At 59.9% G+C, this 57,671-nt stretch carries 50 protein-coding genes (1 of these 50 cut by a window edge); 29 read left to right on the top strand and 21 right to left on the bottom strand.

Annotated features, from left to right (window positions below; genetic code table 11):
• Window positions 1–839: the 5' end (the start) of a 1-deoxy-D-xylulose-5-phosphate synthase gene (dxs, locus tag HDEN_RS02385; RefSeq protein ID WP_013214526.1), read on the bottom strand. Its footprint begins 1,108 nt before the window's first position; the window shows 839 of its 1,947 coding nt (coding positions 1–839); its start codon is at window positions 837–839; its stop codon lies beyond the left edge, outside the window.
• A gap of 181 nt (window positions 840–1,020) precedes the next feature.
• On the opposite strand from dxs, the gene HDEN_RS02380 reads away from it, so the two are divergent.
• Window positions 1,021–1,707, top strand: coding sequence for an ABC transporter substrate-binding protein (locus HDEN_RS02380; protein WP_245256700.1), 687 nt, complete (start codon window positions 1,021–1,023; stop codon window positions 1,705–1,707).
• 208 nt (window positions 1,708–1,915) lie between these two features.
• Here the strand turns inward: HDEN_RS02380 and HDEN_RS02375 are convergent, their stop codons facing one another.
• Window positions 1,916–2,797: an MlaA family lipoprotein gene (locus HDEN_RS02375; protein WP_245256699.1), complete on the bottom strand. Its 882-nt coding sequence runs from the start codon at window positions 2,795–2,797 to the stop codon at window positions 1,916–1,918.
• Window positions 2,798–3,015: 218 nt separating this feature from the next.
• Here HDEN_RS02375 and hpnI point away from each other — a divergent pair, with 218 nt between their 5' ends.
• Window positions 3,016–4,149: a bacteriohopanetetrol glucosamine biosynthesis glycosyltransferase HpnI gene (hpnI, locus tag HDEN_RS02370; RefSeq protein WP_013214523.1), complete on the top strand. Its 1,134-nt coding sequence runs from the start codon at window positions 3,016–3,018 to the stop codon at window positions 4,147–4,149.
• 11 nt (window positions 4,150–4,160) lie between these two features.
• The gene (gene hpnJ, locus HDEN_RS02365) at window positions 4,161–5,579 is read left to right on the top strand and encodes a hopanoid biosynthesis associated radical SAM protein HpnJ (protein ID WP_013214522.1); all 1,419 of its coding nucleotides are present in this window, start codon (window positions 4,161–4,163) and stop codon (window positions 5,577–5,579) included.
• A 16-nt stretch (window positions 5,580–5,595) separates the two neighbouring features.
• Here the strand turns inward: hpnJ and hpnN are convergent, their stop codons facing one another.
• A complete protein-coding gene (hpnN, locus tag HDEN_RS02360) occupies window positions 5,596–8,223 on the bottom strand; it encodes a hopanoid transporter HpnN (protein ID WP_013214521.1) in 2,628 nt (875 codons plus the stop codon).
• A gap of 330 nt (window positions 8,224–8,553) precedes the next feature.
• Here hpnN and ispH point away from each other — a divergent pair, with 330 nt between their 5' ends.
• Window positions 8,554–9,483: a 4-hydroxy-3-methylbut-2-enyl diphosphate reductase gene (gene ispH / locus HDEN_RS02355; protein ID WP_013214520.1), complete on the top strand. Its 930-nt coding sequence runs from the start codon at window positions 8,554–8,556 to the stop codon at window positions 9,481–9,483.
• 41 nt (window positions 9,484–9,524) lie between these two features.
• The gene (gene hpnH / locus HDEN_RS02350) at window positions 9,525–10,673 is read left to right on the top strand and encodes an adenosyl-hopene transferase HpnH (protein WP_013214519.1); all 1,149 of its coding nucleotides are present in this window, start codon (window positions 9,525–9,527) and stop codon (window positions 10,671–10,673) included.
• Here the strand turns inward: hpnH and HDEN_RS02345 are convergent.
• The 9 genes from HDEN_RS02345 to HDEN_RS02305 form a co-directional block, all read right to left on the bottom strand.
• On the bottom strand, window positions 10,617–11,300 hold the full coding sequence (locus tag HDEN_RS02345; RefSeq protein ID WP_013214518.1) for a phosphorylase family protein: 684 nt from the start codon (window positions 11,298–11,300) through the stop codon (window positions 10,617–10,619). The genes hpnH and HDEN_RS02345 overlap by 57 nt on opposite strands.
• 3 nt (window positions 11,301–11,303) lie before the next feature.
• Window positions 11,304–13,301 (bottom strand): squalene--hopene cyclase, encoded by a 1,998-nt coding sequence (gene shc / locus HDEN_RS02340; protein WP_013214517.1) that lies wholly within the window; start codon window positions 13,299–13,301, stop codon window positions 11,304–11,306.
• A gap of 29 nt (window positions 13,302–13,330) precedes the next feature.
• The gene (hpnE, locus tag HDEN_RS02335) at window positions 13,331–14,584 is read right to left on the bottom strand and encodes a hydroxysqualene dehydroxylase HpnE (RefSeq protein WP_013214516.1); all 1,254 of its coding nucleotides are present in this window, start codon (window positions 14,582–14,584) and stop codon (window positions 13,331–13,333) included.
• Complete coding sequence (gene hpnD, locus HDEN_RS02330) at window positions 14,584–15,426, bottom strand: presqualene diphosphate synthase HpnD (protein ID WP_013214515.1); 843 nt, start codon at window positions 15,424–15,426, stop codon at window positions 14,584–14,586. Before hpnD ends, hpnE begins: the two co-directional genes overlap by 1 nt.
• Window positions 15,423–16,307, bottom strand: a complete 885-nt coding sequence (gene hpnC, locus HDEN_RS02325) for a squalene synthase HpnC (RefSeq protein ID WP_013214514.1) — start codon at window positions 16,305–16,307, stop codon at window positions 15,423–15,425. Before hpnC ends, hpnD begins: the two co-directional genes overlap by 4 nt.
• Complete coding sequence (locus HDEN_RS02320) at window positions 16,304–17,470, bottom strand: glycosyltransferase (protein WP_013214513.1); 1,167 nt, start codon at window positions 17,468–17,470, stop codon at window positions 16,304–16,306. The genes hpnC and HDEN_RS02320 overlap by 4 nt, the downstream gene beginning before the upstream one ends.
• Complete coding sequence (gene hpnA, locus HDEN_RS02315) at window positions 17,467–18,477, bottom strand: hopanoid-associated sugar epimerase (RefSeq protein ID WP_013214512.1); 1,011 nt, start codon at window positions 18,475–18,477, stop codon at window positions 17,467–17,469. Before hpnA ends, HDEN_RS02320 begins: the two co-directional genes overlap by 4 nt.
• A 147-nt stretch (window positions 18,478–18,624) precedes the next feature.
• Window positions 18,625–19,929 carry a PQQ-dependent sugar dehydrogenase gene (locus HDEN_RS02310; protein WP_013214511.1) on the bottom strand — a complete coding sequence of 435 codons (1,305 nt, stop codon included), beginning with the start codon at window positions 19,927–19,929 and terminating at the stop codon, window positions 18,625–18,627.
• A 79-nt stretch (window positions 19,930–20,008) separates the two neighbouring features.
• A complete protein-coding gene (locus HDEN_RS02305) occupies window positions 20,009–20,623 on the bottom strand; it encodes a TetR/AcrR family transcriptional regulator (protein WP_041921779.1) in 615 nt (204 codons plus the stop codon).
• 514 nt (window positions 20,624–21,137) lie between these two features.
• On the opposite strand from HDEN_RS02305, the gene HDEN_RS02300 reads away from it, so the two are divergent.
• The 3 genes from HDEN_RS02300 (at window position 21,138) to HDEN_RS02290 (ending at window position 23,432) form a co-directional block, all read left to right on the top strand.
• Window positions 21,138–22,064: an ABC transporter ATP-binding protein gene (locus HDEN_RS02300; RefSeq protein ID WP_013214508.1), complete on the top strand. Its 927-nt coding sequence runs from the start codon at window positions 21,138–21,140 to the stop codon at window positions 22,062–22,064.
• A complete protein-coding gene (locus tag HDEN_RS02295) occupies window positions 22,061–22,822 on the top strand; it encodes an ABC transporter permease (protein WP_013214507.1) in 762 nt (253 codons plus the stop codon). Before HDEN_RS02300 ends, HDEN_RS02295 begins: the two co-directional genes overlap by 4 nt.
• Before the next feature lie 244 nt (window positions 22,823–23,066).
• A complete protein-coding gene (locus HDEN_RS02290; RefSeq protein ID WP_013214506.1) occupies window positions 23,067–23,432 on the top strand; it encodes a winged helix-turn-helix domain-containing protein in 366 nt (121 codons plus the stop codon).
• 59 nt (window positions 23,433–23,491) lie between these two features.
• Here the strand turns inward: HDEN_RS02290 and HDEN_RS02285 are convergent, their stop codons facing one another.
• The 5 genes from HDEN_RS02285 to HDEN_RS02265 form a co-directional block, all read right to left on the bottom strand.
• Window positions 23,492–24,214 (bottom strand): molybdenum ABC transporter ATP-binding protein, encoded by a 723-nt coding sequence (locus HDEN_RS02285; RefSeq protein WP_013214505.1) that lies wholly within the window; start codon window positions 24,212–24,214, stop codon window positions 23,492–23,494.
• Window positions 24,211–24,909, bottom strand: coding sequence for a molybdate ABC transporter permease subunit (modB, locus tag HDEN_RS02280; RefSeq protein ID WP_013214504.1), 699 nt, complete (start codon window positions 24,907–24,909; stop codon window positions 24,211–24,213). Before modB ends, HDEN_RS02285 begins: the two co-directional genes overlap by 4 nt.
• A 33-nt stretch (window positions 24,910–24,942) precedes the next feature.
• Complete coding sequence (gene modA / locus HDEN_RS02275; protein WP_041921777.1) at window positions 24,943–25,749, bottom strand: molybdate ABC transporter substrate-binding protein; 807 nt, start codon at window positions 25,747–25,749, stop codon at window positions 24,943–24,945.
• Window positions 25,750–25,860: 111 nt separating this feature from the next.
• On the bottom strand, window positions 25,861–26,862 hold the full coding sequence (locus HDEN_RS02270; RefSeq protein ID WP_013214502.1) for a zinc-dependent alcohol dehydrogenase family protein: 1,002 nt from the start codon (window positions 26,860–26,862) through the stop codon (window positions 25,861–25,863).
• A 78-nt stretch (window positions 26,863–26,940) separates the two neighbouring features.
• Entirely contained in the window at window positions 26,941–28,302 is a 1,362-nt protein-coding gene (locus HDEN_RS02265; RefSeq protein ID WP_013214501.1) for an aminotransferase-like domain-containing protein, read from the bottom strand.
• A gap of 244 nt (window positions 28,303–28,546) precedes the next feature.
• Here HDEN_RS02265 and HDEN_RS02260 point away from each other — a divergent pair, with 244 nt between their 5' ends.
• The gene (locus HDEN_RS02260) at window positions 28,547–28,939 is read left to right on the top strand and encodes a DUF983 domain-containing protein (protein WP_013214500.1); all 393 of its coding nucleotides are present in this window, start codon (window positions 28,547–28,549) and stop codon (window positions 28,937–28,939) included.
• 159 nt (window positions 28,940–29,098) lie between these two features.
• The gene (locus HDEN_RS17660; protein ID WP_013214499.1) at window positions 29,099–30,676 is read left to right on the top strand and encodes a sugar transferase; all 1,578 of its coding nucleotides are present in this window, start codon (window positions 29,099–29,101) and stop codon (window positions 30,674–30,676) included.
• Window positions 30,677–30,779: 103 nt separating this feature from the next.
• Here HDEN_RS17660 and HDEN_RS02250 read toward each other — a convergent pair whose 3' ends face one another.
• Both HDEN_RS02250 and HDEN_RS02245 read right to left on the bottom strand, forming a co-directional pair.
• Window positions 30,780–32,342, bottom strand: coding sequence for an O-antigen ligase family protein (locus tag HDEN_RS02250; RefSeq protein WP_013214498.1), 1,563 nt, complete (start codon window positions 32,340–32,342; stop codon window positions 30,780–30,782).
• Window positions 32,343–32,367: 25 nt separating this feature from the next.
• A complete protein-coding gene (locus tag HDEN_RS02245) occupies window positions 32,368–32,874 on the bottom strand; it encodes a hypothetical protein (RefSeq protein ID WP_013214497.1) in 507 nt (168 codons plus the stop codon).
• Window positions 32,875–33,202: 328 nt separating this feature from the next.
• Between HDEN_RS02245 and HDEN_RS02240 the strand changes: the two genes are divergently transcribed.
• The 19 genes from HDEN_RS02240 to HDEN_RS02150 all read left to right on the top strand — a co-directional run bounded on the left by HDEN_RS02240 (window position 33,203) and on the right by HDEN_RS02150 (window position 54,682).
• A complete protein-coding gene (locus tag HDEN_RS02240; RefSeq protein ID WP_013214496.1) occupies window positions 33,203–33,973 on the top strand; it encodes a tyrosine-protein phosphatase in 771 nt (256 codons plus the stop codon).
• Entirely contained in the window at window positions 33,906–34,775 is an 870-nt protein-coding gene (locus HDEN_RS02235; protein WP_081446211.1) for a polysaccharide biosynthesis/export family protein, read from the top strand. Before HDEN_RS02240 ends, HDEN_RS02235 begins: the two co-directional genes overlap by 68 nt.
• A 37-nt stretch (window positions 34,776–34,812) precedes the next feature.
• On the top strand, window positions 34,813–37,143 hold the full coding sequence (locus HDEN_RS02230; RefSeq protein ID WP_013214495.1) for a GumC family protein: 2,331 nt from the start codon (window positions 34,813–34,815) through the stop codon (window positions 37,141–37,143).
• Complete coding sequence (locus HDEN_RS02225) at window positions 37,140–37,724, top strand: J domain-containing protein (protein ID WP_013214494.1); 585 nt, start codon at window positions 37,140–37,142, stop codon at window positions 37,722–37,724. The genes HDEN_RS02230 and HDEN_RS02225 overlap by 4 nt, the downstream gene beginning before the upstream one ends.
• Before the next feature lie 38 nt (window positions 37,725–37,762).
• Window positions 37,763–39,010, top strand: a complete 1,248-nt coding sequence (locus HDEN_RS02220) for a hypothetical protein (RefSeq protein ID WP_013214493.1) — start codon at window positions 37,763–37,765, stop codon at window positions 39,008–39,010.
• Window positions 39,011–39,232: 222 nt separating this feature from the next.
• Window positions 39,233–40,507, top strand: a complete 1,275-nt coding sequence (locus HDEN_RS02215) for a lipopolysaccharide biosynthesis protein (RefSeq protein WP_013214492.1) — start codon at window positions 39,233–39,235, stop codon at window positions 40,505–40,507.
• Between the two features lie 5 nt (window positions 40,508–40,512).
• On the top strand, window positions 40,513–41,634 hold the full coding sequence (locus HDEN_RS02210; protein WP_013214491.1) for a glycosyltransferase family 4 protein: 1,122 nt from the start codon (window positions 40,513–40,515) through the stop codon (window positions 41,632–41,634).
• Between the two features lie 16 nt (window positions 41,635–41,650).
• Window positions 41,651–42,520, top strand: coding sequence for an FkbM family methyltransferase (locus tag HDEN_RS02205; protein ID WP_013214490.1), 870 nt, complete (start codon window positions 41,651–41,653; stop codon window positions 42,518–42,520).
• A 17-nt stretch (window positions 42,521–42,537) separates the two neighbouring features.
• Window positions 42,538–43,446 (top strand): FkbM family methyltransferase, encoded by a 909-nt coding sequence (locus HDEN_RS02200; protein ID WP_013214489.1) that lies wholly within the window; start codon window positions 42,538–42,540, stop codon window positions 43,444–43,446.
• An 8-nt stretch (window positions 43,447–43,454) separates the two neighbouring features.
• Window positions 43,455–44,618: a glycosyltransferase gene (locus HDEN_RS02195; protein ID WP_013214488.1), complete on the top strand. Its 1,164-nt coding sequence runs from the start codon at window positions 43,455–43,457 to the stop codon at window positions 44,616–44,618.
• Window positions 44,615–45,754: a glycosyltransferase gene (locus HDEN_RS02190; protein ID WP_013214487.1), complete on the top strand. Its 1,140-nt coding sequence runs from the start codon at window positions 44,615–44,617 to the stop codon at window positions 45,752–45,754. Before HDEN_RS02195 ends, HDEN_RS02190 begins: the two co-directional genes overlap by 4 nt.
• Entirely contained in the window at window positions 45,742–46,890 is a 1,149-nt protein-coding gene (locus tag HDEN_RS02185) for a glycosyltransferase family 4 protein (RefSeq protein ID WP_013214486.1), read from the top strand. Before HDEN_RS02190 ends, HDEN_RS02185 begins: the two co-directional genes overlap by 13 nt.
• Window positions 46,883–48,127 carry a glycosyltransferase family 4 protein gene (locus HDEN_RS02180; protein WP_013214485.1) on the top strand — a complete coding sequence of 415 codons (1,245 nt, stop codon included), beginning with the start codon at window positions 46,883–46,885 and terminating at the stop codon, window positions 48,125–48,127. The genes HDEN_RS02185 and HDEN_RS02180 overlap by 8 nt, the downstream gene beginning before the upstream one ends.
• A 38-nt stretch (window positions 48,128–48,165) precedes the next feature.
• Window positions 48,166–49,503 carry a hypothetical protein gene (locus HDEN_RS02175; RefSeq protein WP_013214484.1) on the top strand — a complete coding sequence of 446 codons (1,338 nt, stop codon included), beginning with the start codon at window positions 48,166–48,168 and terminating at the stop codon, window positions 49,501–49,503.
• Between the two features lie 2 nt (window positions 49,504–49,505).
• Window positions 49,506–50,744: a glycosyltransferase family 4 protein gene (locus HDEN_RS02170; RefSeq protein ID WP_013214483.1), complete on the top strand. Its 1,239-nt coding sequence runs from the start codon at window positions 49,506–49,508 to the stop codon at window positions 50,742–50,744.
• Window positions 50,741–51,901, top strand: a complete 1,161-nt coding sequence (locus tag HDEN_RS02165) for a glycosyltransferase (RefSeq protein ID WP_013214482.1) — start codon at window positions 50,741–50,743, stop codon at window positions 51,899–51,901. The genes HDEN_RS02170 and HDEN_RS02165 overlap by 4 nt, the downstream gene beginning before the upstream one ends.
• The gene (locus HDEN_RS02160; protein ID WP_013214481.1) at window positions 51,898–52,473 is read left to right on the top strand and encodes a putative colanic acid biosynthesis acetyltransferase; all 576 of its coding nucleotides are present in this window, start codon (window positions 51,898–51,900) and stop codon (window positions 52,471–52,473) included. Before HDEN_RS02165 ends, HDEN_RS02160 begins: the two co-directional genes overlap by 4 nt.
• Window positions 52,474–52,521: 48 nt before the next feature.
• Window positions 52,522–53,316: a YdcF family protein gene (locus tag HDEN_RS02155; RefSeq protein ID WP_013214480.1), complete on the top strand. Its 795-nt coding sequence runs from the start codon at window positions 52,522–52,524 to the stop codon at window positions 53,314–53,316.
• A gap of 55 nt (window positions 53,317–53,371) precedes the next feature.
• Window positions 53,372–54,682: a glycosyltransferase family 4 protein gene (locus HDEN_RS02150; protein WP_013214479.1), complete on the top strand. Its 1,311-nt coding sequence runs from the start codon at window positions 53,372–53,374 to the stop codon at window positions 54,680–54,682.
• A gap of 44 nt (window positions 54,683–54,726) precedes the next feature.
• On the opposite strand, the gene HDEN_RS02145 is transcribed toward HDEN_RS02150, so the two are convergent.
• Window positions 54,727–55,254, bottom strand: coding sequence for a transcriptional activator RfaH (locus tag HDEN_RS02145; RefSeq protein ID WP_013214478.1), 528 nt, complete (start codon window positions 55,252–55,254; stop codon window positions 54,727–54,729).
• Window positions 55,255–55,423: 169 nt separating this feature from the next.
• Window positions 55,424–57,055: an ankyrin repeat domain-containing protein gene (locus HDEN_RS02140; protein WP_013214477.1), complete on the bottom strand. Its 1,632-nt coding sequence runs from the start codon at window positions 57,053–57,055 to the stop codon at window positions 55,424–55,426.
• Between the last annotated feature and the right edge of the window lie 616 nt (window positions 57,056–57,671).

Raw genomic sequence — 57,671 nt, 5'->3', positions numbered from 1 at the left:
CCCTGCTTGGCATCGCGCACGTTCTTCAGCACGGGCACCAGTTGCCCGAGGTCGTGCCCATCGATCGGCCCGACATAGTGGAAGCCGAGTTCTTCGAACCACGCTCCGCCGCCTTGCCACAGACTGCGCGTGTATTCCTCGACGCGCGCCGCACGCCGCTCCCAGCTCTTCGGCAACCGCTGCGCAAGCTGCTTGGCGAAATCGCGAACCGCGAAGTAGGACGCACTCGACGTCGTGCGTGCGAGATACGATGAAAGCGCGCCAGTCGGCGGCGCAATCGACATGTCATTGTCGTTGAGGATGACGATCAGCCGCTCGTTGCGCGCGCCCGCATTGTTCAGCGCTTCGTAGGCCATGCCGGCGCTCATCGCACCGTCACCGATCACGCAGACGACGTTCGTATCGCCGCCGCTCATATCGCGTGCGACGGCCATGCCGAGGCCAGCCGAAATCGACGTCGACGAATGCGCCGCGCCGAACGGATCGAATTCGCTTTCCGTGCGCTTCGTGAAACCGGAAAGGCCATTCGGCTGCCGCAACGTCCGAATGCGATCGCGGCGACCGGTCAGAATTTTATGCGGATAGGTCTGATGGCTGACGTCCCAGATGAGCCTGTCGCGCGGCGTGTCGAAAAGATAATGCAGAGCGACGGTCAGTTCGACGACGCCAAGTCCGGCGCCAAGATGCCCGCCAGTCACCGACACTGCATCGATCGTTTCCGTTCGCAGTTCGGCCGCGAGTTGAGGCAGATCCGCTTCCGCCAGCTTGCGCAGGTCGTCCGGTGTCTTGACCGTGTCGAGAAGAGGCGTTTTGGATGACCGGCCTACAACTGCATCCATTCCCACATCCCCCAAATGCTTCAAAACCTCGCCGCGCAAATTATGGACCCTTAGAGCGGCTCAAAAAACGAATGATGCCGCACCCACGGGACTCTGCGGGGAAGTGTTGCAACTGCGCCTCATAATTGGCAAACACCTGTAACAAAATGTGCAAAATAAGGCCATTCTGCTCGATTACGCGATGCGTGGCTTCACAACGGCCTTTCTATTGGAAAATGCAATGCAAAGGAGACGGGGAATGCTCCCGACGAGACTGTCCATTTGTAAAAGCATGATTTTGCGCAGCTTCCTGGTCGCAGGATTATTCTTTTCGACCGCCGCGCCCACATGGGCCGCGGAAGCTCCGGATGCGATCAACGGACTGAACGCGCAGTTGCTCGCGACCATGAAGCAGGCGCAATCTTTGGGCGTTCAGGGCCGCTACGACGCGCTCTCGCCGGTCCTCGCGAAAACGTACGACATTGGGTCGATGACTCGTGCGGCTGTGGGCGCAAACTGGGAAACGCTGCAGCCTGCGCAGAAAGCCGCGTTGACGGATGCGTTCGCACGTATGATGATTGCAACATACGCAAAGCGTTTCGACGGCTTTTCTGGCGAAACCTTTAAGATTACTGAGGTCACCGATCGGGCAACCGATAAGATGGTCAAGACCCAGATCATCCAGAGCAACGGCAAGCCGGTCGCGATCAACTATCTGATGCGGAAATCCGGGCCTGAGTGGCGGGTGGTGGATGTCTACCTCGATGGAACCATCAGTGAGCTCGCAAGCCGCCGGGCTGAATTTACATCGATATTGAAGGCCGGTGGACCGGATGCCTTGATCGCCTCGCTGCGAAAACAGGGCGACAGGCTTTTATCGGGCGGCTGATTAAGTAAGCATTTTGCTTGGACGTCATGGCTGTAGTTGGTAGCGCCAGCCATGGCGTCCCTCTTTCCTTGTGGCAGCATCTCATAGACACGCAGCCTCGCACACGCACCAAATTTGATTTGATGCGCGCACGAACGCGAGCAGGTCGCGAGCCAAATCGCTCGTCTTCAGCTTATTTCACGAATAATTGGTGCGAGGCGCGTCCGCGTCAGCGGACGGCGGTGCCATCTTCCGCGGCTGATTCCGCAGCTGGCGCTCCGACGATCACGACGGTGCGAGGCTTGGCCGACCTTGTCTTCGGAACGTCGGTCATCTGACGGCTCTGAAGCATCGTCGGAGAAGAAACCAGCGTCATCACGGGCTCGATCGCGTTCGGATCGGGCGGCGGCGGCGTGCTCGTGAGCGCGCTTGTATCCAGCGCCTCCTGCAGTTCTGCCTGACGCTTCTGGTCAGTGACACTTCTCAGCATCGAATAGAAATCGACCGAACTGTCCTCGAGCGTCTGCATATCCTCAGCCTTGCTGAGGTTCGTCAATGGACTTGCGACCGACCCCGCCATGTCGACGCGGCTCGCCAGAGTTGCAAACTTTGTCGGATACAGCGCCGCGGCCGGAATCTGCGCCGCGAACTCGACACCGGTGCCGATGGCATCACGCACGTTCGTCGGCCCGATGATCGGCAGCACGAGGTAGCTGCTCTCGCGATAGCCCCAGACGTACATCGTCTGGCCGAAATCGCCCGACTGCTTGCTCATGCCCTGAGTTGCAGCAACGTCGAACAGGCCGCCGAGACCGAGTGTCGAGTTGAGCGCGAACCGTCCGAGCGTCGTGACCGCAGCCCCCGGCCGCAACTGCAGCACGTTGTTGGCGAAGACCATCGGCTCGTTGAGGTTCGTCGTGAACGCATCGATGCGATCGCGGACGTCTTCCGGCACGTTCTCGTTGTAGGCTTTCGCCGCCGGGTACAGGACGGAGTGATTGAAATCCTGATTGCTGTCGAAGACCGAGCGGTTGAACTTCTCGTTCGGGTCCGCGATCGTCTTCGGCTCATCGTCTTTTTCGGCCGAAGCAAGATATGTCGGTGAGGACACGGACGCGCCGGTGCTGGCGCAGCCCGACAAGGCTATGCCAACAATCATGCAGCCGACCCAAGTATGGATGGCGCTTGACGTCACGTCTGGAACTTCCCCCTTGCAGGCCCCCGCCCGTCGGGCATCCTTGATGCTTAGCTCAGCTCTGAATCGGATGCTACCTATAACTGCTATGACTGTTGGAGTATGCCCCTGATAAATCAGAAAGTAGCGTCGAAATGACGTCCGGTCTGTGGCTTGTTTGCACCCTCATTGCGGTGATCGGTAGCGCATATGCTCTGCTCGCGGCCACGCTCGTCACCCGATTTGCAGCCGGAAAAAAGCCCACTCTCAGGGATGCGGAAGACGTCACCCTCCTGAAACCGCTGCACGGTTCAGAGCCCGAACTCGATTCCAATCTGAACTCGTTTTGCGCCCAGGCTTACGCGGCGGACATTCAAATGGTGTGCGGTGTCCAGGACCCGCACGATCCGGCGATTCTCTTCGTCCAAAACTTGCGCGCGCAATTTCCGAATAGCGACATCCGCCTTGCCGTCGGTTCGAAGCCCAATTTGGGCAACCCAAAAATCGCGAACATCATCAACATGATGCCGAACGCGGCGCATGATGTCCTGATCCTCAGCGACAGCGACATGAAGGTCGAACCCGACTACGTCGCCAACATCGTCGCCGCCTTGCAGCAACCCGAGGTTGGTCTCGTCACCTGTCTCTATCGCGGCCGAGCCGTTGGCGGAATTTGGTCTCGCCTCGCAGCCGCTGCGGTCGATCAGCATTTCCTACCAAGCGTCGTAGTCGGACTGCACTTTGGGCTCGCGCAGCCGTGCTTCGGTTCAACGATCGCGCTACGACGCGAAACACTGCAGCGGATCGGCGGCTTTGAAGCCTTCGCAGATGCTCTCGCCGACGATTATGAAATGGGTGCTGCCGTGCGACGGCTCGGTCTCAAGGTCGCAATTCCACCGAATACGCTTGGACATACCTTCGCCGACGCATCGTTCGCGCAAATGATTTCCCACGAGCTTCGCTGGGCGCGAACGATTCGCCTCGTCGATCCAATGGGCTACGCCGGATCGATTGTGACGCACCCATTACCGTTTGCGCTTGCGGCTCTGCCATTGAGTGGCTTCAGTGCCATAGCATTCATGATCCTTGCCGCAACGCTTGCATCGCGCCTTTTCGTTCCGATACAAGTTGAGCGATTACCGGGCGGGGGCAAAAGCGCGCTCCTGCTCAGCCCCTTGCGGGATCTTGTAAGTTTTGCAGTGTTCGTCGCGAGTTTCGTGCCTGGCTCCGTCAGTTGGCGGGGCCGCCGCTACAGCGTCGAAACCGACGGTTCCGTCACGCCCCTTTGAAAGGTGCCGATATGCGCACGCTCTTTTTGCAGGCTCCCTCTTTCGACGGCTACGACGGCGGTGCCGGCGCGCGCTATCAGATGAAGCGCGAGGTGCGCTCGTTCTGGTATCCGACATGGCTCGCACAGCCAGCCGCGCTCGTCGAAGGCTCGAAACTGATCGACGCGCCGCCGCATGATCTCTCCTTCAAGGACATCGAAGGCGACATCCGCAGCAAAGATCTGATCATCCTGCACACGTCGACGCCGTCGTTCCGTCAGGACGTCAAAACGGCCGAGATGATCAAGGATGTGAACCCGACCGCGAAAGTCGGCTTCATCGGCGCCAAGGTCGCGGTCGAACCCGAGAAGGCGTTCTCCGAAACCTCGGCCATCGATTTCGTCGCGCGCAACGAGTTCGATTTCACGATCAAGGAAATCGCCGACGGCCGCGACTGGGCGAACGTGAAAGGCATCACCTATCGCAACAAGGAAGGCGTCGTCGTTCGCAACGACGATCGCGAGGTCCTGCACAACATGGACCTGCTGCCGTTCGTGACGCCGGTCTACAAGCGCGACCTCGACATCAACAAATACTTCGGCGGCTATCTCAAGCACCCGTACATTTCGTTCTATACGGGCCGCGGCTGCAAATCGCGCTGCACGTTCTGCCTCTGGCCGCAGACCGTCGGCGGACACAACTACCGCGTCCGCTCGATCGAGCACGTCATCGAGGAAGTGAAATACGTCCAGCGCGAATTTCCGCAGGTCAAAGAGATCTTCTTCGACGACGATACGCTGACCGACAACCTGCCCCGCGTCGAAGCGCTGGCCAAGGAACTCGGCAAGCTTGGCGTCGTATGGTCGTGCAACGCCAAGGCCAACGTTCCGCGCGCGACGCTGGAAGTCCTGAAGGACAACGGCCTACGGCTGCTGCTCGTCGGGTACGAGTCCGGCAATCAGCAGATCCTGCACAACATCAAGAAGGGCCTGCGCGTCGACGTCGCGAAGCGTTTCTCAAAGGATTGCCGCGAGCTTGGCATTGTCATCCATGGCACGTTCATTCTGGGTCTGCCCGGCGAAACGCGCGAGACAATTCAGGAAACGCTGGCCTTCGCCAAGGAAGTGAACCCGCACACGATTCAGGTTTCGCTCGCAGCGCCTTATCCGGGAACGTTCCTCTATAATCAGGCCAAGGAAAACGGCTGGTTTGCTGAGGAAACAGCGCTCCTGACCGACGACGGCCGGCAGATCGCGCCGCTCAATTATCCGCACCTTGGGCACACCGAAATCTTCGACTCGGTCGAGGACTTCTACAAGAAGTTCTATTTCCGCCCGTCGAAGATTGCTTCCATCGTCGGCGAGATGATCACCTCGCCCGAGATGATGAAGCGCCGTCTGCGCGAAGGCGTCGAGTTCTTCCAGTTCCTGCGCAATCGCGAAGAAGCCTGAGCCGCCGTCTGAAAATTCAAACCGTTGAAGAAGCCGGATCGCCATCGACGGGATTCGGCTTTTTTGCATCCCGCGGCGGACCCATCAGAATGGGCTGGAACAGCACCGCAGCCGCCAGCGTCGTGCACAGCGACAGCGCCAGCAGTTCACCCATGCTCGACGTTCCGGGATGGCTCGAGAAGAACAGGCTTCCGAACGCCACCGCCGTCGTCATCGCGCTGAACAGAACGGCGCGCGTCAGCGATGAGGCAAGCAAGCTCGTCTCGCCGTCGCGCCACGCGAGTACGTAGTAAATCTTGAACGCGACGCCGACACCGAGCAGCACCGGCAGCGCGATGATGTTCGCGAAATTGAGCGGAAGCCCGAGCAGCACACAGAGTTCAAGCGTCACGACGCCCGCAAGCAGCAGCGGCACGAGCGTCATCAGAACGTCGCTCACCCGGCGCAGCGCGACGTACAGGATCAGCGTGATCGAGACCAGCGCCAGCGCACCGGCTTGTATGAACGCGGTGACAACAGTCTTTGCCGATTCCTGAATGAGGATCGGAACGCCCGTCGCTTCCGGAGCAACCGCGAGCACGGCCGTCGCAAACCTCCTGAGATTTGCGTTGTCGTTACCGTCGCCGGTCGGCGCGACCTGAATGCGCGCGCGGCCGTCCTTTGCCGTCCAGTCCGACACGATGTCCTCAGGCAAAGATTGCAGCGTGACGGCCTCAGCGCCGAGCGCCGTGCGGATTTGCGAAAGTCGCAGCTTGAAACCATCCATCAGCGCGCGGTCCACGGCGGTACGCTGCTCAGGCGTTGCATTGGCGAGCCGCCCGAGCACGTCGGCCATGCGCGCCGCGATTGGCGACGCCCCGGCCTTCTTCGCCGCATCGGCAAAACCCGTCGCCGCATCCTTCAGCGTTGCCTTCATCGCCTCATCGGTCGGCGGAGGCTGCGCGGCCGGCTCATCCAACGACGGCCCGAGCAATCCGGCGGCGTCCTGAATGACCACGAGCTTTTCCGGCTGTTGGTCCGGCACGAAGCTCTGAAGCGTCACAACGCGCGAAACCTCCGGCAGATGCTCGATTTTTTCGGCGAGCACTTTCGCATCCGCAAGTGACGGCGTGAGAATATCTATCGTGTTCGGAGCCGTCGCCGGATCCTTCATCAGGTCGTTGAACGTCGCGACCGACTCGACCTTATCGCTCCGGAGATTGATCGGATTGAAATCGAAGGTCAGCCGCTGCAGCAGCGGTAGCCCTGACGCAACCGCGATCGCCGTGATCGCCAAAATCGCAATCCGATGCCGCGCCATGAACCGGTCCACTGGCGCCAGCATGCGATAGCCGACGTCATCAGGCTCGCCCGGCGGATTGAGCAGCACGAGCAGCGCCGGCAAAAGCGTGATGCTCGTCAGAAATGCGATCACCATGCCCGTCCCGGCGATGAGACCGAGTTCCGAAACGCCGCGATAGGCCGTCGGCAAAAACGCGTAAAACCCCGCCATCGTCGCAGCCGCAGCCAGCGCCAGCGGCTTTCCCGCATTTCGCCCTGCCGCCACTAACGCCTCGCGCAACGCCTCGAGACTGTGCCGCTCGTGCCGGTATCTAACAGAAAACTGAATCCCGAAATCGACGCCGATGCCGACGAACAGCACGGCGAACGCCACCGAAATCAGGTTCAGCGCACCGACCATCGCGAGCCCCACCGCAGCCGTCAGCGCCAAGCCGACGAACAGCGACACGATCACCGCGACAATGATCCGACCCGACTTCAACGCCAGCCAAAGAATGACGAGAACCGCCGCGATCGTCAGCGCTGTATTCAACGCAAGGCCTTCGGCGACGGTCCCGAATTCCTCGTCCGCCATCGGCACCGAGCCCGTGAGACGCACGCGCACGCCATGCTCGGGCGTCAGATCGAGTTGCCGCGCCGTCTCGCGAATGAGGTCGGACGCCTCCGCGCCGGGCTGCAAATCGCCGAAATCGAGCACCGGCTTCACTTCAATAAAACGGCGCAGGTCTGCAGGTGCGGGCTTCGTGTTCGTGAGCAATTCATCCCACGAAAAAGACGATGGCCGTCCAGCCAACACATCATCGATCGCGCCCGAAAGAACCGTCAGCGGTTTGTCATAATCGGCCCACGTCGCGCGCTCCGCTTCAACGCCTTGCGGCACGAATGACAGCGCTTTCGCCAAGCCGTTGAGCGTCGGATCGGCCGCCATCGTGCCGAGCACGGGCTGCGCCTTGATCAGATTTTCCGTGGTTTGCTTGACTTCGTCGAGCGACAGATAAAGCAAGCCGTTCTTTTCGAAGAATGCGCCGCCCTCGCGCCGCCGCACTGCTTCGATCGGCTCCGGCACTTTCGCGGACAGCGCAATGTGCAGCTTGCGCGCCGCCGCCTCGGCGACCTCCGGCGTCGCCCCGTCGATAACGACTTCAATCGTATCGCTGTGCTGAGGGAATGCTGCGTCGAACTGCTGTTCGCGCTGCCGCCAGTCGAGATCCGACGAAATGAGCTGGCTCGTATCCGTCGTAATGGCGAAATGCGTGCTGATGTACTGGACCGCACCCGCAGTAAGCGCAATCGTGAGCAGAACAGTCAGCCACGGCAGACGCAGCGCGGCGGCGACGATCCTCGCAACCGTACGTTCAATCATGCCGGCGCAGACTCGCCCTGTCTGCTCATGTCTTGAATAAGGTGATTGCCCATCCCCGGTACGTCTCGTCAGAATTCTTAGTGGATGAAACCGTTGCTTATCAGATGCGTCCTGCCTTCGCACCCAAGCCGACGGTCATGTTGCTTTTAAGACACCAGAGTCGGTCCCTTCGCGACGTAACATGCCCGTGAGTCCATATTCAAATATTTCGGGCGTAAAGTCTGCTGCAAAGCGACTTTAGTCAGTGCAGGGCACGAACGCGTTCCGGAAAATCGCGGCGAACCGGATAATGCGGTCGTAATTGCACATCGGCAGAACGGGGAATTCTGCATGAAAATCATCCTGGCGCAGCCGCGCAGTTTTTGCGCGGGCGTCGTTCGGGCCATTGAAATTGTGGAGCGGGCGCTCGCCACCGGCGACGCGCCGGTCTACGTGCGCCATGAGATCGTTCACAATCGGCACGTCGTCGACGGCTTGAAGGCCAAAGGCGCGACATTCGTCGAAAACCTCTCCGACATCCCGTCCGATGCGATCGCAATTTTCAGCGCTCACGGCGTTTCGCGCGCTGTCGAGAACGATGCTGCCGCGCGCAACTTGAACGTCATCGACGCAACGTGCCCGCTGGTGACGAAGGTTCACAATCAGGGCCAGCGCTATTCGTCGCTCGGCCGCACCGTCATTCTGATCGGCCACGCGGGCCATCCCGAAGTCGAAGGCACGCTCGGCCGAATCACCGGCCCGATCCATCTGGTCGAAACGCGAGACGACGTCCTTAACCTCGACCTTCCCGACGATACGCCCGTCGCCTACATCACGCAGACGACACTCAGCGTCGACGACACCCGTCAGACGATCGAGGCCGTCAAAGCCCGCTTTTCGGACGTCATCGGTCCCGAAACGCGCGACATCTGCTATGCCACCCAGAACCGCCAGACGGCCGTCCGCGACCTCTGCCGCCACGTCGAGGTGCTGCTGGTGGTCGGCTCGCCGAACAGTTCGAACTCCAACCGGCTTCGGGAAATCGGGGAAGAGTGCGGCATCCCGAGTTATCTCGTCGCAGATGGCCATCAGGTCGATCCGGAATGGCTTGCCGGAAAGGAAACCATCGGCATAACTGCCGGTGCATCTGCGCCGAACGTCCTTGTCGATGACGTAATCGGTGCGCTAGCTAAACTCGGCCCGATCGAAATTAAGGCGCTGCAAGGCGTCGAAGAAAAGATAACCTTCCGCTTGCCGCCTGAATTGCTCAAAGCCTCGTGAGGGATCGAGGTCGTGGGCATCACTAGAAGGAGCCTTGAGGGGTGGGAATTCCATTAGACCAGGCACTGTCGATTGGTGCCTACGTGCTGAAGCAGCACCTGACGGGCCGCAAGCGGTATCCACTCGTGCTGATGCTCGAACCGCTGTTTCGCTGCAACCTCGCATGCGCGGGCTGCGGCAAGATCGATTATCCCGACAAGATCCTGAACCAGCGGATCTCGGTCGCTGACGCTTTGCATTCGATGGACGAATGCGGAGCGCCCGTCGTCGTCATGGCCGGCGGCGAACCTCTGCTTCACAAAGAGCTTCCCGAAATCGTCGAGGGCGCGCTTGCCAAGGGCAAGTTCGTCACCGTTTGCACCAACGCGCTGCTGCTCGAAAAGAAGATCGATCTCTATAAGCCGCACAAGCGCTTCAACTGGTCGATCCATCTCGACGGCGACAAGGAGATGCACGACAAGTCGGTGTGCAAGCAGGGCGTTTACGATCGCGCCGTCGAAGCCATCAAGGTCGCCAAGGACAAAGGCTTCCGCGTCAACATCAACTGCACGCTTTTCAGCGACGCCCAGCCGGAACGCGTCGCGAAGTTCCTCGATGACGTGAAGGCGCTCGGCATCGGCGGCATCACGATCTCGCCGGGCTACGCTTACGAGCGCGCGCCGGATCAGCAGCACTTCCTGAACCGCACCAAGACGAAGCAGATCTTCCGCGACATCCTGAAACGCGGTCGCGGCGGTAAGGCGTGGCCGTTCTTCCAGTCGGCTCTGTTCCTCGACTTCCTCGCTGGCAACCAGACTTATCAGTGCACGCCGTGGGGCAACCCCACGCGCACCGTCTTCGGCTGGCAGCGTCCCTGCTACCTCCTCGGCGAAGGCTACGCCAAAACCTTCAAGGAGCTTATGGAAGGCACCGATTGGGACAAGTACGGCACCGGCAATTACGAGAAGTGCGCCGACTGCATGGTCCATTCCGGTTTTGAAGCGACAGCCGTCGTCGATGCCGTCAAGCGTCCGTGGAAGATCGCCGCCGTCACGCTCATGGGCGTCAAGACCGATGGCCCGATGGCGCCGGACATTCCGCTGCACAATCAGCGTCCGGCCGAATTCGTGTTCTCGCGCCACGTCGAGACGAAGCTAGCAGAGATCGACGAAGCCGAGGCCCGGGCCAAGAAGCCGGTGGCAGCGGAGTAATCCGGCCATCGCGCGGCGGGCGGCGAAAGCCGTCCGCATCAGGTCCGGAAGCTGTCCCGGCTGCGAAGCCAGTGACTTCAGAACCCCGGCAATATCTGGCGTTCCGTCCGGCTTCATGCCGTTGACAGCCGCAGGCGGTAGCGATTGCTCAGCGCTATCGGCAACGACGCGCAACACCGCGAACGGCAATCCGCGCGCTACGGCGATCCGTGCCACGACGTGACTTTCCATATCGACGATCGCCGCGCCGGTTCCTCGATGCAGCTCGGCTTTCTCATCGACGCCGCCAACAGCACGCGCCGAACCTAAAACCGCTTCGCGCCGCGCCTCGGGCAACACATCGAGCAGCCGCGCAGACCATGCATCATCTGTCGCGAACCGATTCCCATCGAACAGCACCGCACTCCCGACGATGCATGCGCCTGGCTGAAGTCCCGGCTGCAACGCGCCTGCAATGCCGAAGCTGATGAGACCGCGCGCGCCGTCCTCGATCGCACGTTCGATCAGCGCCGCAAGCCGCGCTTCGTCACCGCCGCCCGCGATCGCTTTCACGCACGGCGAGCGCCCTGCAATACGCGCTTCTGCCCGAAGGCCGGTCGCAGCGACGACGAAGCCCGGAGCTTGCACGGCTCACATCCCGACAAGAACGGATTTGGAATTCGCCGCGTTAAGATTGCGGTAGCGTGCCAGCGCCCACAGCGGAAAGAACTTCGAATAGCCGTGATAGCGCAGATAGAAAACGCGCGGGAACCCTGTCGCGGTGAATCGTTCTTCACCCCAGAAACCATCGCTGCCCTGCTTCGCCGCGAGATATGCGACGCCGCGCTGGACGGCCGGATGATCCACCTCACCCGCCGCCATCAAACCCATCAGCGCCCAGGCGGTCTGCGATGCCGTGCTCGGCGCAGGCTCATAACCCTTGTAGTCGAGACTATAGCTCTCGCCGTCCTCGCCCCAGCCACCGTCTGAGTTCTGAATCGATAGAAGCCAATCGGCAGCCTTGCGCATCGACGGCGCAGACGGCGCAACACCCGCAGCGTTCAGCGCGCAGAGCACCGACCACGTGCCGTAGATGTAATTCATGCCCCAGCGGCCGTACCAGCTTCCGTCTTTCTCCTGCGTGCTTTCGAGATAGCGCATTGCCTTGTCGAGCACCGGACTCGTTTCGCGACGTTCGCCGAGCTGCGCCAGCATCGAGACGCACCGCGCCGAAACGTCGGCCGTCGGCGGATCGAGCAGCGCACCGTGATCCGAAAACGGAATCTGGTTGAGATACTCGTAGGTGTTGTCGGCGTCGAACGCGCCCCAGCCGCCGTTCTTGCTCTGCACGCCCGCGACCCACTCGCGCCCGCGCGCCATGGACTCGCGATAGTGATCACGTTTCGCGGCGTCGCCTCCCGCCGCTCGATCCATCGCCATCACGACGACGGCCGTATCGTCGACATCCGGATAATAGGCGTTGGCGTACTGAAACGCCCAGCCGCCGGGACGCACGCCCGGCCGCGACGCGGCCCAATCTCCGACCGTATCCAGAACCTGCAGCGGCTTCAGCCACGCAAGCGCGCGATCGACATTTTGGTCAGCCTGCGCAACACCCGATTCCATCAGCGCGTGCACCGCGAGCGCCGTATCCCAAACCGGCGACAGGCACGGCTGGCAATACGCTTCGTCATCCTTGATCACGAGAAGCTTCTCGATCGATCCGCGAGCCGTCACGTAATCCGGATGATCGTGCGGATATCCGAGCGCGTCATAAACCAGCAATGCATTGACCATCGCTGGAAAAATTCCGCCGAGCCCGTCTTCGCCGTTCAATCGCTCGGTCGCGAACGCCACGGCTTTATCGATCGATTTTTTACGCAACGATTTCGGAAACGCCGGCTCGAACAACCTGAGCACGCGATCGATGCCGCCGAAAACCTGCGACCACGGAAATTTCTGATGCGGACCCTTCGGCCAGTTGCGAACCTGATCTGGCGGCGTGACGAACAATTCGGCAATGCCGACGCCTTTCGGATTCCGCGCCACCGGCTTCAACGCGTTGAGCACCGTCAGCGGAATGAGAACCGTCCGCGCCCAGTAAGAAATCTTGTCGATGTGGAACGGAAACCACTTTGGCAGCAGCATGATCTCGACCGGCATCACCGGCACGCCGGACCAAGGAATGGCGCCGAACAGCGCTAACAGATTGCGCGTGAAAACGTTGCTGTGCGACGCGCCGCCCTGCGCCAGGATCCACGCCCGCGCCTTCTGCATATGCGGCGCGTTCGGCGCATCGCCGATCATCTTCAGCGCATAGTAGGCCTTGACCGACGCGCTGATGTTCGACGCGCCATCGCGAAACAGCGGCCAGCCGCCATCGTCTGATTGAATGCGGCGCAGATAACGCGCGATCTTCTCCTCCAGCACCGCGTCAACGGGCTCGGCGAGGTAATGCCGCATCAGCACGTATTCGGCGGGGATCGTGGCATCCGCTTCGAGTTCGAAAACGAAATGACCATCCGGCCGCTGAAGCGCGAGCAACGAATTGCGCGCCGACGCGATCGCCGTCTCGAGTTGCTGACCCGAAACTTGCCTGATCGCATCCTCCCCGGAGCGTGCAGAAGTTGCAGCCGCGTTCGTCGTCATGGAGGCTCTCCCAGAAGCCTTGCGTCCTATCAGAAACCTCTGGCCATCGCCAGTTTGGCAGCCTTTGCGCCGGATCGGATCGCGCCTTCGATCGTCGCCGGCAGTCCGGTCGCCGTCCAATCACCGGCGAGCAGCATGTTCGACCATCGCGTTTCGGTCACAGGTCTGAGCGCATCCTGCTCCGGCGTTGCGGCGAAAGTTGCGCGCCGTTCCTTGACGATTTGCCACGGCGGTAACGGCGCATTGATCCCGGCGATTTTCGCGACTTCCGACCATATCTGTCGCGCCAACGGCTCGCGCTCCGTCTCGTTGAACCGATCGGCCGCACTGACCGTCACCGACAGCCGATCGTCGAACGCGAACAGCCACTCCGTCGTGCCGTTGACGACCCCAATGATCTTCGGCAACCCGGCGGGCGGCGCGATCTTGAAATGCAGGTTGAAGATCGCGCGATAATCCGTCGGCACCGTGAGCCCCGGAACAAGCGTTCGCGCCACCCACCCCGGCACGGCGACAATAACCTGATCGTCCGGAGCAAGGCTCGAAGTCGTATCTGCGAATTGGATCGCTTGAACGCGATCCTCGCCGAACTCGAACGCCCGCACGGCCTCATCGAAGCGAACCTCGCCGCCGTTCTTGCGGAGGAACGCGACGGCCGGATCAACCAGCGCAGGTCCAAGACCCTGCGGCGCAAACAGCGGCCGGCACGCGCGTCCGCCCTTCGCCAAGGTTTCGCGAACGACCGCACCGGAGAGCCGCGCCGATCCTTCCTTCGGATCGCAATTCAGCGCCGCAAGCAGCACCGGATAGAGCAGCTTGCGATAGACTTCGCTGCTTCCGTCGATCGTCTGCGTGACCGTATCGGACGGGCCTGCGCGCAACAGATTTCCGAGACGTAAGTAATCGCCCGCGTGCGTTCCCGGCACGCGCCGCCGCTCCGAGAAAACCCACCACGGCACCGGCCCGTCATTCGGCCGCAACACCCAGCGTTCGCCGGACTGTGCGTCGTGAAAAGTGAACTCGGCGTGATCCGCGATCTCCAACACATCGCGACCGCCGATCACATCGAGGAAGGCAAGCGCGCTCGCGTTACCCGACAGAACGAGATGATTGCCGTTGTCGATCGTGAGACCCAGCGCCGGTTCGAAAAACGACCGGCAGCGTCCGCCCGCATGCCGCGCCAGCTCGTGCACGACAATCCTCTTGCCACGGCGCGTCAGCTCAACCCCCGCCGAGAGCCCGGCAAGACCGGCCCCGACGATATGCATCGTACCTGACGACATTAGAAAATGCCGTCGCGAAGCACGGCCCAGATGACATAACGCTTCGAACGGCGGACATCGGCGCGCGGCGCGTGCCATCCGCGCGTGATGAGCTTCTCGAGAATGCCGCGATAGACCGTCGCCATCATGCGCGGCGAGCGCGCCGAACGGCGCGGACATCGCGCCATCAAGGCTTCCGACCGCCGATAGTAGTTCCGCGTTTTCTGCGCGATTCCACGGCAGACACGGTCCAGCGCCGGATGCGCGAGAATAGCGTCGATGTCGGTCTCGGTGATGCCACCCTCGATCAACGCTTCTTTCGGAAGATAGAGACGGCCGAGCGTCGCGTCTTCGTCGATGTCGCGCAGGATATTCGTCAGCTGCAAGGCGCGGCCGAGATGATGCGCGAGATCGACGCCAAGTTCGCCTTCGATTCCGAAAATGGGAACCGACAGCCGTCCGACGGCTGACGCGGCACGGTCACAATAAAGATCGAGCGTCGCCCAGTCGGGAGCATGGATATCGCGGACGATATCCATTTCCATGCCGTCCACGACGGCGATGAAATCGTCCTTCTTCAATCCGAACTTCGTGATTGCATTCGCAAGATAGCTCGTTCTGAGCGTCGTGCGGCCAGTGGCATAGAAGTCATCGAGATCGGCGCGATAGCGCGCAAGCTCCGCCAGCCGCGGCTCGCGCGCGCCGCCGTTGTCCGCCACGTCATCGACGGCCCGGCAGAAGGCGTAGACGTGATACATCGCATCACGCTGCTCTTGCGGCAGCATGCGCATCGCCGCGTAGAACGAACTGCGCGATGCCGCCGGCGCTTCATCATGCGCCAATGTCTGTGCTTGCGACGTCATGCGGCATCATCCCTGACGGCTTGATAGGTCGCGCGTTTTCCCGTAGCGCGCGCAACGAGCGTCGAAGCCGTGGCCCGCCCCGCGATCAAGGCCGCACGTCCTTTCGAGAAATGGACCCGATCGGACAGCGGATCACGCGTACTCAACAAGTTGAGAAGCTCGCGCGCAAGAGCGACGATGACCGACGTTTCAACACTCAGCCGCAGGTCCGACACACCGGGCGGCAATTGCGAGGCTTCCGGCAACAGCTCCTTCGTCCGCGCGACGATGGCGCGAAGGCAGGCCCGCAACTGCGGCGACGATTGCGATCGGGCGAGATCGGAAACATCGGCTCCGTGCCGCGCCAGCTCATCGAGCGGAACATAGACCCGATCGATATTGCGAAAATCTTTGCCGCAGTCCTGGACGTGATTGATGATCTGTAGCACCGCGCACAGCGCGTCCGACGCAACCCACGTCGATTTCGATTCACCGTGCACGTCGAGAACGAAACGTCCGACCGGCATCGCCGAATACCGGCAATAGTCGATCAGCTCCGCCCAATCGGCGTACCGGTTTTTGGTGACGTCCTGGCGGAACGCCTTGAGAAGATCGAGCGCATGCTGCGGGCTGAGACCGCGCTTTTGCAACTCGCCACGCAACGGAAGAGCATCGGCGGCAGCGTCGGAGCGACCGAGCAGCGTATCTTCAAGTGCCGAAAGAATTCTGAGCTTCTCCGCCACATTGAGGCTCGCATGATCGGCGGCATCGTCCGCGGCGCGCGCGAAGCGATAGAACGCGAGGATCGGCGCACGGTAACGCGACGCAATGATCCGCGACGCGACGGGAAAATTCTCGTCGTGCTCGGACTTGCCCGATTTGTATTTCGCGTCGACCGTCATTGCTTTCCTGCTTGCGCCTGAACGCGCCCCTTCCAGAGCCCGCCTCGCCCAGCGCCGTGCTGGTAGGCTGAATCTAGCGTAAAGACTAAATAGGCGGCTGCAATAAGAGGCAAGCCGAGGCCCCAAAGTGGGGAACGGTGGTAAAACCGCAACGTTGGCTGAAACGAAACCGCCATGAGCAGGTACGTAATCCCGGCCAAAACCCAGGCAGGATAGCTCCCCGCGAGAAAAATGGCTGGCGGCGCCAAATAGATAACGCTCAGCCCGGCGACGGTCCCAAGGAGCAGCAGCGGCGAATAATGAAGCTGCGCATATGCCGAACGCGCAACCATGCGGCGAATATCGTCAACCTTAGGATACGAGCGTAGACTGACGACACGCTCCGACATTCCGAGCCAGATCGGTCCCTGCACCTTCATGTTCTTGGCGAGCGTACAATCGTCGATCAGAGCGCCGCGGATCGCAGCGATCCCTCCGGCCCGCTCGAGCGCCAGACGCTCGACGAGCATGCACCCGCCTGCTGCTGCGGCAGTCCTCGCGATGGCGCGATTGGCCCACGCGAACGGATAGAGCATCTTGAAGAAAAAGACGAAGGCCGGAACCAGCGCCTTCTCCGCGAAGCTCTCGCAGTTGAGCTTGGCCATCACCGATGTCAGAACGCGGTTCTCGCCCGATGCCCGCTGCACGAGCGAGGTCAGAACATCCGGTTCATAGCCGATGTCGGCATCGGTGAGCAGAAAGTACTGCGGCGCGTTCGGCTGATCGCTCGCGACCGCGATGCCCTGATGCATCGCCCAGACTTTTCCCGTCCATCCGGAAGGCAACGCTGCTCCGCTGACGACGGTGATCTTGCGGCCCGCTTTGTTCGCGATGCGCTGCGCGACGTCCGACGTTCCGTCACTGCTCTGATCATCGACGAGCACGATCGAAAACTCGCCGGGATAATTCTGCGCGGCAAGCGACGCCAACGAACGCGGCAGCACGTCGGCTTCATTGCGCGCCGGAATGATGGCGACAATGGAAGGCCAATCGAAGTTCGGCGGACTTTCTCGAAAGTCGTGTACTTCTTCGCGCTCGCGAGTCCGCCAGAAGCCGCCATGCAGCAGAACGAGATAGAGCCACACCAGAAGCCCTGCGACCGCAATGATTTCGATCGCGCTCATTTCAAGTATCCCGCCGCGCGAAACCAATCGTAAGCATCGGCCAATGCCTCTTGCGCCGGTCGCGAGCGGTAGGAAAGCTCGCGCTTCGCCTTGGCGGATGAAAAATACATCTTGTACTTTGCCATCCGAATGCCGTCGACGGTAGCGAAAGGTTCGCGACCCGTGATCCGCGCGGCAGCTTCGGCGCCATACGCGATCGGATACACCAGCTGACGCGGCAATCGCGTTGTCGGCGCTCGGCGTCCGGCGAGCCGCGAAATCTCCGCCAGCATCTGCCCGAGCGTCATGTCATCGCCGCCCAGAATATAACGCTCGCCGATCCGGCCCTGCAGCAGCGCCGCGAGATGTCCCGCTGCAACGTCGTCGACGTGCACGAGATTGAGTCCCGTATCGACATACGCAGGCATGCGGCCGCAGGCCGCCTCGATCACGATGCGCCCTGTCGGCGTCGGCCGCACATCGCGCGGACCAATCGGCGTCGATGGATTGACGATCACCGCCGGTAGCTTGGACTTTGCGACGTAGCGCTCGACAAGACGCTCAGCCAGAACCTTGCTTTTCTTGTAAGCGCCGATGGCTTCTGCTTCAGCCAAAGGCGATTGCTCGTCAACCGGCGTGCCGTCATCGGACGGCCTTAGCGTAGCGACGCTCGACGTATAAACGATGCGCTCGACACCATTTGCGAGCGCCGCCTCCATCACCGCACGGGTGCCATCGACGTTGGTGCGGATGATTTCATTAGGATCAGGAGCCCAAAGCCGGTAATCGGCCGCGACGTGAAAAACACAGCGCACATCGCGCATCGACTGCCGGACGAGATCGGCGTCGCGAATGTCGCCTTCGACCACATCGAGGCCAAGGCCGCCAAGATTTGCGGGATTGCTGCTGCGTCTGACGAGCGCACGGACCGCAAATCCCTCGTCGAGCAGAAGGCGCGCAACCGCCGAGCCGACGAAGCCCGAAGCCCCCGTCAGAAATGCGATGCCCTTGTCAGACTTCTCGGACAAGCGATCAGCCTCCCGCTCGCAGGCGCTCGGCAATCGACCCGACTATTCTCTGTACGGAACGATAACATTCCAAGACGCAAGACTCCCCCACAAGCCTTGCTGACGATCGACGGGCGGCGTTCTCGCGACGCCGCCTGAATGTTCTCGTCAGCCCTTGTACGTGATCCGCCAGATGCGCCCCGCCGCATCGTCCGCGACATAGAGCGAGCCATCCGGTCCCACTGCAAGTCCGGTCGGACGATGGTCGGCCCCATCCTTGCCCGAGCGGAAGCCATCGGCAAACACCATATAGCCGCCGGCGGCCTTCCCGTCAGCAAGCGGCTGGAACACGACGTTGTAGCCTTCCTGCGGTCCCGAGGAGCGGTTCCACGATCCGTGAAACGCGATGAACGCGCCGCCGCGATACGCTTCCGGAAACTGCGTTGCCTCATAAATTTTGACGTCGTTCGGGCCCCAGTGCGCAGGAAACGCCGCGACCGGCGGCAGCTTTTCGGCGCAACGGCCGATGGCTTTTCCGTCGCCACCGTACTCAGGCGCTAGAACGCGCTTGCCCTGCGCGCCGTCGAAATAACAATAGGGCCAGCCGTAATCGCCGCCATCCTGCAGCAACAAAAGCTCTTCAGCCGGCAATTCCGAACCTTGCTTCGAATTGTAGAACTTCGGCCAGTTCTCGTAGAGCTGATCGCGGCCGTGTTGTGTGGCGTACACGCGCCCTGTCGCGTCGACAGCGATGCCGACAGCGTTGCGAATGCCGGTCGCGAAACGCTCGTTCTCCGAAAACACCTGATCCGTTTTGTTCGCGTCGTAACGCCAGATGCCCGCGCGCGTCTTCAACTCTTCACACGGACCGAGTCCGGGCGACTCTTTCGTCCGGTCGTCCTGCTGGCATGAATTCGTCGCCGAGCCGAGATCGACGAAGAGATTGCCCTGCGCGTCGATCGCAAAAGGCCGGGCCGTATGATTGCCGTCGATCGGCAGATCCTTGAGAACGGTCTCGGGCGCACCTTGCAAGGCGACCTCGCCGTCCTTGCGCGCATAGCGAAGGATACTGCCGCGGCTCTCGACATAGAGCCAATCCTTGTACAGGAAAATACCGGTGCCACCCGGCACGTCGCCGCCAAAGCGAGCGACGATGTCGGCGCGCCCGTCGCCATTGCTATCTTTAAGAGCGACGACAGGGCCCTCGCCCGCTTTTCCTTGCCGGACGGCGGCATTGACATAAACCGTCCCGTCGGACGCAACGGCGATATGGCGCGGCGCACCTTCGACGTCAGCGAATACCGTCGCGCAGAATCCGCGCGGCAGGATCAGCCCGCCGTTATCCGCAGGGCAAACCGCAGCATTCTCAGGCGCCGCATCTTTGCTCGCTGCATCCTGGCCGAGAGCAATCGAACTTGCCGCGAACGAAACAGCCGCTGCAACTGCGACGCCGGTAACGAACTTCAAAGACATCATTCAGTCCACTATTTGAGGCGCAGAGAGACGAAGACTCTGCAGTTTTCGGAACCGCCGGATTCTCCCGACCGAGACATTAGCCCGGCCACGCCTTCATGGCCATGTCGGCTACATGTAATAGATCATCACGCGACGCGCCGCCCGCTGCCTGCACGGACATGCCCTGCGTGACAGTCGATACAAAGCGCGCGAGTTGAGCTGCATCCGCGTCGAAGGAAAGATCGCCCTCGTCTATCGCACGTTCAAGGCGAGCACGCAGTTTTTGTTCCGCTTCCGAGCGCCGTTTGCACAACTCCTGCTTGATCGCATCCGACGCTTCGCCACACGTCAAGGCAGCCTGCACCGAAAGACAGCCGCGCGGATTGCTCGGATCAGTGAGCGAAATCGCAACGTTCTTCAGCAACCGCGCAACAACGTCGCGTGCTGTCGGCTCCGCCAAAGCTTCGCTCAACGCCCGGCCGGGCCCGCGCTCCGCATAGCGATCCAGCGCCCGCCGAAACAGCTCTTCCTTGTTGCCGAAAGCCGCATAGAGGCTTGGACGATTGATGCCCATGGCCTCCGTGAGATCGCTGAGGGACGCGCCTTCGTAGCCGCGTTGCCAGAAAACATGCAGCGCCTTGTCGAGCGCGCTGTCCGCATCGAATTCTCTCGGCCGGCCTTTGTGCGCCTGCACCGTATGTCTCCCAGTCATCGCGTGTTCAGACTCGAAATCATACAATTCCATACCTACCGATACAAATATTCGTTGACAGAGCGCCAGCTCCGTCCATATCTTACCACTCGGTACATATGTAGATTGACGAGGTGCACGATGAAAGGCTCCCTCTCGAACGCCAGCGCAATCGTCCAAGGTCTGAAAGGTTGGGTCACCCGCCGCCAACCGGCAGCCCTCAGCGACGTCGAGGCATCGGAGCCTGAAGTTGTAGCGGCCTGCGGATGTGAGGACGCGCCTCGCCCCTTCGCCGAGGAGCGGGATCGCTGGCCACTCGGACCCGGCGTCGACAACTATTCCTGATTGATCTCAGACCAACCGCGAAACGCATCGCCATCGAGCGTGACGCGTTTCGCATCTAGGCCACCGCCGCCGTTGGTGAACCGCGCGCGTTCTGCTCACACCCACGCAAAGCAAACCCGACAACATCGTTGACAGGCGAGGCCGTCGCTGCGATGCGGAGCGCCGCTATCAACGCGCCGGAGACCCCACCATGTCGGCCATCATCTCCGTCGCAGATCTTTCCAAGACCTATGCTTCGGGCTTCAACGCCCTGAAGAACATCAATCTTGATATTCGGCCCGGTGAAATCTTCGCACTGCTCGGACCCAACGGCGCCGGCAAGACGACGCTGATCAGCATCATCTGCGGGATCGTCAACGCCAGCACAGGCCGCGTGACCGTCGACGGCAAGGACATCGCCCGCGATTACCGCGCCGTGCGCGCGATGATCGGCCTCGTCCCGCAGGAACTCTCGACCGACATGTTCGAGACGCCGTGGGCAACCGTAAATTTCAGCCGCGGCCTGTTCGGCAAGCCGCGCAATCATGCGTTCGTCGAGAAAGTCCTGAGAGACCTTTCGCTGTGGGACAAGAAAGACAACCGCATCATGACGCTGTCGGGCGGCATGAAGCGCCGCCTCCTCATCGCGAAAGCGCTCGCGCACGAACCGCGAATCCTCTTCCTCGACGAACCGACGGCCGGTGTCGACGTCGAGCTTCGCCGCGAAATGTGGGATGTTGTGCGCGCCTTGCGTGCGTCCGGCGTGACGATCATCCTCACCACGCACTACATCGAGGAAGCCGAGGAGATGGCCGATCGCGTCGGCGTCATCGCCAAGGGCGAGATCATCCTCGTGGAAGAAAAATCCGAGCTGATGCGCAAGCTCGGCAAGAAGCAGCTCAATCTTCAGCTTCAGTCGCCACTTGCCGCGCTCCCGCCATCGCTCGCCGCTTACGACCTGCAGCTTGTCAATGACGGCCACGAGCTGATTTACACTTACGATACCCAGGCCGAACGTACCGGCATCACGGCATTGCTCAACGACATGCGTGCTGCCGAAATCGTCTTCAAAGACCTGAGCACCGCGCAAAGCTCGCTCGAAGACATCTTCGTAGACCTCGTGAGGCAAAAGAAATGAACATCGAAGCCGTCCGAGCCATCTACGGCTTTGAGATGTCCCGCTGGGGCCGGACGCTGATGCAAAGCATCGTCTCGCCCGTTCTCTCGACGTGCCTGTACTTCATCGTCTTCGGCTCAGCGATCGGCTCGCGCATCTCGCAGGTCGAAGGCGTGGACTACGGCGCCTTCATCGTGCCCGGCCTGATCATGATGCTGCTGCTGACGCAAAGCACGCTGAATGCCTCTTTCGGCATCTATTTCCCGCGCTTTACCGGCACGATCTATGAGCATCTGTCGGCGCCGGTCTCACCCTTCGAGATCGTCCTCGGCTATGTCGGCGCCGCCGCGACGAAGTCGGTCATTCTGGGACTTCTCGTTCTGGCAACCGCAAGCCTTTTCGTGCCGCTCCATATCGCGCATCCGTTCTGGATGATCGCATTTCTGCTGTTGACCGCCGTCACGTTCAGCATGCTCGGCTTCATTATCGGCATCTGGGCCGATGGTTTCGAGAAACTTCAGATCATCCCGTTGCTCATCATCACGCCGCTGACGTTCCTCGGCGGCACATTCTATTCCGTGAAGATGCTGCCGCCGTTCTGGCAGAACGTGACGCTGCTCAACCCGGTCGTCTATCTGATCAGCGGCTTCCGCTGGAGCTTCTTCGAAATCTCGGACGTCAATGTCGGCGTCAGCGTATTGATGACGTTCGTGTTCCTCGCGGTCTGCATGGCGGTAGCATGGTGGATCTTCAAAACCGGCTATCGCCTCAAGGCATAAGGTGAAGCCTTGCCCCTGCGATCTTCGCATTCATTGAGAGACACAGAGCGCGCCGCAAAAATTGCTCATCGACAGACAACACGACCGCCAAACTTGCTGGCAGCCTTTTACAAGTCCGCAAGTTATGCTTAGTCGTTCATAAATTGCCCGGTCCGGATTCGAACGCCCGTCCGCGGCAAATCGCAGATGATGCCCGCGCCGGCATCAATGTTCATAGGCAACGTTCAGGCAACACGGTGTCTCGATGACTGAAATCAAGCTTCGGATCGACTTCGACAACGAGCGCTACATCGGCCACGGGCGCATCCAGCTTCTTGAGCTGATCGGCGAACACGGCTCGATCGCGCAGGCCGCGAAAGCCATGGACATGTCCTACAAGCGCGCCTGGTACTTGATGGATGAGTTCAATTCGATGTTTGCCGACCCGCTGATCGAGCGCCAGCATGGCGGACGCGGCGGCGGCGCCGCCAAGCTGACCCCGTTCGGCGCGGAGCTCGTCCGCCAATACCGCGAGATGGAGGCGAAAGCGCTCTCCGTCTTCGCGAAGCCGCTGGCATCGATGGAAAAGCACCTCGCGCGGCAGCAGAAAACCGTGCGCAAGGCCGGTTAGAGTGCTTCCGGAAAAGTGCGACCGGTTTTCCGATAAGTAGAACGGGCCAAACCAAGGCTCTACGTAGAAGCGAAGTCGCTCTTGCGTTTCGATGCATCATCGCCAGGCAGATCCGCCGCACTGCCGACGGACGCAACCCGCCCGGCCTCCAGCCTCACGACCCTCGATGCAAGCCGCTGCACTTCGTTCCGCGAATGCGTCACATAGACGATCGGAACTCTGAACTCGTCGCGCACGTGCTCGATCAGTCCCATGATCTCGTTGCGGCGCGCATCGTCGACACCGGAAAGCGGTTCGTCCATCAGCAGGATCTGCGGCGACGATAGAAGCGCCCGAGCCAGCGCGACACGCTGCTTCTCTCCGCCCGACAGCGTCGCGGGCCGGCGATTCAAGAGCCCGCCGATCCCAAGCTCGCGCGTCACCACGTCAACGGCCGGACCATCGGCCTGCGCCGACCTGAACCAGCGCCCGAACTTGATGTTCTGCTCGACCGTCAAATGCGGAAAGAGTTGCGCATCCTGAAAGACAAAACCAACGCGCCGCCGGTGACACGGAACGAAGACGCGCTGCGCGACATCCGTCAGCACGCGCCCCGAGACGACGACACGCCCTGCGTCGGGCCGCAACGTCCCCGCAATGATGTTGAGGATCGTGGTCTTGCCCGATCCCGACGGACCGACCAGCGCCGTGATGCCTGAGCCGGCCTCGAACGCCACGTCGAGCAGAAAATCTTTCCGCTGCTGACGAACGTTGAGGCTGAGCGATGGTGCGGCACCCGTCATTCGAATACGGCAATCTGCTTTTGCACGCGGCGGTTCAACACTTCCGATGCCACGAGCGCCGCCATCGCGATCCCGATCGAAACGAGCGTCAGTCTGAGCGCCTGCCCTTCGCCGCCGGGAACCTGCGTATAGGTGTAGATAGCTGATGGTATTGTTTGCGTCTCACCCGGAATGTTCGAAACGAACGTGATCGTCGCGCCGAATTCGCCCAGCGCCTTCGCGAAGCAAAGAATGGCGCCGACGATGATCCCGGGCAGCGCCAACGGCAGCGTGACGAGAAAGAACGTCCATGTCCGGCTGGCGCCGAGCGTCCCAGCCGCTGTCTCCAGCCGCCGGTCGATGGAATCGAAGGAAAGCCGGATCGCGCGCAACATCAGCGGAAAGCCCATCACGCCGCACGCGAGCGCCGCCCCCGTCCACCGAAACGAGAACGACAGCCCGAAATAGTCGTAAAGGAATTTGCCCGCTACCCCCTGCTTCCCGAACGTCAGAAGCAGCAGGTAGCCGGTCACGACCGGAGGCATCACGAGCGGCAAATGCAGAAAGCTGTCGAGCATGATTTTGCCCGGAAACTTCCACCGCGCCAGCGCATAGGCTGCAAGAACCGCGAACGGCACGGCAAAGATCGTCGCGACCGTTGCCACCCGCAGGCTCAGGAATATCGCAGTCCATTCGTCTTGAGAGAATCCAAGCACGACGCCCGTCCGCTGTTGAGATTACCGCGCGCCTTACTTCAGGATCGTGAAGCCTTGCTTCGCAAACGCGGCCTGTCCTTCCGGCGACTTCATGAACGCGATGAAAGCCTTCGCCGAATCTGAATCCTTGCTCGTCGCAAGAACAGCAATCGGATAGATGATCGGCGGATGCGTGTCCTCCGGAAAGACACCGACGATCTTGACCTTCGGCTCAGCCTTTGCGTCCGTCTCATACACGATACCGAACGGCGCCTCACCCTGGGCAACCAGAGCCAATGCCGCGCGCACGTTTTCCGCTTGCGCGATCTTCGCCTCGACAGCGTCCCAGACCCCGAGCTTCTTCAACGCCGCCAAGCCGTATTTGCCAGCCGGAACCGACTTGACGTCAGCCACGGCAAGGCGGCCGTCACCGAGCGCTTCGGCAAGCTTGAAACCCGGCTCGATTTTCAGCGACGCCGTACTCGACTGCGGCGCGATCAGCACGAGCCGGTTACCAAGGAGGTTGAAACGCGTCTCGTCATTGATGAGCTTCGCCTTGGCGACATAGTCCATCCAATCGAGATCGGCGGAAATGAAAATGTCGGCCGGCGCTCCCTGTTCGATCTGTTTCGCCAGCGCCGAAGAGCCCGCGTAAGACGCAACGATTTTATTGCCGGTGCTCTTTTGATAGTCAGCAGACGCCGCATCCAGAGCCGTCTTGAGACTCGCCGCAGCAAAGACCGTCGTCGGGGTCGTCTCTGTTTTCTGAGCGACTGCGGGCGCCGACAGCAACGCAAGGGCTAGCGTCCATGCGGCAACCATCTTGAACGGCGAACGTGAACGAATGCGCCCTGCGAGCATCGGCATCTTACCCTTTGCGATAAACGATATAGCCGGGAAGATATCGAGCCGCGCAGCGTTTGCAACCACATTCAGAAATGAAGCATATCGCAGAGGGGAAGTATCGGCAGGCTACGCTTTGAGGACGATTTTGCCGAAATGCGCCCCACTTTCCATATGCTGCAAAGCTTGCGGAAGTTCCGCGAACGGGAACACACGGTCGATGACGGGCTTCAGTTTGTTTACGGTAATGGCGTCGTTCATGGCTTCGAACATGACACGGCTGCCGACATATATGCCTTGAACGGTGACGCCCTTCATCACAATGGGAATGGGATTGACCGTACCGCCAGTCAGCACGCCGATGAGGCTGATACGCCCTCCGATCCGCACCGCTTCGAGCGATTGCGGCAATGTGCCTGCGCCGCCGACTTCGACGACATGATCGACGCCGCGGCCATTCGTCAGCGCGCGTGCCTTCGCGCCCCACTCCGGCGTCGTCTTGTAGTTGATGAGTTCTGACGCACCCATCTCACGCACCCGTTCGAGTTTGGCATCGCTGCTCGACGTGGCGATGACACGCGCCCCCGTTGCGTGCGCGAACTGCAGCGCAAAGAGAGAAACGCCACCTGTCCCTTGCACCAGAACCGTCTCTCCCGCAGCGAGCGCGCCTGACGTAACCAGTGCATGCCAAGCTGTTACCGCCGCGCACGGCAGCGTCGCGCCTTCCTCATCCGAGAGACCGGCAGGCACCGGCACGAAACCGTTGTTGTCGAGGATGACGTATTCGGCAGCAACGCCGGGAATTTCGCCGCCGAGCGCGCTCGCCGATTTTTCAGCCGCCGCACCGCCGCCCACCCATCGCTGCATGAATGTGCCTGCGACGCGGTCTCCGGGCTTCGCACGCGTGACGCCGGGTCCAACCTCGATGACTTCTCCGACTCCATCGGAAAGAATTTGAAACGGGAACTTGAGCTTCGGCGCGTAGATGCCGCGAACGACCAGCAGATCGCGAAAATTGATCGACCAGGCGCGCATCTTGACGAGAACTTGGCCGTGCCTGGGCGTGGGCCGCGGGATGTCTTCGAGCGCGAGCCCATCGATGCCGAAGTGCTTCAGCAGAAATGCTTTCATGGATCGCCTCCGAAGGTTTGCCGCAACCGGCCGGGCGACGATTATTCTGCCATTATGCAGCTTCGGCAACTACGCCTTTCATACGATTGCCTTTGAAGGCAGAACGGGCTGCGCAAGAAGCTCGGCCAACAGCTTTAACGCCTGAGTAAGTGAATCTCTGTCTCCGGCAACACCGAGCGAAATGCGAACCGCTTCCGGATGCGTTCGGGAAACCGCGAACTCCGAACTGGGCACGACAGCAAACCCGGCGCGTTCGGCATGACTCGCCAAGTCCACCGCCCGCCAATAGGGCGGCATCGTCAGCCACACATGATGACCGTGCGGATCGGATTGATACACAAACCGCCCAAGAAGCGATCGCGCGATCGCCTGGCGCGCCGCCGCCTCTTCGCGGATCGCGTTCCGGATATCATCGAGCCGCCCCGTCGTGATCCAGCGTGACGCGACCGCGGCGTTGAGCGGCGGAGCCATCAGATTCATGGCCCGCAGCACTCCGGCGAGACGCAAAGCCTGAGCGTCACTCGGCGCCAGCACATATGCAATCCGCAGCGCCGGAGTTGCGCATTTGGAAAGCGTCTCGATGTGCCACGTCAGCTCGGGCGCAAGATCCGCAAAGGAAGCCGGAGCGTGCTTGAGCAGCGACGAGTACGGATCGTCCTCGATGAGGGCGACACGATATTCGCGCGCAATCCTCGCGATCTCACGCCGTCGTGCTTCCGGCAGCGTCGCTGTCGTCGGATTGTCAATCGAAGGAACAACGTAGAGCGCTTTCGGTGCCGCACGCTCACAAAGTTCTGAGAAAGACTCCGGGATGATCCCATCTTCATCCATCGCGACGGGCTGCAGGACATATCCGCGCTGCTGCGCGATCGCCGTGAGGCCAGGGTAGGTGACGAGACCGGCAGCAATGGTTTCGCCGGGCCTGACGAGGCAATCGCATACGGCGAACAGCGCGCTTTGTGCGCCGCTCGCCAGCAGCAGCGACGATGGCTTGACGTCCCCAATCCGGTCGCCGAGCCAGATCGCGCCGGCGGCACGATCCGGAACGCTGCCTGCGCTCTCCTGATAGCGGAGATGCAGCATGCCCTGTTCGCTCGCGAGGAGATCTGCAATGGTCTCGGGAATGAGATGCCGAAGCCCCGCCGCCGCGGGTTGCGGAGGAATGTTCAGGCTGAGATCGACGGCCGGCGCCGCAAATAGCTCGGACCCGCCGCTCTCGAGACGGCGGACGAACGTGCCGCTCCCGACTTTTCCATCGATCAATCCTCGGCGGCGCGCTTCGTTGAACGCGCGTGTCACGGTAGTCAGATCGACCCCCAAAGCCTTTGCGATCGCCCTCTGGGGCGGCAACCGGGAACCGGGAGGCACGCGCCCCGCACGGATGTCCGCCTCGAGCGCATCGACGATCCCGATCGATTTCAGCTCGCCGCCCTCCGCCATGCGCGGGCGCCACGAAGGCCGGTCCAATATCTGCGGTTTCCTATCCATACACTAAACTAACATGTATGGATCAACCGCGCAAACCAGATATCGACAAAAAACGGCGAATAATCTCGGAAATCGCAGCATAACGGCTTTGCCGCTGCGACACTATTCGCGTAGATCATTCGGTGGGAGTGCATACAATAAGCATACATAGAAAATTGTCTTTATACGCGAGCCCCAGCAGCGAAAGGAACTCCTGATGTGCGCCGACCATGCTCATAAATGGCCCACCCTTTCCCCGATGAAGGTGGGCATCCGCGGACTGTGCCCACGCTGCGGCAAGGGCAAAATCTTCGACGGCTTCCTCACGCTGAAAAAACAATGCCCGGAGTGCGGCCTGGATCTCTCGTTCGCCGATCCCGCAGACGGACCGGCATTCTTCGTGATGTGCTTCGGCTGCATTCCGGCAGCAGCGCTGGCTTGCTGGATTGAAGTCGCCTTCGTACCACCGTTCTGGGTCCATCTGGTCACGAGCCTGCCCGCGATCCTGCTGACCTGCATTCCGCCGTTACGACCGATCAAAGGCTGGCTCGTTGCTAGCCAGTATGTTCACAAGGCCGAAGAAGGCCGTCTCGTCTTCGCCGACAAATAATGCCGGCTGACGCCGCACACCGCTGAATGAAGCTGCCCTAGGCGCCGGCGGTGTCCGGGGCGCTTGTGGAAAAAGCGACCGCACTCCGATAAAAGTCAAAATTAGTATTAACACCTTTGTGTTAAATATAGTACCGAAGGCATCCAGGCGGTGCCTCCGATGGCGAACCTGCCTGAAAGCGGAGTTCGCATGCATTGCGCCTTTCTCCTCGCCATTGATCTGTTTCTTCTGATCACCGCGAATGTCATCGTCTTTTTCTTGAGCATTGGCTTACATCCGGAAGCGTCTGCTGAAACCCTGGCGTACTGCGCGTTGACGGTGACAATCGCGGTTCCTGTGCTTCTGGCATCAGGTCTGAACAGGACCGTCTGGCGGTTCACGACGTTGCATGATTGTTCACACATCGTCGTCGCTATTTTGATGACGATGGCTATCACTGCCGCAGTTGCGAGCATGCTCCCATATTTCCACGGCGCGCCGCAATTCCTGATCGCGCTCCAATTCCTGGTTATGACGGCAGCACTTGTCGGAATTCGCGCCTTGGCGCGGCTGCGTCATGCCGGGCGCAGTCGCCGTCGCGCCAATCGCACAACATCCGAGCGCGAAGACATCCTCGTCGTCGGCGTCAACGCGGTGACCGGACTCTTTCTCCGGTGCGTAACGGAAAGCGGCGGAAGCAACATCGCCGTTGCTGGAATTCTATCGGAAAATCGCCGCCACCAGAGACGGAGACTAGGATCACACGCCGTGCTCGGGAGGCCCGGCGACATCGTGAAAATCGTGCACGAACTGGATATCCACGGCGTCAAAGTCAATCGCGTCATTCTTGCTCAATCCTTCGATAGTTTAAGCCGGAGCGCACAGGACTCCATTCTTAGAGCCAAGACAGAGATGAACATACGCGTAGACACACTGAACGAACGTTTGAGCTTCGATACTTCGGCGATGTCTTCGCCAACTTCCGCAATCAAGAAACGGAATGACATCATAAGCACGCCAGCCGCAAACCTCGAAGCGCCGACAACCTATCTGCGCTGCAAGCGCATTTTCGATGTCGCCGCTGGCACGCTGATCGGCATTTGCGTCGCGCCCATGATGCTTCTTGTCGGCGTGCTCGTATTTTTCGACATCGGGCGCCCGATAATATTCTGGCAACAACGGCCGGGCGCCTTAGGCCGCCCAATCCGGATTCTAAAATTCCGCACGATGCGCGCGGCCCGGAGAGCTGACGGGCGTCTGCTGTCTGACACGCAGCGCCTTTCACCCATCGGCAAATTCTTGCGCCGCGTGCGCCTCGACGAACTACCGCAGGTCTACAATGTCGTCATCGGCGAGATGTCGATGGTAGGCCCACGCCCGTTATTACCCATCGATCAATCACAACAATTTCGCGGCCGTCTCGACGTGAAACCCGGCCTGACCGGTTGGGCGCAAATCAATGGCGGCCGTCACCTCTCCGTCGACGACAAGGCGGTGCTCGACTTATGGTATGCGAGGCACGCCTCGCTCCTCCTCGATTTGCGCATCCTTCTGAGCACGGTGCGAACGGTTCTCTTTGGCGAGCATATCGATGAGAACGCCATTCGTGAGGCATGGCTCGCGCTCGGCGATACGTCGAAAGGCGCGGCGGCCGAACGGCAATCCGATTTCAGCGCCCGAAAACAAACGCTTCGGTGGCCCGCCGCTGTCGGCATTCAGCCACAGCCTACCTCGGCAGAAAGCGCTCAACCGCAATAAAGTCTGCATCGCAGGCCGCGATCGGCGAACGCACGTTCGAGACAATACGGAAATTCATACGCTCCCGCGACATCGCACGTCGACAAACACGCTCATCCAAATTTCAATTTCGATCGCTCGGCCATTCACCGTCAGCATACCAGAGCGCCCGTTGCCGAACGGGTTGAGGCGTGCGCGATGAGCGATGCGGAACCATCCGGGAGTTCGCCTCCGCCATTTCACGATCTGCTCGCCGAGCCTGCACCGGAGGCACGAGCAACCCAGCAGCAAATGCAAAGACAGCCAGATTGGCCGACGTTCGAAGCGGATAATCGACAAGGGAGTGAGCAAGCAACAACCCGATGACGACCGCCGCCGATCTCGTCAAATCGCGATCAATCCGACGCGCATCATCTGCTTCCGCCGTAGTCCAAGCCGCGATCGCTCGGCGCGCCAGCCAAACGATGCACACCGATAAAAGCAAAATCCCAGGAATACCGGTCTCAACCCACAACTCCAGCAGATCGTTGTGTGCGTGATTGACATACGTCACCGCAATATCGGACGGCTTTTCGAAAGTTTGATAAACCGGCACGAACGTGCCGAGACCAGAGCCAAGCGGCATGTAGGCTTCCGCCGCCGAAATCGTATTTCGTATGATCGCAACGCGAGCATCCGAAACCGCTTCAGTTCCAAATCGATCCAGGATTCGAAAAAGAGCAAACGGCGAACACACAACCACTACGATCGCGATCGCCGCGAGCAAAAATTTTGACAAATATCGCTGACCTCGTGCGCGGCGACCACTCATCACAACGATGAAACCCGCCAACAATGCAACGACCGAGAGGAGCAATCCAGCTCGAGAACGCGCCATCAATTGCCCGGCCATCAAGACGATAAAAGCCACCGCGAACACGGCAAAGTATATGACCGTCTTCGAGCCGAACTTCGCCGCACGCGCTTCTGCCAACGCCTCCGATGTCTCGAATAACCAGCAGAAGCAGAACAGCATCGCCACATAGAGCAATGCCGCAAAATGATTTCTGTTCGCAAAGAACCCTACGGCTTCGCTCGTATTCGTGACCGTATAAAAGCGCAGACCGCTATTCGGGCCACCCGCGACTTGCAGAAGGCCCAGAAAAACACTGACGACAGCGACTGCAATGACAACAAGACTGACGTGCCGTCGTTGCTCATAGCCAAGCGTCAGAACGCTTAGAAATATCGCAACCGCTGGCACCAGGCTAAGTGCGCTCAACCACGTCGCTTCCGGCGACACAGTGAGTGGAAATGCCGGCAACGGATCGCCTAACAGCTCATACGTGCTCGTGATCGCGGACCGCCCAGGTAGCGACGTCCATACCGATGGTGGCAACGGAACGAGTTGCAGCAGCGGCAATGCAACGACCATCGCAAGTCCCGACAAAACCCATCGCACACGCGACGTTTCCCGAGACTCAATCAGCCCGATCAACGCCAGCCAGAGCAGCGGCAATGCGATGAGCTGCAGAACCGCGTCACCGAGAAAGCCGGCGCGCGTCGCTCCGCCAAGAACGATGGCGAGGAGGATAACGCACGCGGTCCAATAAGAACTAAGAGCCCGCCCGAGACCCGGACCCGCGCCACCGCGCTTGATACCGGAGCGCCGTATTGGCTGAGTTGCACACCCCCAGCGAGGGCGCATCAATTGTCGGAACGCCTGCACGGCGTTACGGACTGACGGGCGGCGAATCTCCACCGCCACCGCCTAGCGCCGACACCGCGACGACGACACCGCCGACCGCGACAGCACCCAGCAGATACGGCATGAAGTCGGTCTGCGGCGTTTGCGAGACGGCAAGAGTCTCCGTGCCCTCGACCCATCCGTCGTACGGTGCCGGAGACGTTGCATTTGACGCCGAGCTCGAATTGGCGCCAGTTTCGATCGCGCCGGAACGCCCCGTGGCGCACGGCGACTCGGCTTCTACGGTGAACGCCATCCCCATGCCCAGATACGTCACGCAACCGTCGGAGAACGTGAGCTTCGCCGAACTTCCCGCTCTGCTTACGAGCGTATCTCCAACGATAACCTCGCTCGAACCGCGAACGGATTGGTAAGCTCCATCGCGACTGAGCAGCACTTCACCGCTTTGCACGTCCAGGCTTGCCGCATACGCCGGCGACACATTGGCGATCAGCAACAGCGTGCCGGCGGCCAAAAAATATTTGCTAACCATTCGATGCCACCCCGGAAAAGCCGACACACCATAATAGCACGTAAGAATCATTTAAACATAAACGATGACGGCTGTCTCTCCGGATAAAAAAGAGACACACGCAAATTTTCGTGCGCCAGAAAACATCTCTTTGAACTAGAAAAGAAATTCGAAAAACGACACAACATATTGTTTTAACAGAATTTCCAAAAATAGAATTGAGCTTCAAACGGTCCACGCCGAAGCTTTTCAACCTCGGGCGTCGGCTTGACATGGCACCAAAGTAAAATAGTACGTTAAGACTAGTCTGAAAATTTCAGCGACGGCAGTTCGCGATGAGTTGCACGCCATGATCGATCTTCACTGCCACATATTGCCGGGCCTGGATGACGGCGCGTGCGATCTCGAAACGTCGCTTGAAATGGCGCGCATGGCCGTTAGCGAAGGCATCACGGCCATCGCCTGCACATCGCACATCCTTCCCGGCCTCTACCCCAATACCGCCGCGAAGCTGCTCGCCGCGACCGACCATCTGCGCAACGCACTGCATCAGTCTGACATCGCGCTCGATCTCGTCTGCGGCGCTGACGCTCACATGGATGTGCAGTTCACTCAAAAACTCTCACGCCGTGAAATTCCGACCATCGCCGACAGCCGCTACGTCCTTGTCGAACCGCCGTACCATGTCGCGCCGATCCGCATGGAGCAGTTCTTTTTCGAGATCCTTCTCGCAGGATACGTATCGATCCTGACGCATCCGGAACGTCTGCGATGGATTTCCGAGCAGTACTCCATATTCGAGCGGCTCTCCCGCCACGGCGTCTGGATGCAGATCACGGCAGGCTCGCTGACGGGGCGCTTCGGCCGCGAGCCGCGCTATTGGGCAGAGCGCATGATCGACGAGGGACGCGTACACGTCCTTGCGACCGACGCACATGATACGCGCCACCGTCCGCCCGATCTGTCGAAAGGCTTTGAAGCGGCCGCTCGGCGCGTCGGAGAGCGCGAAGCAACACACATGGTTTTGACACGTCCGCGGGGTGTATTAGAGAATGAACCGCCATCCAATCTGCCGTTGCCGGTCGGTCTTCAGAACAAGGCCTTGCAAGACATGGCCTGAACAATCTGCAATCATTCAACGCCGCAAATTCCGCTACCTTTTCGTCGTCGCGACGCTCGCCGTCGGGAGCTTACTGAGCGCTTGCGGCACGACGCTCTCCGAAGCAATTGAAGTCGATCCGTCCCAGGCAACGGTTGCTAAAACGGCGCCAACGGGAACTTCTGCGCCGATTGCAACCAGTAGCATCGCGTTACCGCAACAAGCTTCCCTCGAAGCCGTTCGCCTGACCGCAGCCGCCGATCCAACAAGCTCGGCCTACAAGATCGGCCCGTTGGATCTGCTCGACGTCACTGTGTTTCGAGTGCCTGAGCTCTCCAAGACCGTGCAGGTGGCCGCCGCCGGAACCATCAATCTGCCGCTCGTTGGCGAAGTCCCGGCTGCAGGACGCACGGCGCGCGATGTGGAACGCGATCTCACAAAACGCTTCGGCGGAAAATTCCTGCAGTCTCCACAGGTGAACGTCACGATCAAAGAATACAACAGTCAACGCGTGACGATTGACGGCGCAGTGAAAAAGCCCGGAGTTTACCCGATCCGGGGCGAGACTTCACTTTTGCAGTTGATTGCGACCGCCGAGGGTTTGACGGATACCGCGCAGACTGAAATCGCGGTGTTTCGTAAAGCGGACGGAAAAAGTCAGGCCGCGAAATTCGACCTGGATCAGATCAGATCCGGAAACGCCAAAGATCCCGTGATCGTAGAAGGCGATCTTATCGTCGTCTCCGACTCCTCTCTCAAGACGGCGTACCAAGGCCTGCTCAAGGCTTTGCCGATCACGAGCATGTTCATCACACTCTTATAAGCCAGTCATCTTGATCTGGGACGGACGAGAAAAACGCATGGCGTCTTCCGGCGATGCAAATCAGAACTCCAGAGACGCCAACTCGCGACAGCTCGAGCCCGCATCTGGTCCTCCTGGCGACGTCACCGAAAGCTATCGGCTTTTGCAACCCGCGGGACGCGATCTCGAACCGGACGACCCCGACATCGCGACCAGGATCCGAATCTACCTGCACATCATCAACAAGCGAAAATGGCTAATTCTCGCGATAGCCGCGTGCGTTCTGGCAATCGGCACGACGCGAACGCTGATGATGGCGCCGCTTTATACCTCGACGATCCGCCTGCAGATCGATCGCAATGTCGCAAAAATCGTAGACGGCGGAACAGTCACCCCGGTCGAAGGAACCGATAACGAATTTCTCAAGACTCAATACGAACTGCTTCAAAGCCGGAGCTTGGCGGAGCGCGTCGCATCGGCCGCGGGCTTAACTGACGACGAAAATTTCTTTCGTCCGCGCGAATTTTCATTCTTGGCGGCGGTACGAAATCTCATAAAGACAGACCCTGCCAAGGCCCAACAAAGCCGCGGCACGCGGATTGATGCCGCCGCGGCAATAGTCCAAAGCAACGTCTCCATAAGGCCCGTTGCCGGATCAAGGCTCGTCGACGTCGCTTATTCCGATCCCGACCCCGCGCGCAGCCGGAAAATCGCGTCTGCCTATGCCGACGCGTTCATCGCATCAAATCTCGACAAGCGTTTTGAAGCCAACGCCTACGCCAAGACGTTTCTCGAAGACCAGATCAAGCAGCTGAAACTGAAACTCGAGCAGTCCGAAAAAACCATGCTCGATTTCGCCGAGAAAGAGCAGATCGTCGCGACGAACCAGAGCGCCTCGATCACCGAAGCCGATCTCGGACACGCCAACGTCGCCTTGGGCAATATCACGTCGGAGCGCATTCGAAACGAACAACTCTGGCGCCAGGTCGACGCATCCAACGCGATCAGTTTACCCCAATTTTTGAGCAACGCGATGATTGACGGTCTGCGCGCCAAGCGCAACGATTTCGTGACCAGCTATCAGGAAAAGCTCGAAACGTTCAAACCCGGTTATCCGGAAATGATTCAGATCAGGAATAAAATCGCGGAGATCGACAAGCAGCTTGCCGCCGAAGTCAAAACCATCCGGGCCTCTCTGAAGGGTGCTTATGAGTCGTCCGTCAGTCAGGAGCGAGAGCTGAAGGCACGCGTCGAGCAACTGCGCGCCGATGTTCTCGATGTTCAAAAGCGCTCGATCAAATACAACATCCTGAAACGCGAGGTCGACACCAATCGCGGCCTCTATAATGATCTGCTGCAGCGCTTCAAGGAAGTCGACGTTGCGGGCGGCATCGGAAGCAACAACGTCTTCATTGTCGATAAGGCTAACCTTCCTGGCGCTCCGTCATCGCCAAAGCTCATGCGGGCGATGCTCATCTATCTCCTGATCGGATCTCTCGGCGGGTTCGGCGTCGCCTATCTCCTCGAAGAGTTCGATGATGTCATCGACTCGATCGAGGAAGCCGAGCGCATCGGCGGCCTGCCGACTCTTGGCGTCATCCCGTTCACCAGAACCGAAGGCGGCGCCGAAAACGCACTCGATGACGCACGCTCGCCGTTATCCGAAGCCTACCGCTCGCTTTGCACGTCGCTTCAATTCTCGACGGCACGCGGCATGCCGAAATCACTGCTGATCACCAGCGCCGATCCCGCCGAAGGAAAATCGATAACGTCCCTCGCCATTGCGCAACACTTTTCGCGCCTTGGCCTCAAGGTTCTCCTTGTCGATGCCGACATGCGAAGCCCTTCTCTTCACAAAGCCTTGCGAGCCGATAGTTCCATCGGATTGAGTTCATGCCTGGCCGGCGTCTGCCAGCCGCCCGATGCAATTCAAACGACGGACATAGAAAATCTGGCTTTCCTGCCATCAGGGCCACTGCCGCCAAATGCTGCAGATCTTTTGAGCAGTCCACATCTGATGTCTTTGCTCTCGCTAAGCCTGCAAGCATTTGATCTCGTCGTCATCGACGGCCCCCCCGTTCTCGGCATCGCCGACGCCCCTCTGCTTTCGAACGCGGCGGAAGCAACCGTCTTCGTGATCGGCGCCGGCGTTGCGAGGACAGGGTCCGTCCGCGGTGCGCTCAAACGGCTCGATGTCGCAAAAAGTCCGCTCATCGGCAGCGTCGTAACGCGGTTCGATGTCAAACGAGCGGGCTACGGATACGGGAGATACGGCTACGGGTATGGCTACGGATTTTCCTACGGCGAGCACGCCTTCTCCTATGGCAAATCCGTTCCGCGTTTTGATACCCCGCCTCCGATGGTGCCATCTCGCGAGCATCCGTCATGAGCGATGCGGATGCCTTGAAAACCGCAATCGATCTTTTCTATCTGCCGTCCCAGGTTCGCGCGACACGCACACGTCCTCTCCCGAAGGGCACGAAATTATTATTGCTGATCGCAGCCGGTGATGCCGATGCGATGCGCACAGCACAGGATCTGAGCCGCCGTCCTTCGGCTGCCATTCATGAAGCCGCGACTTTCTTCATCGAGCAAATCCTGCTCGAACACGGCGCCGACGAATATCGCACGCTTGGCCTGGATCACACCGCGCCGATCTCCGAATTGCGGGCTCACATGGCGCTGCTGATGAAATGGCTGCATCCCGACATCAGCAGCGACGACCGTCGATCGGCGATGGCGCGCCAAGTCATACGCGCTTGGAAGCAGATCAACTCGCCCAGCAGCGCAACGCGCCGATCACCAAGCGCAGGAATAGAAACAGCGGCTTCCCAGCATCGCATCACCTATTTTGCAACTCCCCAGCGAGGCACACCCTACCGCGTATCATCCGATGGCTGGCGCATGCGCAAACCCGGATGGATACGAAAGCTTGTCATCGCATTGGCGCGAAAAAGCGCTGTTCCGTGACGCGAATGGACCATCAGCCAAAACATGCGCTGCTGCGAATGCGCGCACGAGGGCAGCGGCGAGCCATCAAAATCGGCACCGCTGCATTGTGCCTCGCGTTAGCGCTGCTCATTCTTTCGAAATCGATGCTCGTCTCGCTATCGTCTGCAGACCCCGAGCTTACAGCTGCATTCGCGACGTCATCATCCGCTGTTCGGTTTGCGTTGGCCAACCAGACGACCGCCAAAGCTCAGAACCAAAATCTGGACCCGCTTTTGAAACAGCAAGCCACGGACTGGACAAGGTCGGCTTTGCGAGACGAGCCGTTCAACGCTCAGGGCCTGGAAATGATGGGCTTGCTCACCGCAAGCGATGCCGATTTCAAGACGGCGGAACGCTTCATGTCCGCAGCATCCCGACAATCGTTACGGCTGCAATCGGCGGCTTACTGGAACTTGAAAAGTAGATTGGCAGCACAAGATTACACAGCAGCTGCTGGCTATGCGGACGCGTTGCTACGCGCCAAACCACAATCCATGCCCGTCCTGATTCCAACACTCGTCGCATTCTCCACAACTCAATCCGGACGCGACGCATTCGAAAAGCTGCTTGCCGAAAATCCACAGTGGCGATGGGCGTTCTTTTGGTATCTCAAAGGCCACATCAAAAATCCGTATGCGCCACTACGGCTCCTTCTGGCGCTGAAAGCGACCTCGCATCCGCCCACGTCGCGAGAAGTCGGAGCGTACCTGCGCATTCTTCTGGACAACAAGCTTTATCCGCTGGCCCATTATAGCTGGCTGCAATTTCTGAGCGCCGATGAACTCACCCGCACCGGCTTACTCAACAATGGATCTTTCGAAGCTCCACCATCCGGATTGCCGTATGACTGGACGATAAATTCTGGCAACGGCGCCACGATCGAAATCACGCCTAGAGACGATCGCCCTGCAGAGCACGCTCTCGCGATCGAACTCGGTCCCGGCCGCGTCAAGTTCCAGCCGACGTCTCAACTGTTGGCGCTGTTGCCAGGGAGATACACGCTGACAGGCATGCTGAGAGGAAACGTACGAGGCCGCAGCGGCTTGATCTGGACAATCGGTTGTCTGCCGAATGCAAAAGCTCTGGCCAAGACCGAACCGCTACTCGGCGAGCGACGCCAGTGGACTCGCTTCTCCGTTGCGTTCGAGGTGCCCGAGGAATGCTCGGCGCAAACCCTTGAGCTTGCGCTGGATGCGCCCTCAGCCTCCGAGCGCATGATCTCCGGCTTTGCGAATTTCGATGACCTGAAAATCTCACGGGATTAGTCCGCCCGCTGCTCAACGCGCCGACCACAGACAAGCGACTTATCAACAACAGAGCTGCACCAATTATCCCGCGAACGGAACATCTCGTTGCTCCATAAGCGGATTAAGTGTTAGTCCTTTTTAATCATTAGACGCTTTCTCTCCCGCGAGGTGAGTTTCACCAAGCGTGCGGTAGCTTTGCGCATTCCCAATCCATCAGTCGCATCAGCGAGTTTCATCTCTTTGAAGTCCATTCCGGCATGGTCAGGTTCCGTTGCGACGAACGTTGTCAATCTCGCATTCGGAGTAGCGACCGGTGTTCTCGCGGCGCGACTTCTTGGTCCGCATGCCCGCGGGGAGCTCGCCGAGATTCAATTCTGGGCAGGCGCAATCGCCGGCCTGGGTATCTGCTCCTTGCCGAGCGCGCTCAGCTATTACATTGCACGCGGTCAAGGCAGCGGATCGATGGCAGGAAGCGCGCTCACCTCTGCCGTTGCCCTGTCCGCACTTTCGCTGATCGGCGGATTGGTCCTTGTCGCTTTCGCGGTCGGGCCCGAACAGCGCAATCTGCAAATCCTCTATTTGCTCGTCTTCCTACCTGCAAACTTCATCGCACTGACGCTCGTGGCGATCGATCACGGACGCCAGGATTTCACGCGCTACAATCTATTCCGCCTGCTGCCGCAAGCGACGTATCTCGCCGGAATGCTGGTGCTGTGGCAACAGTCAGCGTTGAGCGTTCCAACGCTGCTTACCGCTTCGTGGCTCGGAACCGCATTGGTGTGCGCCGGCAGATGGCGTCTGATCAGACCTAGCGCAATCAACCTTCCGCGGTTGAGCGAAATGACGGCGCTGCTGAAAACCGGCATTGAATTTCACGCCACGGCCTTCGCGGGCATTCTTTTTCAGAACGCCGATCGTGTGATCTGCATAACCTATTTCTCGCACGCCGATCTCGGACGTTATGCCGTCGCGCTGGCGCTATCGGGTGCCGGACTTGGCATTGTCTCAAGCGCAACGTCGATCGTGATCTTTCCAAAACTCGCGGCAGCACAAAGCTTCGCCACGCGCCGACACCTCATTCGCAATGCCCTTGGTGCCTCCTGCATCGTTGCGCTGATCATCAATGCGAGCATCGCGCTCGCTATCCCGCTGCTCCTCCCGTTTCTTTTCGGGCAGGACTACGCAGAAGCCGTTCCTGCAGCGATCCTGCTTTGTATTGCGCAAATTCCCATGTGCTTCGTGCAAACGGCGACTGTCGCGCTCCGCGCGCTCGATGACTGGCGCGCAGGACCTTACGCTCAGATGGCTGCGCTGGCAGTTTTTGTACCGTCCGCCGCAACGCTCATTCCGAACTTGGGGCTCGCCGGAATCGCGGCGTCGCTGATGCTTAGCCAGATCGCAGCCTCGATACTGTTACTGCGACGCTTGCAGATCTGCATCGGCCTAGGTGTCGTCCAATGCCTGACGCCGGAGTTCCGCTGGATCGTCGATCGACTTCGCTGGAAAAGTGCTTAGGCTAGATGACAGACTACATTCCCAATCCCGGTTCTCGGCTTTTGCGAATCCTCGTGATCGCGGATTCGAAGATCGCCGTTCCGCCACACGGCTACGGTGGGGCCGAGCGCATATTCGCGCATCTCTGCGAAGGCTTCGCGCGTCGCGGCCATGCCGTGACGCTCATGGCCGCCGAAGGATCAACGAACTACGGACGCCTCGTCACCTACCCGTGGGCCGGCCAAAGCGCCACTGCCTGGCGAGGCTACTGCAAATTCAATTTCGCCGTCCGAAGCCTGCGCGAACTCCTCGCTGGCCATGACGTCGTACTCGCCGGATGCCGCACCGATTACCTATTTCCCTTCCTGCTGGCCGGCACACCTTTGATCTACCGGTTCGGAAATCCGATTGACCGGTCCGACGTAGACCGGTTGCAAAGTACAGCAAAAGGGCCGCTTTCACTCGTCTCGGTCAGCGATCATCAACGCACTGCATTTCCATCGCGACGATGGACCACAATCCATAACAGCACCGCCACCCAGCGGATTGCCTTTTCAGATGAAGTCACCGAAGGCTATCTCGCTTTCGTCGGCCGCCTCACGGCAAACAAAGGCGCCGACATCGCGATCCGCGTCGCGAAGCAAACCGGGCTGCCGCTCAAGATCGCTGGAAATATTTCGGACGAGGCGGGCGGCCGCGAATTCTTCGAACGCGAGATCCGTCCTCATATCGGCGGCAACATCGAGTGGATCGGCGAAATCGCCGACAAACAAAAGTTCGAATTTCTCGCCACCGCCAGAGCCATGCTTGCGCCGATCCAGTGGGACGAACCCTGCGCAAACGTCGTCATGGAATCCCTCGCTTGCGGTACGCCGGTGATAACGACACCACGTGGCTGCATGCCGGAACTCATCCGCAATGGCGTGACGGGCTTCCTCGCGCACGATGAAGATAAAATGGCCCGGGCGGTCATGCGGATCCCGAAAATTTCTCGTTTAGCCTGCCGCAAGGAAGCCGAAAACCGCTTCTCGACCGACCAGATGGTCGAGGCATATCTCGACACCGCACGCGCGCTGATCGCCGAGAAGCAAATGACGTCGCGAAAAGCCGAATTGCTCGCCGTCTCAACTCAACTTTTCCGCAAATAACTTCGAGGTCAACGTCATGAACTCGCACACGACGCTTCGATCCGCTGTCCGCGCCGCCACCCCGTTCGCGGTCTGGCAAACGCTTGGCTTCGTCAAACGCATACCAAGTTATTGGCGCATGGATCGAAGCGAGGCGCTGCGCGTCCGAAACCGCACGCCGGGCCTGCCACTATATATCAAAAACGGCGTCACAGTTTTTCCACCCGAGAGCGTGACGGCATACCTCAACTGGCAGCACCACGGGATCGAGGTCAACGAGTCCTCGCTCGAAGCCAGAGAGTTTCTCGAACTCTCGAAGGGCCGAACGGCGCTGATCGACATTGGCGCTCAGACCGGGTTCATGTCTGCGCTTTTTGCACGCTCACGGTCGAGCGCATGCAACATCCTCTCGGTCGAACCTGACCCGCAAGTGCTGCCGCTGTTGGAACGCGCCGTCACGCTGAACAGCGGTCCACAAACAGAGTGGCGCATCCTGAACGAAGCGGTATCCGACATTTCCGGCCGCCTCATAATGCCGATCAGCAATCGCCTGCACGAAAACGCGATGAAGGCGATCAAAGCATCCGAAATCGACGTGCCGGTGACGACGCTGCCCGATCTCCTGCGCAAAATCGATTGGCGCCCGGACATTATGAAAATCGACGTCGAATCCTTCGAGCACGAGATCATCTGTTCGTCGCTTTCGGTCATCGAACAGATCAAGCCCGCACTGCAGCTCGAAGTCCACTGGCAGATGCTCGGAAAGCGCGGGCGCAACCCATCCAACTTCCTCGCTCCCCTGGCTTCAATGGGATACCGCGGTATTCGCCGCCAATACCGCGACTTGCAGGCCTGGATGCGCGCCGGACGCTCGGAAGCCGTTTCACGTTTCGCGATTGCCGCTTGACGAACGGGAAAACACACATGCTTCAACAGAGCATATTCGGTCATGGCGTCAGGAGCCTGGTCAAGGCATCGCTGCCATCGTCGCTGTTCCGTAAAGCGCGGTTCCTGAAACGTCTTTCGATCTACTACCGCATGGAAACTTCGGATCTCATCCAGCGCGACATGAACGCCGGAGTTGATTGCATATTTTTGAACCGATCGCTTCGCTTACGTCTTCCGGACGATGCACTCGCGCACAACGTCTTCCGCTCCATGGCATTCGAAGCCGAAGAATGGCGTTCGTTTTTAAAACTCGCCTCAGGCTGCCGCGCATTCGTCGACATCGGCGCATCCGGCGGCTTCTTCTCCGCGCTGTTTGCCGCAAGCCGGCCGGAAGCCGTCCAGATTCTGAGCATCGAGCCGGACCCTCCGTCTCGCATCGTGCTCGCAAATGTGCGCGATCGAAATATGCGCGCAAACACGGAATGGATCATCGATGGCCGCGCCGTCGGATCAGCAGAGAAAGCCGAATTCGTATCGTCTGGATACGGTGTGGCGCGCAGCCTTTCGCCCGCCGGAGATGCCGGTACTCAGCGAACCGCCGCCAGAAACGGCCGCCCTTTTGCCCGCATCGAAGTCGAATGCGCCACGCTCCAGAGCATATGCCGCGAGCATGGCGTCGTTCCGGATCTGCTCAAGATCGACATCGAAGGCATGGAGTGGGACCTTGTACGCGCGTCCCTAGATTGGCTCGCGCAGCGGCGGCCTCGCATGCACCTCGAAGTGCATCCCGCATTTATCCGCCGCCAGCACCGCGATCCTCACGTTCTTCTCAAAAACCTCGAGCAAATCGGATACCGCTCGCATGACGGTGCGGCCTGGGCCAGCGCATTCAAACGCGCGAATGGCGACGCCAACTTTCATCTCGACCTCGTGGCCAAGGTCTAGACACAGCGATGCCACGCAAAGACTGCGTCCTCATCGTGTTGATGTCGCTCGCGGCGGAAGGCACGCCCCGTTTGGCGCTCGAGCTCAGCCGCGAATGGATCGACGCTGGGGTGCAGCCGCTCATCGTCGTCATGCAGCGAACCCCCAATGACTTAGCCTCGGATTTCGCCGCACTCGGACTGACGTGCATCGTGCTCGATCTGCCGGACAGAGGCTACGCGCGCTACCTCGCTCTCGCCTACCGCATATTCGCGATAGCACGAGAACATCGCCCGATCGCAATACTGTCAATGCCGCTTGGCTGGCACGCGCTCATTGCCATCGGCGCGCGAATGGCTGGTGTGAAGCGCATCATCGCTCATGTCGGCAATTATCCAAATACCGGCGCGCAAACCGCATTCCGCAAGTTCAAGATTTTGGTGCAGTTAGGTCGCCCTTTCACAGATTGCTTGGTCTGCTGCAGCCACTACGTTCGTACGGGGACGGTGCGCCACTTCGGCGTCAGAGAATCCGAAACGGCCGTCATTTACAACGGATTTCCGGTCGCTTTCGGCAACAGCACGCGCAAGACGCATCGGCAAAGCGATGATGCACCATTTATCATCGGCATGGTCGCGCGGTTGGAAGGGCACAAGGATCAACCCACATTGATCCGGGCCGCTCGCATACTCCGAATGCGTGGACGCAATGTGCGCATCTGGCTCATCGGCGACGGCAGCCGGCGCGACGAATTCGAGTCCCTGATCGCAGCAGAAGACATCGGCGATACAGTCCAACTTCTCGGCATGCGCAAAGACATTCCTGACCTGGTCGAGAAAATGCATGTCTTTGCGTTCTCGACGACGAAGGACGAAGGACTCGGCATCGCCTTGATCGAAGCCATGGCAATCGGAGTGCCGGTTGTTGCAAGCGACGTCGGCGCCTGTCGCGAAGTCTTGGAGGACGGCCGCCTAGGAACGCTCGTCACTCCTGGCGATGCGCTGGCAATGGCAAACGCTATCGATGCCATCATCGCCGACGCGACTTTCGCCGAGGCACGCGCGCACCTCGCCCGAACCCAAGTTGTTCAGACATTCTCGATGGCTGAAATGGCACGCGGCTATTCCGAGTTGCTTGGCCTGCCGTTGCCGGAAAAACCGGAATACGCGCCAATTCCGGACCGCGCCGCATGAAGCGCGTGATGCATGTCATCGCCGGACTCGGGACCGGCGGAACCGAAGTCATGTGCCTGCGCCTCGCGCGGCACTGGCAGGGTCGTTTCGATCAACACGTTCTCGCTTGGGAAGTATCATCGCGAAGCCTGGAACGGGATTTTCAGCAACTCTCGCAAACCAACGTCAGTGTCATCCCACCCGACAAACGAACACACTTACAACGATGGCGATGGATCAGAGAGAAAATCGCACAAGTGAAACCCGACGCGGTATTAATTCACTGCTTCGGCATTCCGCATATCATTTCCGCTGTCGCGGCACACGGTGTAGGCATCAATTCCATCAGCGCGTGGGCCGGGAACCCTCCCTCGCGAAGTTTAATATCAAGACTGCGATTCACCGCAGTTCTATTGGCTTCGCGCGTTGTACAATGCCCCGTCGTGTCATGCTCCTCAGCGGTCGCGCAGGAATTCGGCAAGCTCGGCATCGGGATGCCGGCACGATCCGCAATCGTGCCCAACGCCATCGACGTCGCGGACATTCTTGCAACAGCCCGCAAGTCACGTGACAGCCGGCGCGATCTCACGCCGACGATTGCAATCGTTTCGAGATTGGACGTCATCAAGGACCATGCGACGCTGCTGGATGCCTTCGCGAAAATACACCGCGATATTCCGAACGCGCGCCTTTGGATCATTGGCGATGGCAGCTTGCGAACGTCACTAGAAGCACACGCGCGCAACCTCGGCATCTCCAAATCGACAACGTTTTTTGGCAATCGTACTGACGTCGCAAGTCTGCTGGGACAGGCCGACGTCTTCGCATTCAGCACAACGCGAGACGAAGGATTCGGCATTGTCCTGATCGAAGCGATGGCGGCGGGAATCCCCATCGTTGCGACAGACGTCGCTGCCTGCCGCGAAGTCCTGGCGAATGGAGAAGCCGGACTCCTCGTTGCGCCGTCCGATGCGGACGCATTGGCGCTGGCGCTCTACAACGTGCTGAACACGCCGGAACTGCGCGCACGCATGAGTTCCAACTCGCTCCGTCGCGTTCGCGCAGAGTACAGTATCGAGCGTTGCGCCCAACGCTGGGAAACACAGCTTTTCGGCACACAACAACCCATCGATAGGCTGGTCGAATGCGAATCCTGACGTGCATTGGCGACGCCACGTCACCCGCGGCCTGGAGCGGAACGCCATTCCACTTGTTCCGCGCCGCGCAACAAGCCGGCTTTCTCGACGCCGCCTGGACACTCGATCCGAGACGCTACAGCCTTCGCAGGGCAATGTGGAATATCTGGTCTCAACTGCGTCACGGCGAACGCGGCGGCTTTCAATACAGCGCAGACTTTCTGCACCGCCTACTAAGCCAATCGAGCACAGTTGAATGCGATGCCGAAGTCATCAGCCATTTCCCGCTATTTCCGCCCCCGAAGCACACTGGGCCTGTGAGCTATTACATCGACGCTACGCTCGCGCAGAACTTCGAGGAATACGGTCTCGCGGACAACCGCACCGTCAGCCGCCATATGATGGCCGACGCGATGACACGCGAAAAAGAACGATACACCACAGCAAAACACATTGTTTGCATGAGCCGATGGGCGGCACGCTCCGTGGTCGAGCGCTATCATGTCGATCCCGCGAACGTCCACGTCGTTCCCGCCGGATCGAACTTCGACGCTCCGAACATCTCCGAGCTCAGCGAGGTCAAACCAGCCTCGCTGGCGAAACTGCGGTTGGGATTTCTCGGCAAGGACTGGAAGCGAAAAAATCTGAACTTCATCCTCGAGATTGCCGAATGTCTTCACGCTCGAGGCATGGAAGTCGAAGTTGCCGCCGCTGGTTTCGCAGAAGCCGACGGGCCGCGTCATCACCTGCTCCGGCCTATCGGATACATCGACAAACACAGCGAACCGCAACGCTTCCTCGAATTCATGCGATCATGCCATTTCACGTGCCTCTTCTCATCCGCAGAAGCCTTCGGGATCTCAAATCGCGAAAGCCTGCGCCTCGGAGTTCCAGTGCTTGCAAGCCGCACCGGCGGCATACCGGATACGGTCCCTGAAGGATGCGGGCAACTGTTCGACGCGCGGGCGGACGCGGACGAGATTGCCGACGTCATTGCGGGCTACGTCGATGACCCTGACAGCTACGCAGCGCTGCGCGCTCGCATTGTCGAGCACTCCGCTACGTTTACGTGGGAGTCGGCCGTCGAAAAGTTGGCAGCGATATGGAACGGATCGTCCGACTATTCCTATGAACGCCAGAATTCAGCCAATGCCTGAATCAAGCCAATTAAAATTCGCGGTTCTGCAACCCGGCGCACGCTTGCATTACGCCGTACCAGCGATCCTCGAACGCGCGGGCATGCTCCAGCGTTTCTACACCGATTTCTGCGCCAGCGTCGGAGCGGGTCGCTTCGCGGAGCGCTTGTGGCCCGCTCGACTTCGACCATCATTCGCCCGCCGTATGCTCGGGAGAAAGCTTCCGGCAAATCTCACGTCCGAGAACGTGCGTCAGGTGAGCAGCACAGTCGTCACCGCACACATCGCCAGCAAGATCGGATTGAGCGCCATCTGGGGATCGATTTCGCAAGCCGTGATGAAGTGTGCGCGGAACGACAAGTTGGGCGGTGCCAACGCCATCTATACCGTCATCGTCAACGACGACGTCGAATTTTGCGAGGAAGCGAAGGCGCGCGGCTTTCGCATCGTTCATGAGGCGATGCTCAATCCCGATATCGGCTGGCATCTCGCCGAAGAGCATCAGCGCTTCCCGGAAGTCCCCTGGAACATTCCATCATTCACAGCAATCGATGAAGGCCGAGCGCGCGACCGGCGCAAGTATGAAGTCGCAGACTTGATCCTCGTACCATCCGAGTTCGTTTATCATTCCGTCATCGCACTCGGCGCCGATCCAAAGAAGGTTGAACTCGTTCCTTACGGCGTTGACGCCAGCTGGCTCGCCACCGAACCGAACACGATACCTGGCCGCGTCCTATTTGTCGGGACCGTCGGACTTCTCAAAGGAAGTCATTACCTCGCTGCCGCCGCCCGTCTGCTCCGCGAACGCAACGTGCCATGCGAGATTCGCGTCGTCGGTCCCGTCACGAACGCACAAAGGTCCGAGCCGCTTTTCGAAGGTCCAACCTACGTCGGACAAGTTCCGCGAACGTCGGTCCAGCACGAGTTTCTTGCAGCAGATGTGTTTGTCCTTCCGACATTGTCCGATGGCTTCGCACTGGCGCATCTTGAGGCTCTTGCCTGTGCCGTTCCGGTCATCACGACACCGAACTGCGGCTCCGTCGTGCGTGATGGACAAGATGGTATCATCGTCCCGATACGAAACCCGGAAGCCTTGGCCGACGCGATCGAGCGCGTCGTTGCCAATCGCGATCTGCGTCAACGCATGTCTCGGAGTGCGCGCGACCGCGCCCAAGAATTCACGTGGGAGAGATACGGCGAACGCCTGATCAATGCGTGCTCAAAGCTCGAACCCGCCTGCGCGGACAAACTTCCATGAAATCCCGGCAACACATGCGGCGACTGCAATCGCGCTAGATGCAGGGCCTATTCTATGGACAGGCAGGCTTCCTCGCCCTCTTCGGACTGTGGGCGATTTTTCGTGACTGGATGCGATGGCGCGACGTTTTCCATCCAACCATGTTCTGCGTTCCGCAATGCCTGTTCCTTTATGCCTGGCTGCCGATCTACGGCGCAACCAGCGACGAATTCGAATTCGTCTCCCGGGCCGGCTATTGGGACGAACTGGCAAAATTCCAGCTGGTCGCAAACGTCATGTGTGTTGCGCTGATCCTCGGCATCTGGCGCGGCGGCCGTCACGCGCGCAAAGCTTCTGCCCCGATCCTTCAACAAAATCCAAACGCCATTCTTGCCGTCGGCGTCGCCTTCGGATCGCTGGGCGCACTGACGTGGCTGGTCGGAATCATCAACGTCGGCGGATTTGCAGCCGCATACGGACATGCATACGGCGGCGGCTGGGACGACAGCGGCTACATTCGCGAAGCGGCGCAGTTCGGATTTGTCGCGACGCCGCTCATCATACTCTCCAGGCGCCACGGAGGAATGCAGCCGAGGCATTGGATACTCGTACTCGTCTTTCTTACGCCGCTTTTGCTGCAAGGATTGCTCGGCGCGCGGCGTGGGCCGACATTCCTTGCGCTGGTCGGTCTTGCAGGCAGCTACATTCTCGTCTTTCGCCCGCGCATTCCGTTCGTCGTCGCAGCCATCGGCGCGGCATCCGTCGGCGTCTTGCTTCTCTGGCTGGTCGCCAACCGCGACGCAATCTATCTCGGGTCCGAGGAAAAGCTCGACGGTTCGGTATCGACAATGCTCGAGAACTGGTCCGGCAACGAATATCTCTTCAGTTCCGCGATCGTGCGATACGTCGAGGCAACCGACGACACTTTCGGAGGCCGGCGCATTTTCGCGCACATGAGCGCACGCATCGTCCCACACTCGTTATGGCCAACGAAATATACCGACGTCGTTTCCGAGTTGGGCCTGAATATCGATCTGACGCGAGGCGCCGGCATTCCGGTTGATCGCATCGCGACGATCACCGGCTGGGACATCGCGGTCGGAGCCGCACCGAGCTTCGTCGGTGATTTCTGCCTCGAGTTCGGATGTTTCGCGCCGCTCGCGATTTTCGCGGTTGGCTTTCTTTACGGCCGGCTATGGAAACTGAGCCGCAGCGATCCTCGGGTGCAACCTGCCTACGTTCTGCTCGCAGCCCTCTCGATTTATCTCCTTACCCAGACAATCGAAGCCTGGATGTTTCGGGCGCTGCTTTTCGGCCTGCCGGCGCTGATCATTCTGCGCTTCGTTGCGCGCACGACGCCTATGCGCGCGCCGTCTCGCTATCGGCAGTCCGCATAGCAATGGAAAACGGCCGCACCTCCGTCAACCCAATGCGCATCGCGCTTTTATTCCGCAGCTACGGACCGTACCACTTGGCGCGCCTCGCCGATCTCCGGCGTCGCGCGTCGGTTTTGGCGCTCGAATTCACGGACATCGACCGCGACTACGATTGGCGTGTAGCGGAAGCAAAGCGAAGCGCCGGCGTCATCTCGCTATCGCAACGCCAAGACAGCCGCATGCAAAGCTTGGCGGCCTTGGACGGCTGGCTGAAGACATTTTCGCCCGATGTTGTCGCCATTCCCGGTTATGCCGAACCGCTCGCACTGCTGGCAGCATGCCTCTGCCAAGGGACTGGCATTCCAGCAATCCTGATGAGCGACTCTCACAATCTCAACGATCAGAGAAATCCAATCCGCGAATCTCTGAAGCGCCAAGTATTGTCCCTCTTCCATTCCGCACTCGTCGCAGGCACACCGCAGAAGGACTACCTCGCCGGATTGGGCTTTCCGTCGCGCCGGATTTCACTCGGATATGATGTCGTCGACAATCGCCATTTCTCCGGCGTCGGAATGCTGCGCCAGACTCAAGGCATAAGCAGCAATCTCGTTCGACCCCATTTCCTGTGCTGCTCGCGTCTCGTTGAAGGCAAGAATATTGTCCTACTGATCAACGCTTACCGGCGCTATCGCGACATGGCCGGAGAAGACGCCTGGCACCTCACGATTGCAGGCGACGGCCCGCTCTACGCAACAATCGCACGTCGCATCGCAGAATTATGTTTGACCGAACATATACATCTGGTTGGTCGCGCATCCTACGAAGATTTGCCCGCTCTTTACGCAACCGCTGGCGCTTTTGTCTTTCCAAGTCTCGCCGAAACATGGGGCCTCGTCATCAACGAAGCGATGGCCGCAGGTTTGCCCGTTCTCGTGTCGAAAGCCGTCGGATGTCATCGCGACCTCGTGCAGGACGGCGTCAACGGTTACATCTTCGATCCGGCCGATACAGCGCAGCTTGCGATGCTGCTGGACGACATCGCGACGACCCCGAAGCGGCGGGCGATGGGCGAAGCAAGCCTTCGCATCATCCACGATTGGGACCTGCACAGATTTTCGTCGGGGATGATCGAAGCAGCGGTGGCCGCGTATCCTCTTCGCTCGCGACGAAGATCGAGGGCCGCTGTCGCGCTGGCAGCAGCACTTTCTTATCGCGCACATCGCGCCTCGACAAACCTGCGCCGCACGACGCAACCGGAATGAAAGCCGCTCTTGTAACCTCCTCACTGTCGCGTGCCGGCGGCGGCGTATCGGCCGTCGTCGAAGACTTGTCGCGCGCCTTGCTCGCCGTCGTTCCAGACGTGCGCGTGATCGGCTTGCGCGACGCACAATGGCCGATCAAATCCACCGAATGGAATGGCGCACCCGCCTCAGCGCTCACCGTTCGCGGGCCGTCCGCACTCGGATACGCACCGGCCGCCCTTGCCCGCTTACAGGACATCGACGCAGCGATCGTTCACACGCATGGCCTATGGACCTATCCGTCGCTCGCGGTTTCGCTTTGGGCCTGCCGAACGCGTCGACCCTACATCGTCTCGCCACACGGAATGCTCGACACATGGGCTCTACGTCATTCGCGATGGAAAAAAGCCATTGCCGCGCGCCTCTATGAGAACGCTCACCTGCGCGGCGCAGCCTGCCTGCACGCCCTGTGCGAAGCGGAAGCCCAATGCATTCGCAGCCTGGGATTGAGAAATCCTATCGCAATCATCCCCAACGGCGTCGCCCCGCCTCCGCCGTCCAATACCTCTGCGCTTCCGCCGTGGTGCGCGAGCGTTCCGGCCGGCGCGAAGGTCATACTGTTTCTCGGGCGCCTGCACCCGAAAAAGAATCTGACGGCGCTGATCGATGCCTGGCCCAAGCACGAATTGGGCGACTGGCACCTTGTGATCGCAGGATGGGACCAGGGCGGCTACAGCCAAATTCTCGCGAACAAAATTCATCAGCGATGCCTCAACGATCGCATCCATCTCGTCGGCCCGCTTTTCGGAATTGATAAAGAAACCGCATTCCGGCGAGCAGACGCCTTCGTGCTGCCGTCACTAAGCGAAGGCGTACCGATGGCAGTGCTGGAGGCATGGTCTTACGGGCTGCCTGTGCTGAAAACCGATGCCTGCAATCTTCACGAAGGCTTCTCCGCAACGGCCGCCGAGCGCCTTTCGCTAAATCCGGTCGAAATGGCGAAAGACCTGTCGCGCTTTTTGACCTCGCAGCCCGCCGAATTGCACCAAATGGGACGCAGCGGCCGCGCGCTCGTCGAACAACAATTCAGCTGGACCGCCACGGCCGAGAAATTCCTCGCCGTCTACGAATGGCTCGTGAACGGCGCCGAACGTCCGGCGAGCGTACAAGTCTCGTGAAACCTCCCGACGTGCGGCTCGATACCTACGACCGCAAATCTTTCGACCGCGGCCGTCCGCGATGGATCGAAGTGCTGTGGCTCGTCGTCGAATGCCTTCTCGTTAGCTCGCCGCTTCCCGGAGCAATACATCGCCGATGGCTGTTGCGTTTATTCGGCGCGCGCATTGGAAAAGGCGTCGACATCAAGCCGCGCGTTCGCATCAAATTTCCCTGGAAGCTGACCGTCGGCGACGACAGTTGGATCGGAGAAGGCGTTTGGATCGACAATCTTGCAGATGTGAATATCGGCTCGCATTGTTGCATATCGCAAGCCGCCTACCTCTGCACCGGAAGCCATGACTGGAGCAAGCCAGGCTTCGACCTCATCACCGCATCGATCGACATCGAAGACGGAAGCTGGATCTGCGCGCGAAGCATCGTCGGCCCTGGCGTCGCAACCGGAGAGGGCAGCGTCCTTGCTTTGGGCAGTGTCGCGACACGCGATCTCGCGCCCTGGTCTGTTTACTCCGGAGTTCCGGCCGTACGGATCAAGGCACGCTCTGCGCCAGCAACGGAAACCAATCACGCTTGACGTGCCCCTTTCGGTCCATGCACGGTGCATCGAAACGAAAGCCTGCGCATGTTTCACACCGTCTCGAAAATCGTATTCTTCTTCGCACAGCCGTCGAGCCTCGCCGTTCTCCTCATCGCGGCGGGCTTCATGCTCTATCGGTTTCGACCGTCGGCAGCACGCTGGCCGATCGCATTGGGATTTAGCTGGCTCGCTGTTGCCGGATTTCTCCCACTCGGCAATGCGCTCGTTCTTCCCTTGGAACAACGCTTCGAGCAGCGCCAGCCACCACTGCCCGATGGTCATCTGACGGGCATCATCGTCCTTGGTGGATTTGAAGACGGCTGGGTGACGTCAAATCGCGGCGGTCTCGCAATCAACGAGTCTGCGGAACGCCTGACCGAAGCCATTCGCATCGCGCGCCAGCGTCCTGAACTGAAAATCGTCTTCACCGGCGGCGTCGGAGACCTGTTCGGCGGCTTCGAGGCAAGCGAAGCAATCCGACAATATGTCGTTGATGCCGGCATCGCACCGGAACGCGTCATCATCGAGAACGGTTCTCGCGACACCTACGAGAATGCTGTCTTGACGCTCCAAACACTCAATCCAGCGCCGGATGATCGCTGGCTGCTGGTCACATCCGCATATCACATGCCGCGCGCCGTCGGCGCGTTTCGCCAAGCAGGACTGAACATCTCACCGTTCCCCGTCGATTTCCGCACGCGCGATGCCGGTGACATTCTCCGCTTTCCGATCAGTGTCGCAGCAGGATTACAGCGCGCCGATCTCGCAGTGAGAGAATGGATCGGCTTGGTCGCTTACCGCATTGCCGGCCGCAGCTCTGCAGTCTTCCCTGCACCGTAAAGCGCGGCATCTACCCCACGCAAAATTCGAAACTTCCCAACACGCGGAGCAAGCTTTGCGCGCGATCTTCATCAATCGCTTCTTTTATCCCGACCATTCTGCAACCAGTCAGATGTTGTCGGATCTCGCCTTTGGCTTAGCGCAGGACAGCATCGAGGTGACCGTCATCACGAGCCGCTTGCATTACGACGGCAATGACAACAAGCTCGCGCCGCATGAGACGATCTCCGGCATCGAAGTTCGCCGGATCTGGACAACGCGTTTCGGCCGCTCGCGACTGAAACTTCGCGCAATCGATTATCTAACGTTCTATCTCAGCGCAGCCTGGACACTGTTACGGATGACGGCGCGTGGCGACCTCGTCGTCGCGATGACCGATCCTCCGATGCTTTCCGTCGTCGCCGCACCTATCGCAAAAATTCGTGGCGCGCGCCTGGTGAACTGGCTGCAAGACCTTTTTCCGGAAGTCGCCGACGCACTTTATTCCGGCGGCAAGCTCAGCGCTGTGCTGCTCCGTACTCTTCGCAAGCTGCGAAACATTTCGCTGCGCCAAGCTGACATGAATGTCGCCATCGGCGAGTTGATGGTCGAACGTCTTCGGCAAGTTGACATCCCGGCGGAACGCCTCTGCGTGCGTCACAATTGGGCGGATTGCAAAGGCATTACGCCGATCGCGCCGCGCCATAATCCGCTGCGCGCCGAATGGAACCTCGGGAACGATTTTATCGTAGGCTATTCCGGAAATCTCGGACGAGCGCATGAGTTCGAGCCCATCCTTGCAGCGATCCAGACAATCGAACACGACGATGATCGTTTAGCGCGCCCATCGATACGCTGGTTGTTCATCGGCGGCGGCCACGCATTCGAGCGCCTCAAAGAAGAAGTTGACAAGCGCGGATTGACGTCCGTCGTGTTTCGTCCTTACCAGCCAAGATCGCAACTTGCTCAAAGCCTGTCCGCGGCCGACGTTCACATCGTGACCTTGAAACCTGAGCTTGAGGGGCTGATCGTGCCAAGCAAGTTCTATGGCACAGCGGCCGCGGGCCGGCCTGTTCTCTTCATCGGAGCATCCGGCGGAGAAATCGACCGGCTGACGAAACAGCACAACTGCGGACAAACGGTAGCGAACGGCGACGGCAAGGCGCTCGCAAACGCTATCCTCGCATTATCACGCGACCCGAAGCTCACGTCGCGCATGGGCGAAAACGCGCGACGCGCCTGCGAAGACTTCTATGATAAATCCATCGCGATCCAAGGCTGGGCACGCATGCTTCGCGGTCTCTCCGTCACTGCAGAAATGCCCAGCGCCGCCGAACGAGACCAAACATATCGTCCGGAAATCACAGACACTGTTCTGACAGAATAGCTTTACCTCGCACGAGGCGACCCGCGTTCGCCCTAAAGCCGGCGCTAGCAGGCAGAAAGTTGATCTTCCAGAACTGTGACCTTCGTCGGACGGTTCAAGAGCGTCATCAGAACGACGAGGCGATCCTTATCGCAGAGTTCAACGATCTCGGCTGCGATCCCATCGAACGGCCCACGCGCAAATCGCACGATCTGTCCGATTTCACGCTGCGACTCCGCACGCACGATGACACCGTCTTTTTCTCGCGCTTTCAGAGCGTCGACAATTGCGCCGTCGAGCCGGCTGGGCTCGTTACCATTGCGCACAATGCTCCGGATACCGACCGTCGATAAGATCGGACGCCAACGCATGTCGGGCGCTGTCCACCGCGCGAACAGATAGCCCGGGAAAAGCGGCGTTAGACTCTCGCGGCTGATCCGCGCGTGCCGCGTCGTCTTTCGGATGACCGGCGCATAGATCTCATAGCCCTGCTTTTTCAGATTGCTCGCCGCCACAAATTCGCGGTGAGCCTGGGCGTTCACCACGACCCAGCAGGGCTTCCATTCCGCACCATCAACGCCGCCGATCGACATCCGAGCAGGACCTTGCAATCGCATTTCAGAATTAGGACTAACACTAAAATGCTATATTGAGAAGGCTCGGTCGGATCAAATCCACAGCCGGGATGATATGGCCCCGCTGAGCGCCGAAGAGCACGCGAGACGGCCGCGCTTACGTAGCCGCCTCACGACATACGCGAGCCTAGCCCGCGTTCTCCGCGCCTCGTTGCAGCAGATATGCCGCTACGTCCTCGGAGAACCGCCTGCGTTTGCCAACGATGACGACACAGTTGGGATCTTCGATATCCCATTGCGCTCCTGGCATTCCGTACGCGACGAGCGCCTCGGCGCATCCCACCCAGTCGCCATCGTCAAGCGGCCGGTTCCACGACGCCCAGCTTAGCGTCCCGCACACATTGTCTCCAAAACCGTGCTCCTCGGTCCATGAAGCACCGCACGCGAGAAGCTGCCGCGCCATCGCAGCGTCGCCGCGAAACACCGCGTGATTGAGCGCGCTGGCGTTCCAGTCACCGCCGCGCTCTGTGATCGGCCAGCCGAGTTCAGCCATCAGCGCGACAGGCCCTGAGCAGCCCGCGGCCGCAAGCTCCGGAAGCATTTTGAGTTGAGCGTCTTCAAGAGCGGCGGGCAGATCGGGCCTCCGCGCTTTGATGCGCCGCGCCGCCTCTGCATCATCGCGCGCGCAGGCCGCCATGAACTGCTCATCTTCGCTCAAATCTGAAGCGGCACCCGCTGCCTTGAGCACGGCGGCCACATCCGGCAATCCGTACCGCAACGCTTGCACGTAGGCGCTGACGCCATCCTTCGTTTGAACTGCCGGATCGACACCCGCCGCGAGCAAAGCCTCGATATGAGCAGGTGAGCGGCGCCGACGGATCGCCCAGAACAGCAGCCGCCCGCCCTTCAGCTCATCCGCTCCTGCCGCGTACGATAACAGCAGCTTGAACGTGTCGAGATCGTCGAAGTCGAGGCTGCGAAAAAGCGCGTTCGTGCCGGTGACGGTCGCCCCAAATTCGAGGAGCAAAGGCGTACAAACGGGCTTATCCAGCGAGTGATAGAGGGACTCCCCATCGTTCGGATTAGCGCCCGCAGCCAGAAGCCGCCGCGTCAGATCGAAATCGAAATTCACGCCCGCCGCACCATGAAGCGCAGAAACACGCCACGTCTGAGGCGGTGCACCAGCGACGCTCGCCGAATTTTTGCTGACACTCAGATTGACGTCAGCCCCGGCATCAAGAAGCAGATCGACAACCTTGTGAAACCCTGCGCGATACTCGGGAACGCGCAGCAAACTCGAGTGCGTCGCGGCGATGAGCGGCGTCAAACCCAAAGGTCCACCGATGCGATTGACCCACGACGGATCGGCTTCCAGTTGCCGGCGAACCAACGCCGCATCGCCGGCCGCACACGCGATCCACGGGTCACGTGCGGGCAGATCGGGATGCTCCGTCAGCAGCCGCGACGCCGCTTGCGGCCTGGCGCTGTTCGTACCGCCCGCCAGGTCCTCGGCATAGACCAACCGGCAAAAAGCCTTCTCCAAAATTGCGGGATCGCCTTCTGACACACGCCGCGCATCGACGTAGGCCTTGAGATCGGTCCATGAGTCAAAACCGTACTCGCGCGCGATGCACGACTGCGCATCGTGCAAGCGCAAATTCAGTCTGCTGGCGGATGCGGGATCGCGCCCTGCCGCAAGCGGCAACGCGTTGCGAAAGCGCGCGACCGCGTCCGGAGCGGCGCGCCTGAAGTCCGCAAGCAGGTCTTTCGCCTGCCGCTTCAGGTGATCGATGTCAGGTCTGCTGGGAAGAGACTTCATAAATACCTCCGTGCATATGACGCCGAAGACTCGCAACTCGGCTGCACAAAGGCTGGAGAGACATCAAACATACAGAGCAAGTGGGCTATGCCCTTCCCGCGAGTCCGGATGCGGCTTGCCCGCTCGCGGGAAGCTATTTCGGCGTGTGAGCCAAGTCAAATGCTCGCAGCGGCCAGACACCGCCCCCGATCGTGCGGAAACCCACTATCCAGGTTGCCGAACGTGGAACTCGGCGACCCGGCAACGGCAGCGATACGCGGGGGTCTTCGCGCAGCCCGCGTCGCGACCGAGGGACTTTGAAAAGCGGTCGCTCAATTCGCTACAGCGATTCGAAATGACAAATTTCCGAGCCAAATAAATTGACGAGTGTCGTCAATTAATTGAGCCCCGCCGTCAATTTTCCGTCGGCGAATATCTGCGCAGTTAGAAAAAGCATGCGGCAAATATGGAATTTTCGTCATTCCGGCCAGTCGCATTTGCCGCGCATCTTGACTTCGACACTTTCAGTAGCCACCCTTTCGCAATGGCAACCGTGACACAAAACAACCGCGACTCGCGGGGCGGAACATCCGCTCTCAGGTTGCGCGTGTCGCGAGCAAGAAACTTTTTCAAAGCG

It is taken from the genome of Hyphomicrobium denitrificans ATCC 51888 (genome assembly GCF_000143145.1).
Taxonomy (GTDB): domain Bacteria; phylum Pseudomonadota; class Alphaproteobacteria; order Rhizobiales; family Hyphomicrobiaceae; genus Hyphomicrobium_B; species Hyphomicrobium_B denitrificans.
Note: the sequence above shows the minus strand (reverse complement) of the source record. Positions and strands in the feature narration are given on the sequence as shown.

Bases quoted from the DNA above. Each gene is read 5' to 3' on its own strand.
- shc (WP_013214517.1), bottom strand. From the start codon at position 13,301: ATGACGACGAACGCGGCTGCAACTTCTGCACGCTCCGGGGAGGATGCG.
- HDEN_RS02155 (WP_013214480.1), top strand. From the start codon at position 52,522: ATGTTTCACACCGTCTCGAAAATCGTATTCTTCTTCGCACAGCCGTCG.
- HDEN_RS02205 (WP_013214490.1), top strand. From the start codon at position 41,651: ATGAACTCGCACACGACGCTTCGATCCGCTGTCCGCGCCGCCACCCCG.
- hpnJ (WP_013214522.1), top strand. From the start codon at position 4,161: ATGCGCACGCTCTTTTTGCAGGCTCCCTCTTTCGACGGCTACGACGGC.
- HDEN_RS02195 (WP_013214488.1), top strand. From the start codon at position 43,455: ATGCCACGCAAAGACTGCGTCCTCATCGTGTTGATGTCGCTCGCGGCG.
- HDEN_RS02170 (WP_013214483.1), top strand. From the start codon at position 49,506: ATGGAAAACGGCCGCACCTCCGTCAACCCAATGCGCATCGCGCTTTTA.
- HDEN_RS02235 (WP_081446211.1), top strand. From the start codon at position 33,906: ATGAACCGCCATCCAATCTGCCGTTGCCGGTCGGTCTTCAGAACAAGG.
- HDEN_RS02245 (WP_013214497.1), bottom strand. From the start codon at position 32,874: ATGGTTAGCAAATATTTTTTGGCCGCCGGCACGCTGTTGCTGATCGCC.
- HDEN_RS02290 (WP_013214506.1), top strand. From the start codon at position 23,067: ATGACTGAAATCAAGCTTCGGATCGACTTCGACAACGAGCGCTACATC.
- HDEN_RS02175 (WP_013214484.1), top strand. From the start codon at position 48,166: ATGCAGGGCCTATTCTATGGACAGGCAGGCTTCCTCGCCCTCTTCGGA.
- HDEN_RS02140 (WP_013214477.1), bottom strand. From the start codon at position 57,055: ATGAAGTCTCTTCCCAGCAGACCTGACATCGATCACCTGAAGCGGCAG.
- HDEN_RS02190 (WP_013214487.1), top strand. From the start codon at position 44,615: ATGAAGCGCGTGATGCATGTCATCGCCGGACTCGGGACCGGCGGAACC.
- HDEN_RS02180 (WP_013214485.1), top strand. From the start codon at position 46,883: ATGCCTGAATCAAGCCAATTAAAATTCGCGGTTCTGCAACCCGGCGCA.
- HDEN_RS02265 (WP_013214501.1), bottom strand. From the start codon at position 28,302: ATGGCGGAGGGCGGCGAGCTGAAATCGATCGGGATCGTCGATGCGCTC.
- hpnC (WP_013214514.1), bottom strand. From the start codon at position 16,307: ATGACGGTCGACGCGAAATACAAATCGGGCAAGTCCGAGCACGACGAG.
- HDEN_RS02300 (WP_013214508.1), top strand. From the start codon at position 21,138: ATGTCGGCCATCATCTCCGTCGCAGATCTTTCCAAGACCTATGCTTCG.
- HDEN_RS02230 (WP_013214495.1), top strand. From the start codon at position 34,813: ATGGCGTCTTCCGGCGATGCAAATCAGAACTCCAGAGACGCCAACTCG.
- HDEN_RS02270 (WP_013214502.1), bottom strand. From the start codon at position 26,862: ATGAAAGCATTTCTGCTGAAGCACTTCGGCATCGATGGGCTCGCGCTC.
- HDEN_RS02285 (WP_013214505.1), bottom strand. From the start codon at position 24,214: ATGACGGGTGCCGCACCATCGCTCAGCCTCAACGTTCGTCAGCAGCGG.
- HDEN_RS02380 (WP_245256700.1), top strand. From the start codon at position 1,021: ATGCGTGGCTTCACAACGGCCTTTCTATTGGAAAATGCAATGCAAAGG.
- HDEN_RS02320 (WP_013214513.1), bottom strand. From the start codon at position 17,470: ATGAGCGCGATCGAAATCATTGCGGTCGCAGGGCTTCTGGTGTGGCTC.
- HDEN_RS02210 (WP_013214491.1), top strand. From the start codon at position 40,513: ATGACAGACTACATTCCCAATCCCGGTTCTCGGCTTTTGCGAATCCTC.
- hpnD (WP_013214515.1), bottom strand. From the start codon at position 15,426: ATGACGTCGCAAGCACAGACATTGGCGCATGATGAAGCGCCGGCGGCA.
- HDEN_RS02305 (WP_041921779.1), bottom strand. From the start codon at position 20,623: ATGACTGGGAGACATACGGTGCAGGCGCACAAAGGCCGGCCGAGAGAA.
- HDEN_RS02145 (WP_013214478.1), bottom strand. From the start codon at position 55,254: ATGTCGATCGGCGGCGTTGATGGTGCGGAATGGAAGCCCTGCTGGGTC.
- HDEN_RS02260 (WP_013214500.1), top strand. From the start codon at position 28,547: ATGTGCGCCGACCATGCTCATAAATGGCCCACCCTTTCCCCGATGAAG.
- ispH (WP_013214520.1), top strand. From the start codon at position 8,554: ATGAAAATCATCCTGGCGCAGCCGCGCAGTTTTTGCGCGGGCGTCGTT.
- HDEN_RS02310 (WP_013214511.1), bottom strand. From the start codon at position 19,929: ATGTCTTTGAAGTTCGTTACCGGCGTCGCAGTTGCAGCGGCTGTTTCG.
- HDEN_RS17660 (WP_013214499.1), top strand. From the start codon at position 29,099: ATGGCGAACCTGCCTGAAAGCGGAGTTCGCATGCATTGCGCCTTTCTC.
- HDEN_RS02225 (WP_013214494.1), top strand. From the start codon at position 37,140: ATGAGCGATGCGGATGCCTTGAAAACCGCAATCGATCTTTTCTATCTG.
- hpnN (WP_013214521.1), bottom strand. From the start codon at position 8,223: ATGATTGAACGTACGGTTGCGAGGATCGTCGCCGCCGCGCTGCGTCTG.
- HDEN_RS02200 (WP_013214489.1), top strand. From the start codon at position 42,538: ATGCTTCAACAGAGCATATTCGGTCATGGCGTCAGGAGCCTGGTCAAG.
- hpnI (WP_013214523.1), top strand. From the start codon at position 3,016: ATGACGTCCGGTCTGTGGCTTGTTTGCACCCTCATTGCGGTGATCGGT.
- HDEN_RS02165 (WP_013214482.1), top strand. From the start codon at position 50,741: ATGAAAGCCGCTCTTGTAACCTCCTCACTGTCGCGTGCCGGCGGCGGC.
- HDEN_RS02240 (WP_013214496.1), top strand. From the start codon at position 33,203: ATGATCGATCTTCACTGCCACATATTGCCGGGCCTGGATGACGGCGCG.
- HDEN_RS02250 (WP_013214498.1), bottom strand. From the start codon at position 32,342: ATGCGCCCTCGCTGGGGGTGTGCAACTCAGCCAATACGGCGCTCCGGT.
- HDEN_RS02185 (WP_013214486.1), top strand. From the start codon at position 45,742: ATGCGAATCCTGACGTGCATTGGCGACGCCACGTCACCCGCGGCCTGG.
- HDEN_RS02220 (WP_013214493.1), top strand. From the start codon at position 37,763: ATGCGCGCACGAGGGCAGCGGCGAGCCATCAAAATCGGCACCGCTGCA.
- modA (WP_041921777.1), bottom strand. From the start codon at position 25,749: ATGCTCGCAGGGCGCATTCGTTCACGTTCGCCGTTCAAGATGGTTGCC.
- hpnE (WP_013214516.1), bottom strand. From the start codon at position 14,584: ATGTCGTCAGGTACGATGCATATCGTCGGGGCCGGTCTTGCCGGGCTC.
- HDEN_RS02295 (WP_013214507.1), top strand. From the start codon at position 22,061: ATGAACATCGAAGCCGTCCGAGCCATCTACGGCTTTGAGATGTCCCGC.